The 57671-nt window shown below is 71.8% G+C and carries 45 protein-coding genes (1 of these 45 running past the window's edge); 29 read left to right on the forward strand and 16 right to left on the reverse strand.

Features of this window, described 5'->3' with window-relative positions; translation table 11 throughout:
• Positions 1 to 164: 164 nt before the first annotated feature.
• A complete protein-coding gene (locus tag ACZ7MF_RS15865) occupies positions 165 to 1565 on the reverse strand; it encodes a glycoside hydrolase family 43 protein (protein ID WP_471477389.1) in 1401 nt (466 codons plus the stop codon).
• A gap of 324 nt (positions 1566 to 1889) precedes the next feature.
• On the opposite strand from ACZ7MF_RS15865, the gene ACZ7MF_RS15870 reads away from it, so the two are divergent.
• Both ACZ7MF_RS15870 and ACZ7MF_RS15875 read left to right on the forward strand, forming a co-directional pair.
• On the forward strand, positions 1890 to 4208 hold the full coding sequence (locus ACZ7MF_RS15870; protein ID WP_471477390.1) for a beta-L-arabinofuranosidase domain-containing protein: 2319 nt from the start codon (positions 1890 to 1892) through the stop codon (positions 4206 to 4208).
• A 79-nt stretch (positions 4209 to 4287) separates the two neighbouring features.
• Positions 4288 to 7434, forward strand: coding sequence for a discoidin domain-containing protein (locus ACZ7MF_RS15875; protein WP_471477391.1), 3147 nt, complete (start codon positions 4288 to 4290; stop codon positions 7432 to 7434).
• Positions 7435 to 7487: 53 nt separating this feature from the next.
• Here the strand turns inward: ACZ7MF_RS15875 and ACZ7MF_RS15880 are convergent, their stop codons facing one another.
• Entirely contained in the window at positions 7488 to 8606 is a 1119-nt protein-coding gene (locus ACZ7MF_RS15880; protein ID WP_471477392.1) for a saccharopine dehydrogenase NADP-binding domain-containing protein, read from the reverse strand.
• Between the two features lie 119 nt (positions 8607 to 8725).
• On the opposite strand from ACZ7MF_RS15880, the gene ACZ7MF_RS15885 reads away from it, so the two are divergent.
• Positions 8726 to 9292, forward strand: coding sequence for a TetR/AcrR family transcriptional regulator (locus ACZ7MF_RS15885; RefSeq protein WP_471477393.1), 567 nt, complete (start codon positions 8726 to 8728; stop codon positions 9290 to 9292).
• A 51-nt stretch (positions 9293 to 9343) separates the two neighbouring features.
• Here ACZ7MF_RS15885 and ACZ7MF_RS15890 read toward each other — a convergent pair whose 3' ends face one another.
• Positions 9344 to 10768 (reverse strand): glucose-6-phosphate dehydrogenase, encoded by a 1425-nt coding sequence (locus ACZ7MF_RS15890; protein WP_471477394.1) that lies wholly within the window; start codon positions 10766 to 10768, stop codon positions 9344 to 9346.
• Positions 10765 to 12591: a glycoside hydrolase family 15 protein gene (locus ACZ7MF_RS15895; protein ID WP_471477395.1), complete on the reverse strand. Its 1827-nt coding sequence runs from the start codon at positions 12589 to 12591 to the stop codon at positions 10765 to 10767. Before ACZ7MF_RS15895 ends, ACZ7MF_RS15890 begins: the two co-directional genes overlap by 4 nt.
• 267 nt (positions 12592 to 12858) lie before the next feature.
• Here ACZ7MF_RS15895 and ACZ7MF_RS15900 point away from each other — a divergent pair, with 267 nt between their 5' ends.
• Genes ACZ7MF_RS15900 through ACZ7MF_RS15910 form a run of 3 tightly spaced genes read left to right on the forward strand, consistent with a single transcriptional unit; the run spans position 12859 to position 16126 of the window.
• A complete protein-coding gene (locus ACZ7MF_RS15900) occupies positions 12859 to 13317 on the forward strand; it encodes a universal stress protein (protein WP_471477396.1) in 459 nt (152 codons plus the stop codon).
• A gap of 9 nt (positions 13318 to 13326) precedes the next feature.
• A complete protein-coding gene (locus tag ACZ7MF_RS15905; protein WP_471477397.1) occupies positions 13327 to 15117 on the forward strand; it encodes an IlvD/Edd family dehydratase in 1791 nt (596 codons plus the stop codon).
• Complete coding sequence (locus ACZ7MF_RS15910) at positions 15104 to 16126, forward strand: C-terminal binding protein (protein ID WP_471477398.1); 1023 nt, start codon at positions 15104 to 15106, stop codon at positions 16124 to 16126. Before ACZ7MF_RS15905 ends, ACZ7MF_RS15910 begins: the two co-directional genes overlap by 14 nt.
• A 16-nt stretch (positions 16127 to 16142) precedes the next feature.
• On the opposite strand, the gene ACZ7MF_RS15915 is transcribed toward ACZ7MF_RS15910, so the two are convergent.
• From ACZ7MF_RS15915 to ACZ7MF_RS15925, 3 genes are all read right to left on the reverse strand, one after another.
• Positions 16143 to 16721, reverse strand: a complete 579-nt coding sequence (locus ACZ7MF_RS15915) for a hypothetical protein (protein WP_471477399.1) — start codon at positions 16719 to 16721, stop codon at positions 16143 to 16145.
• Between the two features lie 142 nt (positions 16722 to 16863).
• Positions 16864 to 18753, reverse strand: coding sequence for a right-handed parallel beta-helix repeat-containing protein (locus ACZ7MF_RS15920; protein WP_471477400.1), 1890 nt, complete (start codon positions 18751 to 18753; stop codon positions 16864 to 16866).
• A 641-nt stretch (positions 18754 to 19394) separates the two neighbouring features.
• A complete protein-coding gene (locus tag ACZ7MF_RS15925) occupies positions 19395 to 20177 on the reverse strand; it encodes an IclR family transcriptional regulator (RefSeq protein ID WP_471477401.1) in 783 nt (260 codons plus the stop codon).
• A 272-nt stretch (positions 20178 to 20449) separates the two neighbouring features.
• Between ACZ7MF_RS15925 and ACZ7MF_RS15930 the strand changes: the two genes are divergently transcribed.
• The 12 genes from ACZ7MF_RS15930 (at position 20450) to ACZ7MF_RS15985 (ending at position 34371) form a co-directional block, all read left to right on the forward strand.
• Complete coding sequence (locus ACZ7MF_RS15930) at positions 20450 to 21328, forward strand: fumarylacetoacetate hydrolase family protein (protein WP_471477402.1); 879 nt, start codon at positions 20450 to 20452, stop codon at positions 21326 to 21328.
• Positions 21329 to 21504: 176 nt separating this feature from the next.
• Positions 21505 to 22755, forward strand: coding sequence for a mandelate racemase/muconate lactonizing enzyme family protein (locus tag ACZ7MF_RS15935; protein ID WP_471477403.1), 1251 nt, complete (start codon positions 21505 to 21507; stop codon positions 22753 to 22755).
• Complete coding sequence (locus tag ACZ7MF_RS15940) at positions 22752 to 23771, forward strand: hydroxyacid dehydrogenase (protein ID WP_471477404.1); 1020 nt, start codon at positions 22752 to 22754, stop codon at positions 23769 to 23771. The genes ACZ7MF_RS15935 and ACZ7MF_RS15940 overlap by 4 nt, the downstream gene beginning before the upstream one ends.
• A gap of 5 nt (positions 23772 to 23776) precedes the next feature.
• Positions 23777 to 24781 (forward strand): aldo/keto reductase, encoded by a 1005-nt coding sequence (locus ACZ7MF_RS15945; protein ID WP_471477405.1) that lies wholly within the window; start codon positions 23777 to 23779, stop codon positions 24779 to 24781.
• Positions 24778 to 25662: an amidohydrolase family protein gene (locus tag ACZ7MF_RS15950; protein ID WP_471477406.1), complete on the forward strand. Its 885-nt coding sequence runs from the start codon at positions 24778 to 24780 to the stop codon at positions 25660 to 25662. Before ACZ7MF_RS15945 ends, ACZ7MF_RS15950 begins: the two co-directional genes overlap by 4 nt.
• Before the next feature lie 26 nt (positions 25663 to 25688).
• The gene (locus tag ACZ7MF_RS15955; RefSeq protein WP_471477407.1) at positions 25689 to 27134 is read left to right on the forward strand and encodes a hypothetical protein; all 1446 of its coding nucleotides are present in this window, start codon (positions 25689 to 25691) and stop codon (positions 27132 to 27134) included.
• 50 nt (positions 27135 to 27184) lie between these two features.
• Positions 27185 to 28453 (forward strand): ABC transporter substrate-binding protein, encoded by a 1269-nt coding sequence (locus ACZ7MF_RS15960; RefSeq protein ID WP_471477408.1) that lies wholly within the window; start codon positions 27185 to 27187, stop codon positions 28451 to 28453.
• 3 nt (positions 28454 to 28456) lie between these two features.
• Positions 28457 to 29368 carry a carbohydrate ABC transporter permease gene (locus ACZ7MF_RS15965; protein WP_471477409.1) on the forward strand — a complete coding sequence of 304 codons (912 nt, stop codon included), beginning with the start codon at positions 28457 to 28459 and terminating at the stop codon, positions 29366 to 29368.
• Entirely contained in the window at positions 29365 to 30207 is an 843-nt protein-coding gene (locus ACZ7MF_RS15970) for a carbohydrate ABC transporter permease (protein WP_189284187.1), read from the forward strand. Before ACZ7MF_RS15965 ends, ACZ7MF_RS15970 begins: the two co-directional genes overlap by 4 nt.
• A 259-nt stretch (positions 30208 to 30466) precedes the next feature.
• Entirely contained in the window at positions 30467 to 30808 is a 342-nt protein-coding gene (locus tag ACZ7MF_RS15975) for an L-rhamnose mutarotase (RefSeq protein ID WP_471477410.1), read from the forward strand.
• A gap of 28 nt (positions 30809 to 30836) precedes the next feature.
• Positions 30837 to 31628, forward strand: a complete 792-nt coding sequence (locus tag ACZ7MF_RS15980) for an SDR family NAD(P)-dependent oxidoreductase (protein WP_471477411.1) — start codon at positions 30837 to 30839, stop codon at positions 31626 to 31628.
• Positions 31629 to 31707: 79 nt separating this feature from the next.
• A complete protein-coding gene (locus tag ACZ7MF_RS15985) occupies positions 31708 to 34371 on the forward strand; it encodes a right-handed parallel beta-helix repeat-containing protein (protein ID WP_471477412.1) in 2664 nt (887 codons plus the stop codon).
• A 73-nt stretch (positions 34372 to 34444) separates the two neighbouring features.
• On the opposite strand, the gene ACZ7MF_RS15990 is transcribed toward ACZ7MF_RS15985, so the two are convergent.
• Positions 34445 to 35194, reverse strand: coding sequence for a FadR/GntR family transcriptional regulator (locus ACZ7MF_RS15990; RefSeq protein ID WP_471477413.1), 750 nt, complete (start codon positions 35192 to 35194; stop codon positions 34445 to 34447).
• A 126-nt stretch (positions 35195 to 35320) separates the two neighbouring features.
• On the opposite strand from ACZ7MF_RS15990, the gene ACZ7MF_RS15995 reads away from it, so the two are divergent.
• Together ACZ7MF_RS15995 and ACZ7MF_RS16000 are read left to right on the forward strand one after the other, a co-directional pair.
• Positions 35321 to 36463: a mandelate racemase/muconate lactonizing enzyme family protein gene (locus ACZ7MF_RS15995; protein ID WP_471477414.1), complete on the forward strand. Its 1143-nt coding sequence runs from the start codon at positions 35321 to 35323 to the stop codon at positions 36461 to 36463.
• Between the two features lie 47 nt (positions 36464 to 36510).
• Positions 36511 to 37176 carry a ThuA domain-containing protein gene (locus tag ACZ7MF_RS16000; RefSeq protein WP_471477415.1) on the forward strand — a complete coding sequence of 222 codons (666 nt, stop codon included), beginning with the start codon at positions 36511 to 36513 and terminating at the stop codon, positions 37174 to 37176.
• 62 nt (positions 37177 to 37238) lie between these two features.
• Here ACZ7MF_RS16000 and ACZ7MF_RS16005 read toward each other — a convergent pair whose 3' ends face one another.
• Positions 37239 to 38282, reverse strand: a complete 1044-nt coding sequence (locus ACZ7MF_RS16005; RefSeq protein WP_471477416.1) for a LacI family DNA-binding transcriptional regulator — start codon at positions 38280 to 38282, stop codon at positions 37239 to 37241.
• A 20-nt stretch (positions 38283 to 38302) separates the two neighbouring features.
• A complete protein-coding gene (locus ACZ7MF_RS16010) occupies positions 38303 to 39475 on the reverse strand; it encodes a fumarylacetoacetate hydrolase family protein (RefSeq protein ID WP_471477417.1) in 1173 nt (390 codons plus the stop codon).
• 140 nt (positions 39476 to 39615) lie between these two features.
• Here ACZ7MF_RS16010 and ACZ7MF_RS16015 point away from each other — a divergent pair, with 140 nt between their 5' ends.
• The 5 genes from ACZ7MF_RS16015 to ACZ7MF_RS16035 are packed head-to-tail and all read left to right on the forward strand — an operon-like array spanning position 39616 to position 44557.
• Positions 39616 to 40827 carry a CaiB/BaiF CoA transferase family protein gene (locus ACZ7MF_RS16015; protein WP_471477418.1) on the forward strand — a complete coding sequence of 404 codons (1212 nt, stop codon included), beginning with the start codon at positions 39616 to 39618 and terminating at the stop codon, positions 40825 to 40827.
• The gene (locus tag ACZ7MF_RS16020; RefSeq protein WP_471477419.1) at positions 40824 to 41933 is read left to right on the forward strand and encodes a carbohydrate ABC transporter substrate-binding protein; all 1110 of its coding nucleotides are present in this window, start codon (positions 40824 to 40826) and stop codon (positions 41931 to 41933) included. Before ACZ7MF_RS16015 ends, ACZ7MF_RS16020 begins: the two co-directional genes overlap by 4 nt.
• The gene (locus ACZ7MF_RS16025; RefSeq protein WP_471477420.1) at positions 41930 to 42736 is read left to right on the forward strand and encodes an enoyl-CoA hydratase/isomerase family protein; all 807 of its coding nucleotides are present in this window, start codon (positions 41930 to 41932) and stop codon (positions 42734 to 42736) included. The genes ACZ7MF_RS16020 and ACZ7MF_RS16025 overlap by 4 nt, the downstream gene beginning before the upstream one ends.
• A 10-nt stretch (positions 42737 to 42746) precedes the next feature.
• Positions 42747 to 43493: an SDR family NAD(P)-dependent oxidoreductase gene (locus ACZ7MF_RS16030; protein WP_471477421.1), complete on the forward strand. Its 747-nt coding sequence runs from the start codon at positions 42747 to 42749 to the stop codon at positions 43491 to 43493.
• Positions 43490 to 44557, forward strand: coding sequence for an aldose 1-epimerase family protein (locus ACZ7MF_RS16035; RefSeq protein ID WP_471477422.1), 1068 nt, complete (start codon positions 43490 to 43492; stop codon positions 44555 to 44557). Before ACZ7MF_RS16030 ends, ACZ7MF_RS16035 begins: the two co-directional genes overlap by 4 nt.
• A gap of 42 nt (positions 44558 to 44599) precedes the next feature.
• On the opposite strand, the gene ACZ7MF_RS16040 is transcribed toward ACZ7MF_RS16035, so the two are convergent.
• From ACZ7MF_RS16040 to ACZ7MF_RS16050, 3 genes are all read right to left on the reverse strand, one after another.
• Positions 44600 to 45355, reverse strand: a complete 756-nt coding sequence (locus tag ACZ7MF_RS16040) for a DUF1275 family protein (RefSeq protein WP_471477423.1) — start codon at positions 45353 to 45355, stop codon at positions 44600 to 44602.
• Positions 45356 to 45491: 136 nt separating this feature from the next.
• A complete protein-coding gene (locus ACZ7MF_RS16045; protein ID WP_471477424.1) occupies positions 45492 to 46424 on the reverse strand; it encodes a sigma-70 family RNA polymerase sigma factor in 933 nt (310 codons plus the stop codon).
• 896 nt (positions 46425 to 47320) lie between these two features.
• Positions 47321 to 47941, reverse strand: a complete 621-nt coding sequence (locus ACZ7MF_RS16050; protein ID WP_471477425.1) for a DUF5134 domain-containing protein — start codon at positions 47939 to 47941, stop codon at positions 47321 to 47323.
• A 347-nt stretch (positions 47942 to 48288) separates the two neighbouring features.
• Between ACZ7MF_RS16050 and ACZ7MF_RS16055 the strand changes: the two genes are divergently transcribed.
• Positions 48289 to 48888, forward strand: coding sequence for a YceI family protein (locus tag ACZ7MF_RS16055; protein WP_471477426.1), 600 nt, complete (start codon positions 48289 to 48291; stop codon positions 48886 to 48888).
• Positions 48889 to 49014: 126 nt separating this feature from the next.
• On the opposite strand, the gene ACZ7MF_RS16060 is transcribed toward ACZ7MF_RS16055, so the two are convergent.
• The gene (locus tag ACZ7MF_RS16060) at positions 49015 to 49284 is read right to left on the reverse strand and encodes a WhiB family transcriptional regulator (protein WP_471477427.1); all 270 of its coding nucleotides are present in this window, start codon (positions 49282 to 49284) and stop codon (positions 49015 to 49017) included.
• Positions 49285 to 50510: 1226 nt separating this feature from the next.
• Between ACZ7MF_RS16060 and ACZ7MF_RS16065 the strand changes: the two genes are divergently transcribed.
• Together ACZ7MF_RS16065 and ACZ7MF_RS16070 are read left to right on the forward strand one after the other, a co-directional pair.
• The gene (locus ACZ7MF_RS16065; RefSeq protein WP_356858300.1) at positions 50511 to 50912 is read left to right on the forward strand and encodes a cupin domain-containing protein; all 402 of its coding nucleotides are present in this window, start codon (positions 50511 to 50513) and stop codon (positions 50910 to 50912) included.
• 766 nt (positions 50913 to 51678) lie between these two features.
• Complete coding sequence (locus ACZ7MF_RS16070) at positions 51679 to 52086, forward strand: RidA family protein (protein ID WP_471477428.1); 408 nt, start codon at positions 51679 to 51681, stop codon at positions 52084 to 52086.
• A gap of 44 nt (positions 52087 to 52130) precedes the next feature.
• On the opposite strand, the gene ACZ7MF_RS16075 is transcribed toward ACZ7MF_RS16070, so the two are convergent.
• Positions 52131 to 54992, reverse strand: coding sequence for a helix-turn-helix transcriptional regulator (locus tag ACZ7MF_RS16075; RefSeq protein ID WP_471477429.1), 2862 nt, complete (start codon positions 54990 to 54992; stop codon positions 52131 to 52133).
• Positions 54993 to 55149: 157 nt separating this feature from the next.
• Here ACZ7MF_RS16075 and ACZ7MF_RS16080 point away from each other — a divergent pair, with 157 nt between their 5' ends.
• Entirely contained in the window at positions 55150 to 56667 is a 1518-nt protein-coding gene (locus ACZ7MF_RS16080) for a 4-hydroxyphenylacetate 3-hydroxylase family protein (RefSeq protein ID WP_471477430.1), read from the forward strand.
• 53 nt (positions 56668 to 56720) lie between these two features.
• On the opposite strand, the gene ACZ7MF_RS16085 is transcribed toward ACZ7MF_RS16080, so the two are convergent.
• Positions 56721 to 57671, reverse strand: partial view of a helix-turn-helix transcriptional regulator gene (locus ACZ7MF_RS16085; protein ID WP_471477431.1) — the 3' end only. It continues 1293 nt past the right edge of the window; only the last 951 of its 2244 coding nucleotides appear in the window; the start codon falls outside the window, past its right edge; it ends in the stop codon at positions 56721 to 56723.

Consider the following 57671-nt stretch of genomic DNA (forward strand, 5'->3'; position numbering starts at 1 on the left):
GCCCGTCGTGATCCCTCGTTCCCTCGTCGGTGTCCGGCCGCGCGGGCCGGATGCGTGGTGACGGGATCAACCTTCCTCCGCGGCGGCCGGCGAGGCAGGTGGCCCAGGCTCCGGATCGTGCGGGGTGCTGGCACCACCCCCTGTCCCGGGTGCCGGTCCTCGCGTCAGAAACCGACGGAGAAGGTGGCGTCGGCGCGGTCCGTCGGGGAGCTGATCGGGTCGACGCGCATCAGGTAGTCGGCGTGCCTGAGGTGGCGGGTCGGGTAGTTGTGCGAGCGGAAGGACGCCCATGTGGCGTCGGCGAGGCCGGGCACGCGGTGGAATGTGGCGTCCTCGGCGAAGGCGGTGCTGCCGTCATCGGCGTCGAGCCGGACCTGGAAGTCGTAGTGCCGCAGGTGGCGGGCGGGGTGGTTGACCGACTGGAAGGATACGCCGGAAGGGTCGGCCAGACCGGGGACCAGCTTCCACTGGGAGTCGGTGTACGGGTCGAAGGGATAGGTGTCGATCCGTGCCGTGAAATCGGCGTGGCGGAGGTAGCGGGCCGGATAGTTGAAGGACTTGAGCCGGTTCCAGGCGGGAGCTCCCCACCGGGCCAGCAGGTTGGTGTACTCGGTGGCGGTGACGGGGGCGATCGTGCAGTGCTTGGCGTTGCCGGGGTGGGTGTAGAGCCGCTGGTCGACCGGGGTCCAGGTGCCGGCGGCGAGGTCGATGGTCCGCCAGGCGTATAAGACACCGTTGGGCGTGTAGGTGTCGCCCCACAGGTACCAGTCGTCCGAGGTCGGTGACTTCACCAGGGTGGGTGCCTCGGTGCCGCCGTGGGCGACGGACGTGCTGAAGGGCACGAAGCTGCCGGGGTTGAGGGAGGTGGAGCGCGCACCGACCAGCCCGCCGGTGCGGCTGCTCTTGAAGTAGAGGTAGTTGACGCCGCTCACCCCGACGGCCATGTCGCCGTCGATGATGTCGTAGCCCGGGTCGAAGAACACCTGCGGTGCGGAGACCGTGCTGAAGTCGCTGGTGTGGTTGACCATCAGGACGCTGTGACCGCTCTCGTTCACCGAGGAGTAGATGATCGCGTACTGGCCGCGCGCGGCGTCCCAGAATGCCTCGGGGGCCCAGCTGTGGGTGACCATGTCGTGCAGGTGGGGACGGCGGTAGTGGGAGAAGGTGCGCAGGTCCGGGGAGTCCCAGACGTGGATGGTCTGGCTGTTGTAGCCCCAGTCGGTGCCCTTGAGGTCGGTGGCCAGCACGACGAAGGTGCCGTCGCGCTTGCGCATGATGAACGGGTCGCGCAGACCACCGGCGCCCGCGGTGGGGGTGACGACGGGGTTGTTCTGGTTCAGGGGCGTCCAGTTCAGCGAGTCCGTGCTGACGGCGAGGTGCAGGCCGTAGTCGGTGCCGAGGCCGCTCGGCGATTCGGTGAAGTAGCCCATGACGTAGGCGGAGTCGGCTGCCTGGGCGGGACCGGAACCCAGGGTCAGGTCGGTGGCCAGGGCCAGGGAGGTGGCCGCGGCGGCACCGAGGAAGTACCTGCGGGACGGCATGGGCGGGTGCGGAACAGGGGTCATCGGCTCTCCGGGTTCGTGCGGGGGCGGACGGGACGTGGACGAGACCGGCCCGGGGCGTGCGGCAGGCCTGCGGCTTCGCGGCGTACGAGATTTCGAACCTGGTTCGGAAGACCGGTCAGACCGTAGAGCCGTGTCGGGGACGCGTCAACACCGTCACCCTCCGCCACGGAAACGGTCGGACCCGTTGACTGCCAACCGGCCCCGGAACTAGGGTCTCGACGATTTCCCGAACGCCGTTCGATATGTCGAACAAATGTCTCGCGAACCACGCGCCACGCTCCTCCGTCCACCCTGTCCCGTCACGGCGAACGCAAAGGTGGTTCCATGCCCACGCCCCTCAGCAGAAGGCGCATGCTCCAGATCGCCGGAACGACGGCCGCGGCGGCCGCCGCCGGTCCTCTCGTCGGCGGCTCCCCCGCCCACGGAGCGGTCCTCCCGCCGGCCCGGGCCGACATCGGAGCGCTGGCGTTCCCCTTCGGCCTCGGCCGGGTCAGGCCGACCGCGAGCAGGTGGCTGGACAACCAGAACCGCACCCGGAGCTATCTGCGGTTCGTCGACGTCGACCGGCTGCTGTACAACTTCCGCGCCAACCACCGCCTGTCCACGAACGGCGCGGCCGCCACCGGCGGCTGGGAGGCGCCCGACTTCCCCTTCCGCAGCCATGTGCAGGGCCACTTCCTCACCGCGTGGGCGCAGGTGTACGCCGTGACCGGGGACGCCGTCTGCCGGGACAAGGCCCGCCACATGGTGGCCGAGCTGGCCAAGTGCCAGGCCAACAACGGCGCCGCGGGCTTCGGCGCCGGGTATCTCTCCGGCTACCCCGAGTCGGACTTCGCCGCCCTGGAGTCCGGAACGCTGACCAACGGCAATGTGCCGTACTACACGATCCACAAGACCCTCACCGGCCTGCTGGACGTGTGGCGGCATCTCGGCAGCGTCCAGGCCCGCGACGTACTGCTCGCCCTGGCCGGCTGGGTCGACCGGCGCACCGCCCGGCTGAGCAGCACGCGGATGCAGGCCGTCCTGGGCACCGAGTTCGGCGGCATGAACGCCGTCCTGACCGACCTCTGCCAGCAGACCGGCGACACCCGATGGCTCGCCGTCGCCCAGCGGTTCGATCACGCCGCGGTGTTCGACCCGCTGGCGGCGGACCAGGACCGGCTGGCCGGGCTGCACGCCAACACGCAGGTGCCGAAGTGGATCGGGGCCGTGCGCGAGTACAAGGCCACCGGCACGACGCGCTACCGGGACATCGCCACCAACGCCTGGAACATGTGCGTCACCACCCACACCTACGCCATCGGCGGCAACAGCCAGGCGGAGCACTTCCGCGCCCCGAACGCGATCGCCGCGCACCTGGCGAACGACACCTGCGAGAGCTGCAACACGGTCAACATGCTTACTCTCACCCGTGAGTTGTTCACGCTGACTCCGGACCGGGCCGAGTTGTTCGACTACTACGAGCGGGCGTGGCTCAACCACATGATCGGCCAGCAGAACCCGGCCGATCCGCACGGCCACGTCACCTACTTCACCCCGCTGCGGCCCGGCGGCCGACGCGGTGTGGGCCCGGCGTGGGGCGGCGGCACCTGGAGCACCGACTACACCACCTTCTGGTGCTGCCAGGGCACCGGCCTGGAGATGCACACACGGCTGATGGAGTCCGTCTACTTCCACGACGGCGGCACCACACTGACCGTGAACCTGTTCGTCCCCTCGGTCCTCACCTGGGCCGAGCGCGGCATCACCGTCACGCAGACCACCTCGTACCCGGCGAGCGACACCACGACGCTGCGGGTCACCGGCGACGCCGGCGGCACCTGGGCCCTGCGCGTCCGCATCCCCGGCTGGACCACCGGTGCCACCGTCCAGGTCAACGGCGTCCCGCAGGACATCACCACCGAGCCGGGCACCTACGCGACCGTGCAGCGTGCCTGGACCTCCGGGGACACCGTCACCGTCCGCCTGCCGATGCGCACCGTCGTACGGCCCGCCAACGACAACCCGGCCGTCGGTGCCGTCACCCACGGGCCGGTCACCCTCTCCGGGAACTACGGGGACACCGCCCTGTCCTCCCTCCCGTCCCTGGACGTCGCGTCGATCAGGCGGACCGGTCCCACCTCGCTCGCCTTCACCGCGACCTCGAACGGTGCCACCGTGGACCTCGGCCCGTTCCACGACGCCCACGGGCACAACTACACCGTCTACTGGAACACCAGCGGCCTCGACTCCGTCCGCATCGCCAACGCCGACGGCGCCCTGGTGCTGGGCATCCAGGACATGTCCACCGCCGACGGCGGCCGCGCCCTGCTCTGGACCGACTCCGGGACCGCGGACCACGACTGGCAGTTGGTACCCGACGCGGGCGGCACCCACCGCCTGCGCAACCTTCACAGTGGCAAGGTGCTCGGCGTGCTCGACATGTCGACGGCCGACGGGGCGACCGTGCTGCAGTGGGCCGACAACGGCACCGCGGACCACCGTTGGACGCTCCTCGACCAGAGCGACGGAACCTGCACGATCCGCAACGCCCACAGCGGGAAGCTGCTCGCCGTCCAGAACGACTCCCCCGGAGTCGGCGCCTTCGTCGTGCAGGACGCGGACGACGGTACGGCCGACAACCGCTGGCGGATCCTGCGCTGAACGGCCATTGACAGGCGCCTCGGGGTCGTTCAAGGATGACCTTCGTTGACAACGTTGTCGTCTGCCGAAGAGGACCATCATGGGCCCCGTTTCCCTCCCTGTAGGCCGCAGGCTCCTCCTGCAACTCCTCGGCGCGACCGGCGCCGCGGCCGCCCTCCAGCCGGCGCTGGGGTCCCCTTCGGCCGCCGTGGCCGCTTCCGGAGCCGCTTCCGGAGCCGCCCGGAGCGTCGACCCGCCGGACGACGTCGCTGCCACGTACCACCGCGTGCTGCTGCGGCACACCCGCTGGTCCGAGACGCAGTGGGACGAGGCCAAGGGGGCGTACAGCGACCGGAACTTCGGGTTCGCCGTCGTCCTCGGACATGCCGTGCTGCTGACGCACGGGACCTTCGACGAGGAAGCGGCCGGCATCGACCGGGAGACGCTCAGGCGCCGCACCCTGGCGACCCTGCGCCACTACGCCGCCTCCAACCGGCTGACCGGCGGCACCCAGTGGGGCCGCACCCTGTTCTTCGACACCACCTTCCAGTCGTACTTCGTCCTCGCCGCGCACCTGCTGTGGGACGAGCTCGACGCCGCCACCCGCTCCGCCGTCGACACCATCACCCGCGAACAGGCGGCGTACACGCACTCGTTGGGAACGGGCGACGACCCGTACTCCGGCTCCTGGACCCCGAACGGGCTCGCGGGCGGATACGTCGGCGACACCAAGCTGGAGGAGATGGGGCTCTACGCGCAGACCCTCGCTCCGGCGCTGGCCTGGGCGCCGGACGACCGGCGCCGCTCCGAGTGGGCGGCCGACTACGGCACCTGGTCGCGCAACGAGGGCGGCCTGCCGCCCGCCGACCTGGCCAACCCCGCACGGGTGGACGGGGTGCCGGTCTCGCACAACACCGCGCACAACACGTACGACACCTTCATCGTCGAGAACCACGGCTCCTTCGGCCCGCACTACCAGGAGGAGATGTGGCGGACCTCCGGGCGCAACGCGGCGCACTTCCTCGCCGCGGGGCAGCCGCTGCCCGAGGTGCTGACCAGACAGCCCAACGCGGAGCCGCTGTGGCGGACCCTGCTGGGCGTCATGTCGGACGCGGGCGAGCCACTGATGCCGATGGTGGACGACCGCGAGCACCTGTACGGCAGGGACGTCATACCGCTGGCCTTCCTGTCCCGGGTCGCGGGTGACCGGGCGGCGGCCCGCGCGGAGACGGAGCTGGCCGCACGCCTGGAGGCGTACCAGGCGTACCCGCCCGAGTACCGGCTGGCGAAGTTCTCGGGCGAACCGAAGTACGAGCCCGAGGCGCGCGCGGAACTGGCCATCAGCTATCTGCTGCACGTGTGGCCGCAGGCGGGGCCGCGGGTGCGTCCCCTGTCGCGCGAGGAGTTGTTCGCGTACGCGTCGGGGGTCACGGACTTCGGGAGCGGCCCCGGTCTGGTGTCCCACCAGTCTCCCGCGGCCTGGGCGGGTGCGGTGACGAAGCCCGGGTTCGTGAAGTTCGCCTGGCAGCCGGCGCACGACGACTGGCTGTTCCGGCTCGGCGGCGCCACCCCGATGTTCCTGCCCTCGACCGCCGCGGAGGTCACCGGCAGGACGGTGCGCGTGCACACGGCGCTGCGGGACGGCTTCGACGGCAGCGCCACGCTGCTGCGCCTCGGCGAGGGCTTCGCCGGGTACGCCACGCTCCCCACGGGCGCCGTGGTCTACGCCTGCGAGGGGCCGGGCGCGGCCGCTTCGCGGCTGGAGGTGCACAACCTGACCATGCCCGGGGTGGCGGGCCTCGACGGCAGCCGCACCTACCGGTTCGCGGAGGGCTCGGCCACGGTCCGCGCGCAGGACGCCACGCCCTCGGCCGCGGGGCGCGTCGACGAACTGACCTTCCTCCGCACGACGGTGCGGCACCTGCGCATGCTGGGCGTCCGGCCCGACCCGACGTACGGGTACTCGCTGTACGCGATCGAGGCGCGGGACGGGGCCGAGGGGCCCGACCTCGCCCGCGGCGGCACGGCGTCGGCCTCCTCGCAGTCGGCCGGCATGGGGCCGGAGCTGGCCGTGGACGGCAACGGCGCAAGCCGCTGGGCGGTCTCCCGCGAGGACCGCAAGCGGGCGGACAGCTGGTGGGCCGTCGATCTCGGCGCCGAGCGCACGCTGGACCGGGTCACGCTGCGCTGGGAGGCGGCCGCCGGCCGCTCCTACCGGTTGCAGGGTTCGCCGGACGGCGAGCGGTGGACCGACCTGGCGACCGGCCCGGCCCCCTCGCTGCGCAGCGGCGGCGGCTGGCTCGACGTCGACGGCCGTGCCGGGCTCGTCGTCCGCGGCGGCGGCGAGCACACGCTGGCCGTGTACGGCGACACGATCGTCCCGGCCGAAGGGGCCCGGGAGCCGCTGGTGATCGAGGGGCACTGCGGCGTGTCCGCCGGGGACCTGGGCGTGCTGGCCCGTCGTGCCGCGCCCACCGCCGGGGACGGCCGGGTCCGCGCGGCGCGGGTGGACGGGTACCTGAGCCTGTTCAACCTGTCGGCGGACGAGGTGGAGACCCGGGTCGCGGTGCCGCAGCAGGGCGGGCGCCGGCAGGTCTACGAGGGTGAGCAGACGGTGACCCGGGAGGGCATCGACTACGGTGCGCGGCTGGACGCGGCGTCGGCCTCGCTGCTCGCGCCACGCTTCACCCTCACCGCGCTGTCCGGCCGTTCCCTGCCGTCCGGGCTGCGGGTCCGGGTGGCCGACGGGGCGACCCTGATCCTGTCCGGCGCCCACTGCCGGCTGCGGATCGAGGCTCAGGGGCGGGGCACCGACGCGACCGTGCGGGGCGGACGCGAGACGCGGGTGACGCTGCGCGGGGCACAGGCCTTCCCGCACCAGGACCAGGCCCTGGGCCGGAACACCTTCCCGACCAGTCCTGTGCCGTCGGGGATGTCCAGTCCCGACGCCGCCGTGGACGGCGACCCGGACACGGCCTGGCGCCCCGGTCGCGACGGCCGCATGGTGGTCGACCTGGGGACGCGCACCGGGGTGCGGTGGGTGGAGGCGCAGTGGAGGACCGGCGCGGCACCGGCGGCCCGCGTGGAGTTCAGCACCGACGGGGTGCGCTATCAGCAGGTCGGCGCCCTGGACGGCCGTGGACGCGTACGCCGGCTCACCCGGGCGGGCTCGGTCCGGTACGTCGCGGTGACGGTGCAGGGTGCACCGCACGCACACGACGGGCTGGTCCGGCTCTCCGTGGGCTGAGGCAGTCCCTCAGGTGTCCGCCGGGCCGGCCTGCGACGGGGGCCCGGTGGGCGTCAGTCCAGTACGAAGGTGCCCCCGGCGCCGGTCGCCAGATCCGGACCCAGGGCGGCGGCCGGCGTCCAGGCCCCGGGCCGGCCGGCGCCGCGGGTCAGCAGTTCGGTGACGGTGGCGGTGACGTCGGTCGTGAAGTCCATGCCCTCGCCGGCACGGAGCCAGCCCTCGCGCCGGGTGCCGTCGGCCCACTCCACGACGGCGTGACCCCAGGAGTGCTCGCGTGGACGGGGCGTGGCCTTGACGGTGACCCGGCCGAGCCGGTCGACGGCGAGGCGCCGCAGTGCCGGGACGGACAGCAGGCGGCCCAGCGGCGGGACCACGGCACGCAGCAGCGGCGTGCTCGGTGCGAGGGAGGACGTCGCGGTGACGAACGGTGCCCCGCTGGCCTCCCGGGCCGCGACGAGCTCGCCGGAGGCGACACCCGCCGACCGGGCCGACGTCCCGTCGGGGAAAGAGAGCCGCTGCGGGTCGGCACCGAGGCGCGAGACCACCAGCCGACCGTCGGCGTAGCGGCGCCCGCCGGCTGTGAGGGCGTCCACGATGCTGGCCGCCAGGGCGGAGCCGAGGGCACCGGCCTCGACGGCCACCGAGGCCACGGAGTCGACGCGCACCCGGTGCGGCGCGGGCCGCCCCTCGCACAGCTTCCGCACGACCGCCTCCGTCGCCAGCACCCCGAATCCGGCGCCGGTGACCAGGGTGCTGCCCGCCCGCGTCGCCTCCTCGTGCAGGGCGAGGAGTCCCGCCACGGCGACCACGTCGTTGGCCTGGTCGACGTAGTGGCCGCCGCCGGACATGCAGGCACGGGCGATCACCGGCGCCGTGGTGGCGTAGGCGCCCATCGTGTTCACCACGACCCGGGGGCGCTGTCGCGACACCTCCTGCGCGATCCGCTCTGCCGAGTCGGCGACGACGACCTTCGTGCCGGCGGGGAGGCCGGCTTCGGCGCCTGCTGCGGCCATCCGCTCCCGGCTGCGCCCGACCGGCACGACCGTCAGGCCCCGCGCGGCCAGTCGCCCGGCCACGCCCCGGCCCACACGGCCGGTGGCCCCGACGATCCACACCTCGTCGTCCGTCCTGTTCTCGCTGGTCGTCCCGCTGGTCCCGCTGGTCTCGGTCATGGCCCTGTCCTGTCTGCTCCGGGCGGCACCGGGACGCACGCCCCAGTGATGACACACCGTGCCATGACTTCAGGCTAGCACTGACGACACAGCGAGACATCACCTGTTAGAGTCGGCCCATGGCAAGGTGGGACCCGGGTGCGGAGCAGCGCCTGAAGCGGGCGGCTCTGGAGCTCTACCTGGAGCGCGGCTACGACGACGTGACCGTGACCGACATCGCCGAGCGGGCCGGACTCACCCGGCGCTCGTACTTCCGCTACTTCCCGGACAAGCGGGAGGTCCTGTTCGGCGGCTCGGAGCTCCTGCCCCCGGCACTGGCGGAGGCCGTCCTGGCGGCGGACCCCGACGCGGCTCCCCTCACCGCCGCCCTTGGGGCGATGTCCCGTGTCGGCACCGAACTGGTGGCGCAGGTGCACGACTCGGCGGAGCGGCGGGCGGTCATCGACGCCAGCCCCGAGTTGCAGGAGCGCGAACGGACCAAGGCGGCCGCGATCACCCGGGCGGTCCGCGACGCCCTCGTCCAGCGGCAGGTGGAGACCGACACGGCCGAACTCGTCGCACAGCTCGCCACGGTGGCCTTCGGCAACGCCTTCCGACGCTGGATCGACGCCGGGGGACGCATCGGTTTCGACAGCTGCCTGGACACGGTGACCGACCGGCTGCGGGCCGCCCTCGCCGGAACGTGACGATCCTTCAACCGCCCGGGACGACACGCCGGCGTCGTCGTGTGCGGGCGTTCACTCGGCCCGCATGACCGACTCCTCGTGCAGCAGGTCGTCCCGCCGCTCGGGCGTGGCGTGGCGCGGCGGCGGCCCGTCCGAGCCGACCGGGTACTCCTCCAGCGGCACCAGTCCTCGCTCCCAGGCGGACAGGACCGGCTCGACGACCCGCCACGCCTCCTCGGCCTCGTCGCCCCGGATGGACAGGGCGGGGTCGCCGCGCAGGACGTCCAGCAGCAGCCGCCCGTAGGCCGGCAGGTCGGGGGTGTCCATGCGGGCGGTCAGCGAGAGCTGGGTGAGGGTTTCGGGACGGGAGCCGGTCGCGGTCAGGTCCACGCTCAGGCTCTCCGGCTCCAGTCCGAAGCGCAGCACGTTGGGACGGACGTCCTGGTCCTGCCCGAAGGGCAGGTGGGGGACGGAGCGGAAGCGCACGGCGACCTCCTTGCGGTCCGTGCCGAGGGCCTTGCCGCTGCGCAGCCGGAACCGGGTGCCCGCCCAGCGCCAGCTGTCGAGTTCCAGCACGATCTCGGCGAAGGTCTCGGTGCGGCGCCCCGCGTCGACACCCGCTTCGTCGACGTAGGCGGGCACGTCGCGGCCGGCGCCCCGGCCGCCCGAGTAGCGGGCGCGACGGGTGCGCTGTACGACGTCGTAGTCGGTCAGCGGCCGCACCGATCGCAGCACGTCGACCTTGCGGTCGCGCAGGTCCCGCTCCCCGAGGGTGAGCGGTGGCTCCATGGCCACCAGGCACAGCAGCTGCAACAGGTGGTTCTGCACCATGTCCTTCAGCGCGCCCACGTGGTCGTAGTAGCCGGCCCGTCCTTCCAGGGCGAGGGTCTCGTCCCAGACGATCTCGATCTCGGCGATGTGGGTGCTGTTCCAGATCGGTTCGAGCATCCGGTTGGCGAGCCGGCTGCCGAGCACGTTCTGGACGGTCGTCATGGCCAGGAAGTGGTCGACCCGGAACACGGCGCGCTCGGGCACGAGTTCGGACAGCAGCCGGTTGAGTTCCCGTGCGTCGGAGAGGTTCTCCCCGAACGGCTTCTCCAACACGATGCGGCTGCCCCGGGGAAGTCCCGCCCGGTGGAGCGCGGTCACCGTCGCCGGGAAGAGCGCGGGCGGCAGGGCGAGGTAGACGGCCACGGGGTCGTCCCCGGCGACGGCGGCGGCGACGTCCGCGGGGTCGGTGACGTCCGCCCTGCGGTAGTCCGCCGACGCCGTGACGGCGGACCGGGCGGTCGCGGGGAAATCGGTGCCGTGCCGGTCGAGTTGGCCGTCGGCCCACTCGCGGTACCGGGCGTCGTCCCAGTCCTCCCGGCTGGCGGCCCGCAGGCTGAACCGGTCGTCGAGGTGTCCCGCCGCGTAGAGGGCGGCCAGGGCCGGAAGGAGGTATCGGCCGGTGAGGTCGCCCGTGCCCCCGAAGACGACGAGGCGTCGGATGGTCATCGGGAAGCGCCCCTCGCCCGTTCGAGATTGACTCCGCTGGCGATCGTCCCGATGTGGCTGAAGGCCTGGGGTGCGTTGCCCATGAATGCTCCTGTGGTGGGGTCGACCTGCTCCGACAGGAGCCCCAGGGGGCTGGCCCGCGAGCACAGTGACGCGTACAGTTCCTCGGCCTCGTCGAGCCGGCCCTGACCGGTCAGGTTGTCCACCATCCAGAAGCTGCACAGGACGAAGGCGCCCTCGGAGCCGGGGAGGCCGTCGGGGTGGTCGTCGTGCAGATAGCGGTAGAGCAGCCCCTCACCGGCCGAGAGGCGCTCCGCGACGGCCCGGGTGGTCGCCACCATGCGGGGGTGGTCGACCGGTACGACCTGGCGCAGCGGCAGGTTCAGCAGGCTCGCGTCGAGGACGCCGCCGCCGTCCATGTACACGCTGAGCGTCTGCGCGTCCTCGTCCCAGGACCGCTCCAGGATGAGTTCCCGCAACCGGCCCGCCTCACGGCGCCATTGGCCGACGTTGCCGGGCAGGCCGTAGCGCTCCGCGATCTGGGCCGCCCGGTCCAGCGCCACCTGGCACAGGCCGACGGAGTAGGTGAACGGCCGCCCCTCGCCGCGGATCTCCCACAGACCCTGGTCCGGCCGGCGCCAGGTGTGGACGGCCGCGTCGGCGAGCCCGGCCAGGCTGGCCCACATGGCGGGCTGGATCTCTCCTCCCCGGCGCAGCCACTGGTCGGCGCAGTCCAGGATCTCGCCGTACACGTCGTGCTGGCGTTGGTCGGCGGCGCCGTTGCCCCAGCGGACGGGTGCGGAGCCGCGGTAGCCCTCCAGGCCGGCGTCCTCGATCTCCTCCGGCACCCGGTCGCCGTCCAGGGTGTACATGATGCGGGGCCGGCGGCTGCGCTCGAACGCGTCGAGGACCCAGCCGAGGAACGCGTCGGCCTCGCCGCCGAAGCCGATGCGGCGCAGCGCGAAGACCGCGAAGGCGGCGTCCCGGATCCAGGCGTAGCGGTAGTCCCAGTTGCGGACACCGCCGATGGGCGCGGGCAACGACGAGGTGGGTGCGGCGACGAGTGACCCGTTCGCCCAGTCGTCGCAGAGCTTCAACGTGATCGCGGCACGCCGCACGAGGGCTTCCTGCGGGCCGGCGTAGTCGCACGAGCGCATCCACCGCCGCCAGGCGTCGGCCGTCTGGTGGAGCATGGCGTCGGGGTCGAAGCGGTGGTGGCGGTGGAAACGCCCCCAGGACAGCACCAGATCGAGCCGGTCGCCCCGCTCCAGCTCCTGCACGGTCCGCAGGCCGTCCAGGGGGCGGTTGGAGCGCAGGTGGAGGCGCAGCCGCTCGTTGCGGGCGGGCCGTACCTCCAGGCCGCTGTACAGGTGGTGGGCCTGGGCCCCGCCGCGCGGCTCCACCTCCACCCTGAGGCGTACCCGTCCCTCCAGGACCAGCACCGAGCGGACGAGTTCCCGGCGGCCGGACGGCGCGTCGTCGGACAGATCGGCGCCGGAGCGCAGGACCAGCGCGTCCGTGACGCGCACCAGCCCCGTGTCGCTGCGCAACTCCGTGTGCAGTACGCCGGTGTCGGGTTCGTACCGTTGCCGGGCCTCGCGCAGGTTCTCGGGCGTCACGGTGAAGTGTCCGCCACGGGCGTGGTCCAGCAGCGCGCAGAAGACGGGATCGGAGTCGAAGCGGGGCAGGCACATCCACGGGATGGTGCCGTCCAGGCCGACCAGCGCCGCCGTGGTGCCGTCTCCGATCAGACCGAGGTCCTCGAGGGGCAGGTAGCCGTCCGGCCGGCGAATCGGCCGGAACGGCGGGTCGGGATCGTACATACCGTTCGCTCCTCAGCAGCCCACCTGCGCCTGGTGCTCATGATCCAGAGTCGGCCAAGCCGGCGCTGCCCGCAAACCAGGTCACCGGGTCGGCGGCGCATCCGGGGCGTCGGACCGGCCTGATGCCCCGTCCGGGCCCGATACGTCGTCCGAGCCCGATCGCCGAACTGCGCGTACATCGCGGTCGGGGAATACTGGGAGTGATCCTCCGGCCGGGGACCGCGGGTGCCCGCAGGCCGTCCTCCACCGTCGAGCGGAGCAGCGTTCATGGTTGACCAGCGCGAGGAAACGGGCCGCATCGTGGTCGGAGTGGACGGTTCGGACTCGTCGAAAGAGGCCGTCCGCTGGGCCGTCCGCCAGGCTGAGGCCACGGGTGGCGCGGTCGATGCGGTGACCGCGTGGGAGTTCCCGCAGTTCCACGGCGCGCTCGGCTGGCTGCCCCCGTCGAGCAGTGACGAAGCCGCCCTGGAGGCCCGGGCCCGGCAGGAACTCACCCAGACCGTCGACGAGGCGGTGGGTCCGCGGCCCCCGGTGGAGGTGCGTGCAGAGGTGCACTACGGCACCCCGGCCGGGGTGCTGCTGAAGGCGGCCCGGGGAGCGTCCCTGCTCGTGGTCGGGAGCCGGGGCCGCGGAGGCTTCGCCGGGCTGCTGCTGGGATCGGTGGCGCAGCACTGCGTCCAGCACGCACCGTGTCCGGTCCTCGTGGTGCGCGGCGAGGACGGCTGAGGAGCCCGCATGTCACAGACGGAGTCAGCACCGGCCGGGCTGCGCAGCCGGGCCTGGTGGGACAACTCGGCCAACCCGGAGATGACCGCTCTGTATCTCGAGCGGTTCCTGAACTACGGCCTCACGGCGGCGGAGCTCCAGTCGGGACGGCCGATCATCGGCATCGCCCAGACGGGCAACGACCTGGTCCCCTGCAATCGGCACCACCTCGCTCTCGCCGACCGCGTCAAGGACGGCGTCCGGGACGGTGGCGGCATCCCGTTCGAGTTTCCGGTCCATCCGTTGCAGGAGACGGGTAAGCGCCCCACCGCGGCACTGGACCGCAACCTCGCCTATCTCGGACTGGTCGAGGTCCTCCACGGATATCCGCTCGACGGCGTGGTGCTGACGACGGGCTGTGACAAGACCACCCCCGCGTGCCTGATGGCGGCGGCGACGGTGAACCTCCCGGCGATCGTCCTGTCCGGCGGTCCGATGCTCAACGGTTATCACAACGGGATGCGGACGGGCTCGGGACTGGTGATCTGGCAGTCGAAGCGCCTGCTCGCCGGCGGGGAGATCGACTACGACGAGTACATGGCGCGCGTGACCGCCTCCGCGCCCAGCATCGGGCACTGCAACACCATGGGCACCGCGCTGTCGATGAACAGCCTGGCCGAGGCCCTGGGCATGTCCCTACCCGGCTGTGCCGCGATCCCGGCTCCCCTGGCGGAGCGGGCGCAGATGGCCTACGACACGGGCCGCCGGGCGGTGGCCGTGGTGCGTGAGGACCTGACCCCGCGCAAGGTCATGACCCGGGAGGCGTTCGAGAACGCGATCGTCGTCGCCTCGGCCATCGCGGCGTCGACCAACGCCCCCATCCACGTCAACGCCATCGCGCGCCACGTGGGGGTGGACCTGTCCAACCAGGACTGGCAGCGGGTGGGACGGGACATCCCGGTGCTGGTGAACCTCGCCCCGGCCGGCGAGTACCTCGGCGAGGACTTCCACCGCGCCGGCGGCGTTCCGGCGGTCATGCGGTCGTTGCTGGCGGCGGGGCACCTGCACGGTGACACGATGACGGTCTCGGGCACCACCGTGGCCGAGAATCTGGAGGGCGTCCCGTCCGCCGACCCGGCGGTCATCCGCCCCCTCGACGACCCCGTGAGCGCGCGGGGCGGACTCCTCGTGATGAGCGGGAACCTCTTCGACTCCGCGATCATGAAGACATCGGTGATCACCGACGGCTTCCGGTCCCGTCGGCTGCCGGGCCCCGAAGGCTCGTCCGTCTTCGAGTTCCGCGCGATCGTCTTCGACGGTCCCGAGGACTACCACGCCCGCATCGAGGACCCCGCGCTGGACATCGACCAGGACTGCATCCTCGTCATCCGCTACACGGGGCCGGTCGGGTACCCGGGCTCCGCCGAGGTCGTGAACATGGAGCTTCCCGCCTCGCTGAGCCGACGGGGTCTCACCGCGCTGCCCGCACTCGGTGACGGCCGCCAGAGCGGCACGTCGGACGCTCCGTCCATCCTCAACGCCAGTCCCGAGGCGGCGGTGGGAGGCAACCTCGCCATCCTGCGCACCGGTGACCGGATCCGCGTGGACCTGGACCGGGCACGCGTCGACGTCCTCCTGCCGGACGAGGAGATCACCGAGCGGCTGGCCCGGCACGAGCCTCCGGCACTGGAGAACCAGACACCGTGGCAGGAGATCTACCGTGCCACGGTGGGCCAGTTGGACAGCGGCGGCTGCCTCGAACTCGCCGTGTCCTACCAGGATCTCGTCCACACCAAGGGGATTCCGCGTGACTCGCACTGACCCCGGCCGAACGGTTCTGATCGCCGACTCCGACTTCGGCGACGTGGACATCGAACGCTCGATCGTCGAGGGCGCCGGACTCCGGCTCGTCGCCGCGCAGTGCAAGAGCGAGGACGAGGTGATCGAGGCGGGCAGGGAGGCCGCCGGCGTCCTGACCCAGTACGCGCGCGTCGGACCCCGCGCCGTCGACGCGATGCCCCACTGCCGGGTGATCGCCCGCTACGGCACCGGCGTGGACATCGTCGACGTCGACGCCGCGACCCGGCACGGCATCCAGGTCACGAACGCACCCAACGACTGGTGCGCGGACGAGGTCGCCGATCACGCCGTCGCGCTCTGGCTCGCGGCGGCCCGCAAGATCTGCCGCTACGACGGGGCCACGCGACGGGGCGAATGGCACTGGAAGACGGGCAGGCCCGTCCACCGGCTCAGGGGGCAGGTGCTGGGGCTGCTGTCCTTCGGCGCCATCGCGCGGCTCGTCGCCGAGCGGGCCCGGGCGTTCGGCGTCGAGGTGTGGGCGCACGACCCGTTCGTCGACGAGTCCGAGATCCGTGCCGCCCGGGTCCGGCCGGTCTCCTTCGACGACCTGGTGGAGGGTGCGGACCATCTGGTGGTCCAGGCGCCGCTCACTCCGCAGACGCACCACACCTTCGACCGCGCGACGCTCCGCCGGATGAAGCCCACCGCCGTCCTCGTCAACACCGCACGCGGGCCGATCGTGGAGGACGCGGCGCTGTACGAGGCGCTGACCGGAGGGTGGATCGCCGGTGCGGCGCTGGACGACATCGAGGAGGAGCCCGCCAAGCAACGCGACTGGCGGCCGAGCAACCCCCTCTTCGATCTGCCCAACGTCGTCGTCACCCCGCACGCCGCCTACTACTCCGAGGAAGCCATCGGCACGGTACGCACCATCGCGGCGGAAGAGGCCGTACGGGTCCTGACCGGGGAACCCGCGCGGTACCCCGTCAACGAACCGGCCGCCGGCTCCCACCGCGCGGAAGGCGCGTGAGCGGGCCCGCTCCCGGTCAGGAGCGCAGGCGGGTGAGTTCGTCCGCGCGGCGGTGGTCCTTCGGCCGCCCGAGGGCACGGCGCATGCGGATCAGATCGTCGAGTGCGGCGTAGCGGACGGTGAATCCCGACGGGTCCTGTGTGGTCTCGGCCCGGGCCAGGCAGGGCGACACATCCATGTCTCCCCAGGGGAGCACGGGGGTGCACAGGTCCCCACCGGCCCCGGTGACCTCGTATGCCGCCTGTTCGCGGTCCAGGTCCGGCGGTTCGGCGCAGCCGCACGCCGCGAGGGCGGCACGCAGGGCGCGCGCCTCGGCGGGGGTGCCGTCCCACAGCAGGTCCAGGTCCCCGGTCAGTTCGGTGGAGCCGTGCATGATGCCCGCGACCTGGCCGATGACCACCGCGTGGGAGCCGGCGTCGTGGAGTGCCCGGAGGAAGGGGAAGGGGTCGAAGCCGAGCGCCCCGTCCGTGGCGAAGGTGCCCAGCACGTCGTCGGCCTCCTCCGGGCGGCGCCCCACGGGAGCCCGTTCTCGCGTCGCATGCCGGGTCCGGGCGATCGCCCGCCGCAGGCGCAGGGCAGCAGCTGTCTGGCTCATGCGCCCATCCAACACGGTCCGCCTCCGGCCACGACACCGCGGTCGGCGCGTTCCGGGGCGCGCGCCCACCGCACCCCGGGCAGCGGCTCGTGCGGCACACTGCCCGGGGGCGTTCTTCGGGGCGCGACCGGTCAGCGGCCGCTCACTGGGTGTCCCCGTCGGGCAGCGGGTAGGGGAAGCCGGCGGTGACGCCGATCTTGTCGTACTCCATCTTGGAGGCGTCGTACCCGTCCTCCCAGTTGGCGTTCTTGACGTCGTTGCACTGGTAGCTCTGGTACGACTGGTCGGTGGTCTTGCCCACCTCGATGTCCTCGAAGGTGAAGCCGCAGCCGCCGGCGTCCATGTGGATGCCCCGGGTGCCGCTGTCGGGCATCGACTCGTCCGGGATCACGTCGCCGACGACCATCTGGCGGACGTGGTTGTCCATCGGGTACGGCTCGACGTTGTTGACGCCGTAGGTGTAGAAGGCGCCCATGTCGCCGCTGTCCAGGCCGGCTTCGTCGATGCGCAGGTACTCGAAGGTGTTGCCGCGGGCGTAGTTGTCCTTGAGGGCCACTTCCGGCCGGACCTCGAGGCTGATGCCGTAGCGGGCGCTGTGCTTGACGTGGCTGTGGCTGACCGTGTTGTTCCCGGTGTTCATCAGCTCGATGCCGGAGGCGTCGCCGGGGTTCAGCTCACCGTAGTGGGTGATGTAGTTGTTGGTGAGCAGGTGGCCGTTGGAAGTGTTGCCCTCGCCCGGGTAGGGGCCCTCCACCTTGATTCCGTCGGCGCCGATGTTCTCCAGCAGGCTGTCGCGGACGGTCAGGTGGTCGTTGGCGGCGAGCGCGTAGACGGCGTGGTAGCCCGTGTCGGAGATCTTCAGCCGGGACAGGGTGATGTCCTTGCTGTTGGTGACGGAGACGGCGCCGAAGCGGTTGCGCGGCATCTCGATCTGCCGGTCGTACTCCGGGTACGTGTGCACCTCGCCGGAGTCACCGTCACTGATCCAGCCGTTGCGGTACCAGTCGACGAAGTCGGTGTACTGCAGGGCGAGTCCGTCCAGCGTGATGTCCTCGGCCCGCCGGTCCGGTGCGGTCCCGGCCAGGTCGAACAGGGTCTTGACCGTGGGGCGCAGCACGGTGACGTCGTCGATGTCGCCGCGGGGCTTGTAGTAGAGCTGGCCCTTCTTGAAGTCCAGGTAGTACTCGCCGGCCTGGTCCAGGAAGTCGAGCGAGTTCTGGAGGAAGTAGCGCGAGCCGCCGCCGGAGTTGTTGAGCGCGTACCGGGTCCAGTACTTGAGCGTCATCTGGTTCTTGGCGGGGTTCCAGTCCCGGATCGGGACCGTGTCGGTGAACCAGCTCCAGCTGCCGCCGGACCAGACCACCGCCTGGGCGTTGCTGAGGTCCCAGTCCGCTTCCCAGTCACCGGGGTTGGAGTACAGCCACTGGTGGACGGCCTCCTTCTCGGGCTCCGGCAGGGTGGACGTCAGGTACGGGGCCCACTCGTCGTCGGACTTGCGGTTGGGATAGCGGGCGGTGGTGGCGCGGGTGCCGTCCTCGAAGAGGGTGTAGAAGGGGTTGTCGGTGCCGACGTCGGCACGGTAGATGCCGTCCTTGTACTCCTCCCAGCCGGTCACCGGCTCGGCGCCCATCACCCGGGCCTTGCCGGGGCCGTCGTAGGAGCGGTAGACGACCTGGTGGCCGCCGGCGCCCGAGTCGCGGTCGTCGAGTTCGACGGTCCGGTTCACCGGGTAGTCCCCGGCGCGCAGGTTGACGTGGATGTCGCAGCGCATTTTGCCGGGCCGGTTCAGGCCCTTGTCGCGGATGTGGTCGCGGGCCTTCTCGATGGTCTTGAACGGCCTGCTCTCGGTGCCCTTGGCCTTGTCGTTCCCGTCGGGGGACACGAACAGCTCGGTGGCCCTGCAGCCTGCGGCCTGGGCGCTCGCTTCGGGTGTGTCCAGGGTGGCGCCGCCCACCAGCAGGGCGCCGGCCGCGAGCAGCAGGGGAAGTCTTCTGGTCCTTCGTCGTACGGGGCGTACCTGGGTGGTTGGCACGAGGTCTCCTTGCCGCGTGGAGGTGCGTGAGGGTGCGTGATGCCGTTGTCCGGATCGGCGTGCGCCGGACGGGGTGCGTCTTCCGTGCCGTCACGGACGACGGAGCCGACGCGGACGCCGGGGCCGTCGGCACGGAAGTCGGAGCCGCGCGGGCTCGTGGTCCGTCCGGGTGCGGGGGCCGCCCCTGAGGATGCTCGTTCCGGCGGAGCACCCGCACGGCATCGTGTGCTCGACTAGTGGGTCACTGATCGAGCAACGATAGTTAATATGTTCGTGCCGTGGTGCCGTCAATACGCTTGGCTGAACCTGAAATTGATGACCCGAGGAGCGACGGGCTCAGCGGCTCGTGAGTCATAAGTTCACGCATCCCACATCCGGGGCGGGCGGGTGGACGCCGAACACACCCGGCCGCTCACCGAGGACGTGACCCGGCTGCGCCGGGCGGCGGCCAAGGACGACATCGGCGTCTTCCGCGACGCCGACATGTGATTTCACCGCCATGTGCGAAGCGGCCCGCAACGCGGCGCTGATCCGCGCGCTCCGGCGATCCGGAGGTCGCCGGGCCGGTGTTCGCCGACCACGCCGCGGGCTAGGCCGCCCGATACCTGCCGGACCGGTCCGGGCCCGCCACCGGTCTCACCTCACACCGCTCCGCCCATCCTCCGCACGACACCCTTGATGAGCGCGGCGAGCTCCGCCACCCGCTCGGGGGTGGCCTGGGACTTGAGCAGCGAGGAACTGACGGCGAAGGGCCGGTCGCCCCCCGTCGGTCCGGGAACGGCCGCTGCGACGCACACGATGCCCTCGGCGGCCTCCTGGTCGTCGACGGCGTGACCGGCCGTGCGCACGTCGCGCACGTCCCCGAGCAGCGCGTCGAGCGTAGTGAGGGACCACGGTGTGCGCGCCTCGAACGGCTCCCGGGCCGCCAGCAGTTCACGCACCCCGGTGTCGTCCAGGCCGGCCAGCATGGCCTTGCCCAGCGCCGTGCAGGTGACCGGCAGCCTCGCCCCCGCCCGACTGGTGAGGCGCATCAGGACGGTGCCCTCGTGCACCGCCAGATAGACGACGTCCGTGCCGTCCATGGTGGCCAGTTGGAGCGTCTCCTCCCGGTCGCCCAGGCGACTCACCTGCTCCCGGAAGCTGCGCACGGGATCGAAGGCGTCGAGATACGACTGGGCGAGCCGGAGCAGGCCAGGACCGAGGGCGAAGCCGCCGTCCACGGCGTGGACCAGCTCCTGTTCGCGCAGGGCCGCGCAGATGTTGACGACGGACGCGCGCGGTATGCCGCCCGCGGCGGCGGCCAGTTGGGCGGGCGTCAGCGCACGGCCGCGGGCGTCCGCCAGCGCGTCGAGGATCGCGCCCGCCCGCAGCACCGCCGGCGCCGGTGCGGCACTGGCCCATACCGATCCGTCCCGAGTACTCATGGCGCCACACCCTAGTTGTCAGCCTGTTGACAGTAAAGCAATCCATTGACAACAAGCGGTGCCGTACACCGATACTGGGCCCGCAAGCCCCGGAGCGGCGGCGCCGGCGCGGCGCCGACCACGGCGGACGCCCGCGCGCACCGGGAATCGGCACCCCACTCGTCACGGCGACGACCGCCTTCGCCGTCTCCGCGCCCGGCCGGCCGGCACAGACGTGTCCGGCGCGAGCGGCGGCACGGCCGGACCCGGCTCCCGACCAAGGAAAGCGACCCATGAAACTCGTACGGCTCGGAGACCCCGGGCGGGAACGCCCCGCCGTCATCGACGACCGGGGCGTCACCCGGGACCTCTCCTCCCTGACCTCCGACATCGACGGCACCTTCCTCGCGGCGGACGGCATCGCCCGCACCCGTCGGGCCCTGGCCGAGGACGCCCTGCCCCCGCTGCGGACCGAGGGGCTGCGCCTCGGACCGCCCGTCGCGCGGCCCGGCGCGGTGGTCTGCGTCGGCCAGAACTACGCGGCCCACGCGGCGGAGTCCGGCAGCGTGCCGCCCACCCGCCCGGTGATTTTCTTCAAGCCCCCGAACACGGTGGTCGGCCCGAACGACGCGGTGGAGATCCCGCGCGGCTCCGCCAGGACGGACTGGGAGGTCGAACTGGCCGTCGTCATCGGCCGCACGGCGCAGTACCTGGACTCCCCCGAGCAGGCCCTGGAGCACGTGGCCGGCTACGCCGTCTCCAACGACGTCTCCGAGCGCGACTTCCAGCTGGAGCACTCCGGGGGCCAGTGGTCCAAGGGCAAGTCCTGCGCCACGTTCAACCCGCTCGGTCCCTTCCTGGTCCCGGCCGACGAGGTGCCCGACGTCCAGGCTCTGCGGCTGCGGTCGTTCGTGAACGGCGAACCGCGGCAGGACTCGCGCACCGCGGACATGATCTTCTCCGTCGCGCAGATCGTGTACGACCTGAGCCAGTACCTGGTCCTGGACCCGGGGGACGTCATCAACACCGGAACCCCGGAGGGCGTAGCCCTGTCCGGGCGCTTCCCCTACCTGCGGACCGGCGACGTGATGGAGATCGAGATCGAGGGACTGGGGCGTCAGCGCCAGGCACTTGTCGCCGCGCAGACCTCTTCTCAGTCATCACTTGTATGATACGTTACGACTGGATGAGGGCAGGGTTGCGGGACTGATTCCCGACGGCCGCACAACGCCCGTTCCCCTGGCCCGACGGCACGCTCCCCCACCTCCCGCGCCCCCTCGGTTTTCCCTGGCGCGGGGTGGGTGGGCCGGTGGGCGGGACGGCGAGGAGAGCACAAGAGGGGGAGCAGTTGAAGATCACCGGATACCGGAGCCTGACGACCGTGCACCGCTGGGGGCGTCCCGTCGGAGACGCCAACGGCTTCGTCGCACAGGGCGTCACCGAGGTCCCGGTCCTGCTGGTCGAGACCGACGGCGGCCTCACCGGAGTGGGCCTCGGCGCACACGGCGACGCCGAGCGGGTCTTCCCCGCCCTGGACGGTCAGGACCCGCGGGCCGTCTCCTCGCTCTACGACCGGATGCTGGCCCACACCTTCAAGAGCGGCCACGCCGGCACCGCCTTCGGCACCATCGGCGCCTTCGACACGGCGCTGTGGGACCTCAAGGCGAAGATGGCCGGCGAGCCGCTGTGGCGCACCCTCGGCGCGGCGGACCGCTTCGTGCCCGGCTACGCGTCCGGCCTCGACATCGCGCTGGACGAGGAGGAGTTGGTCGCGCTGTACTCCGGCTGGGCCGCACGCGGCTTCACCGGCGCCAAGCTCAAGGGCGGCCTGGACACCGAACGCGACATCGGCAGGCTGCGCGCGGTCGCCGAGGTGCTGCGCGCCAACACCCGCTCCCCCGCCCTGATGCTCGACGTCAACGAGTCCTGGGGCAGGCACCAGGCCGTGCGGCTGCTCGCCCGGATCGAGGACCGCGTCGAACTCGCCTGGATCGAGGAGCCGGTGCGCCGCTGGGACGCGAAGGGACACCGGGCCGTGGGCCGGGCCGCGCGCACCGCCGTCGCCAGCGGCGAGAACCTGACGGGCCTGGAGCAGTTCCGCCCCCTGCTGGCGGCCGACGCACTCCAGGTCGTGCAGACCGCGGGCGTCTGGGGCATCACCCACTTCCTGCGGGTGGCGACCCTCGCCCACGGCCACGACCTCCCGGTCAGCCCGGTCGGCTACCACGCCAACCCGTTGGCGCACGCGGCCGCGGCCGCCCCCAACCACCTGGTCACCGAGGTGCAGGACATCGGCACACCGGCCGGACTGACCGTGGACCAGGCGATCGAGGACGGCGGCATCGTCCTCGGCGACGCGCCGGGGCTCGGCATCACGGTCGACGAGAGCGCGCTCGCCGCCCCGCAGCGGAACGCCGGCTGGGCACGCCCCGACGGGCCGCACGTACGCCCCCGCGATGCCGGCCTGCGGCTGGTGCCCGAGCCCGGCCCCCCGGGTCCGGTCACCCGTGCCCGGGCGGGCACCGCCTCCCTGGGCGTGCCCGGCCCGGCCCACCGTCCCGCGCGCAGCGAGCACACCGAGAGGGAGAACACGCCGTGACGCGACCACGCGCCGTCCTCGCCATGAACCCCCGGCTGGTCCACGCCGTCTTCGACGAGGCCGCCCTGGCCCGGCTGCGCCGCGCCGCCGACATCGACACCGGCCTGGTCCTCGCCGAGCTGGACTCCGCCCGCTCCCGCGACGCCCTGGCCGGTGCCGAGATCCTCGTCGCGGGCTGGGACGCGCCCGTCGTACGGGCCGAGCACCTGCCCCGCACCGAGCGGCTGCGGGCGGTGGTCTACGCGGGCGGGGTCGCCGCGACCTGTCTGGAGGACCCGGCGGCCTTCGCCGCCCGCGGCGTGGTCGCGGCCAACGCCCGGGCCGCCAACTCCGGGCCCGTGGCCGAGTACACCCTCGCCATGATCCTGCTCGCCAACAAGCGCGTCCTCGCCGAGGAGCGCCGCTACCGCGCCTCGCGGACCCTGCCCGACCACTTCGGCGCGTACGCCGGGTGCGGCAACTACCGGCAGACGGTGGGCATCGTGGGCGCCTCCACCGTGGGCCGCGCGGTGCTCGGCCTGTTGCGCCCCTTCGACCTGGACGTCCTGCTGTACGACCCGACGCTCACGACGGAGCGGGCGGCCGCCCTCGGCGCACGGCTGGTGCCGCTCGACGAGCTGATGGCGCACAGCCGGGTGGTGTCCCTGCACCAGCCCCTGACTCCCACGACCCGCGGCCAGATCGACGCGGGACGGCTGGCGCTGATGCCGGACGGCGCGACGCTCGTCAACACCGCGCGCGGTGCCGTCGTCGACCGGGACGCCCTGCTGGCCGAACTGCGCACCGGCCGCATCGACGCCGTCCTCGACGTCACCGACCCCGAGCCGCCGGATCCGGGCAGCGAGCTGTGGACCCTCGACAACGTCGTGCTCACCCCGCACCTGGCGGGTTCGCTCGGCGGGGAGCTGCACCGCATCGGTGACGCCGTCGCCGACGAGGTGGAGCGGTTCGCGACGGGCCGGCCCTTCGCCCACCCGGAGGACCTCGCGGCCTCCGCCCGTACGAGGGTGTGGTGAGGGCGATGCGTTCCCGTACTCTCCTCCGCGGCCCGGAGCTGACCGAACTCGGCTTGGGCGCCGCCCAGTTGGGCAACCTGGCCCGGGAGACCAGCGACCTGGACGCCCAGGGTGCCGTCGACGCGGCCTGGGACAGTGGCGTCCGCTACTTCGACACCGCACCGCACTACGGACTCGGGCTGTCGGAACGCCGCCTCGGCGCCGCCCTCGCCCGGCGCCCGCGGGCCGGGTACACGGTGTCCACCAAAGTGGGCCGCCTGCTGGTGCCCAGCCCCGAGACCGCGCACCGGCAGGACGACGGCGGCTTCGCCGTGCCCGCCGCCTTCCGGCGCGACTGGGACTTCTCCCGGGACGGCATCCTGCGCTCCTTGGAGGGCAGCCTGACCCGGCTCGGGCTCGACCACGTCGACATCGTCTACCTGCACGACCCCGACGAGCACTGGCAGCAGGCCTCCACCACCGGCGTCGACACCCTGGTCGAACTGCGCGACCAGGGGGTGGTGAAGGCGGTGGGCGTGGGCATGAACCAGGCCGCGATGCTCACCGAGTTCGTCCGCCGCTCGGACGTCGACCTGGTCATGGTGGCCGGGCGCCACACCCTGCTCGACCAGTCCGCGCGGGACGAGCTGCTGCCGCTCGCCCTGGAGCGCGGGGTCGGCGTCGTGGCCGCCGCCGTCTACAACTCCGGCCTGCTCGCGGCCGACCGTCCGCCGGCCGACGCCACCTACGACTACCTGCCCGCGTCCCGCGAGCTGATGGCGCGGGCCGGTGCACTCGCGGACGTCTGCGAGCGGCACGGCGTCACACTGCCCGAGGCCGCGATCGCCTATCCGCTGCGGCACCCCGCGGTCGTATCGGTGGTGCTCGGCGCCCGCGACGCGGGGCAGTCCCGCACGAACGCGGCGCGGCTCGCGGCCGGCGTACCGGACGCGCTGTGGACGGAGCTGGCGGAGCTCGGTCTGGTCCCGGACGTCCCCGGCGCGCCGTCCACTCCCGGAGGGCTGTCATGACCGTCGTCGACGCCCATCTGCACGTGTGGGATCCCGAGCAGGCCGCCTACGAGTGGCTGGGGCCCGCGATGGCTCCCGTCGACCGCGCCATGCCGTTCCACGACGCCCTTCCGGCCCTGCGCACGGCCGGGGTCGGCGCGGCCGTCCTCGTCCAGGCGGCCGACAACGACGAGGACACCGACCTCATGCTGGCGACCGCCGCCAGGCACCCGGAGGTCGTCGGCGTCGTCGCCTGGGTCCCGCTGGACGACCCGGGCCGGGCCCGGGCCCGCCTCGCCGTGCTGCGCCGCGACCCGCACGTGGTGGGCGTACGCACCCTGCTCCACGAGCGGTCCGACCCGGACTGGGTCCTCGGCCCCGACGCAGACGCGGGCCTCGCGCTGCTCGCCGAGGCCGGTCTGCCCTTCGACTACTCGACCACGTCGCCCGCCGCGCTGCGCCATCTCCCCGAACTGTCGGCCCGGCACCCCGCCCTGCGCCTGGTCGTCGACCACCTCGGCAAGCCGCCCGTCGGCGGCGGCCGCGAGGACCGCGCCGAGTGGCGCCGCCTGATCGCCGCCGCCGCGAAGCACCCCGGCGTCCACGCGAAGTTCTCCGGCCTCTACTCGGCCTCGGGCGCACTCGACGCCTGGTCCACCGACGAGGTGCGGCCCTTCGTCGAGGACGCGCTGGAACTGTTCGGGCCCGAGCGGCTGATGTACGGCGGCGACTGGCCGATCTCCCTGCTGGCGGGAGGCTACGCGCGCACCTGGGAGGCCATGTGCGAACTCCTCGCCCCGCTCTCCCCCGACGACCGCGCCGCCGTCCTCGGCGGCACCGCCACCCGCTTCTACCGCCTCGACCCCGCCCTGCTGGACGCCGCGCACGACGCGGCCGTGTGATCCGCTCCGGAAGGAACGCCAACGCCATGGAACACCAGACCACGACGCCGGACACGGCCGCGCTGGCCGGCTGGCTGCACAGCTGGGTGACGGACGAAGGAGCGATCAACGGCTTCCACAACCACAGTGTGTGGGGCACCAACCCGGCCACCTTCCTGGACTTCACCAGCGGGCACACCGCGTTCGCGGGTCCGGCCGTCGGCGCCTGGGCCCAGGCCCTGGCCGCGCGGCCGGACGAGCGGGGTGTCGCCCTGCTGCGCCGGCTGCTGCGCTACCAGTCCACGGAGCTGCAGCCCGACGGACAGTACGCGCACATCGGCTTCCAGGTCGGCGAGTCGGCGACCAGCGGCCTCATCCACAACGCCGTCGGCAGCCTCGGCATGCTGCTCGCGGTGCGCCACGCCGGACACCTGCTGCCCGCCGAGGAGGTGGCCGCCGTACTGGCCGCCGTACGGCGCAACCTGGACGCCTGCGAGGTCTACGGCGGCGGGCGTCCCGGCGAGGACGGCACCTGCAACCAGGAGTACGCCCGGGTCTGGGTCAAGCAGCTCTACACGGAGCTGAGCGACGACAAGACCTACGCCGACGACCTGTCCGAGGATCTGGCGGAGTTGATCCGGCTCTTCCACCACCGGGGGGTGCCCGACCCGGAGAGCACCGGCACGTTCCGCACCGTGCGGGACCGCGCCGAGGGCGGCATCCTGGAGCCCGCCGAGTACTACGGGCTCATGATCGTGCCGCTGGTGCTGGGGTACCGGGCGCAGGGCGATCCTGAACTGCTGGCCGAGGCACGGCGGTTGTGCCGGCACGTGGCCCGCTCGGCCTGGACGGACGAGACCGGCGCCGTCCGCTACCACCGCTACTGGTACGTCCAGGGCGAGCGCGCCCTGAAGACGGACACGCCGATGCTCATCGCGGGCATGGGACTGACCCTGTACGGCATCCACGAGGTGCTGGCCGAGGGCCCGGACGCCGAACTGGAGGCGTTCACCGAGGCCTGCCTCGCCACCTACGCCCGTTACCAGACGCCGGCCGGGTACTTCGCCTCCGCGAGCGGCTGGCACAACGAGGCCGACATCGCGCCGAGCACCGCCTGGCACGCGCACGACCTGCTGTTCCTGATGGCCCGGTCCGGTCCGGACGAGGACTTCTGGGACCGGGTGACCGCTCCGCGCGAACGGCAGTCGGTGCTGGTCAGCGATCGCGCGTACTGGGCCGAGTCCGGCGTCCACTGGTCGGTGCGCAGCCCGCTCACCGCGGGCGACCTGCACCTGTACGGGCGCAAGGACCGGGCCGTCTTCGCCCGGGAGTTCTTCGCCTGGACGGACCGCGAGCCGCTTCCCGAGGAGCTGCGTCACCCGGACGTCCCCGAGTTCTTCGTCGCCGACGACGGCATCTACCGCGTCGACCACGGCGAGGCCCCCACCGACATCACCGCCGTCGGCCCCCTGCCCTACCGGGGACGGCTGTGACCACCGAACGACACCGCCGGCTTTCCCCACCGAGGAAAAGAGAGATGACAATGACGTCGACCAACAGAGGGAGCAAGGCGCGCGGTGCCGCGCTTGCCGCCGTGGTTCCACTGCTCCTCGTCGCGGCCTGCTCGTCGGGCTCCGGCTCGGCGGAGGGCGAGGACGGCGAGATCCGGATGATGGTGAACCTCACCGACAACCTCAACCAGGCCTACTGGGAGAAGCTGGTCAAGCCCTTCGAGGACAAGACCGGCCTGAAGGTGAAGATAGAGGGCCCGACCGGCAAGTCCGTCGCCGAGTCCTTCCCGCAGCAACTGGCCGCCGGCACGGCGCCCGACGTCATCCAGTCGATCTTCCCCGACGACGACACGGCGCCCGAACTGATCGACCTCGGCGGCGAGGCCTGGGCCAAGGGCACGCCGATGTTCGACGAGTACGCCATGGGCGACGCGCACTACGCGGTCGGCGTCGGCACCCAGACGCAGTCGCTGGTCTACTACAACAAGACCGCCTTCGAGAAGGCCGGGATCAGCAAGCCGCCCACCACCTGGGACGAGCTGACCAAGGACCTCGGCGACCTCAAGAAGGCCGGCTACACGCCGATGCAGACGGCCGGCGACTTCCAGACCGGCCTCCAGCTCCAGCAGATCTACCATCCCACGCTGAACCAGCTGCACCCGAAGTGGCAGACCGCCGTCTCCGACGACAAGCTCTCGGTCGGCGCCGCGTACGAGCCCGCGTTCCAGATGTACGCCGACTGGATCAAGGCCGGCTACATCGACAAGAGCGACGTCGGACTCAGCCCCTCCCAGGCGGACGGCAACTTCACCGCGGGCAAGGTGGGTCTCTACACCAACGGCAGCTGGTTCGCGGCGAGCCTGGACAAGGCCGGGGACCTGCCCTTCGAGGTGGGCGTGTTCTCCCCGCCGGCCGCGGAGGGCCAGGCGTACCCGGGCCCGCAGGGCGCCACCATGGCCAACCCGTACATGATCCGCAAGGGCATCGGGGACGAGGACGGCGCCAAGCAGCTGGTGGAGTACCTGGTCACCGACGCCAAGGCCGTCGAGGCGCAGCTCGGTTCGGACGGGGTGTTCCGCAAGGGCGCCGAGCCGAAGCAGTCGGGGGTCGACGCGCAGATCCAGGGCATCCTCGACGACGCCCCCGCGCTGGTCGCCGTGGGCGAGGGGCAGGGCAACGTCCGGCTGCCCGTCACCGGCTTCAACCCGAAGTTCACCGAGGTCGCGCAGAGCCTGTACACGGGGGCGGGCCCGGCGGACGCCGCCAAGAGCATCGACCAGTGGGTCGACGAGAACCGCTGACCCATGGAACGGACAACTGTCTCGAAGCCGCGGGCGTGGCGCGACCTGGGCGCCCGCGTCAGCATGGTCGTGCCCGCGGTGCTCGTCTACGTCGCCCTGCTGGTCGTACCGGTGATCTACGCGATCTACTACAGCTTCACCGAGTACAACGGATTCCCCCACCGGGTCCCCGAGTTCATCGGTCTGGACAACTACCGGACCATGTTCGAGTCCGACGACATCACCGGCACCATGGTGGTCACCGCCGTGGTGGCCGTGGTGGGCGCGGTCGCGGTCAATCTGGCCGCGCTGGGGCTCGCGTTGCTGCTGCAGCGCACCAACCGGTTCAATACCTTCGGCCGGGTGGTCATGTTCTACCCGCACGTGCTCAGCGCGCTGGTCGTGGGCTTCCTGTGGCAGGCCATCCTCGGCCCGCAGGGCGTGGTCAACACCATGCTGGAGAAGGTCGGCACCGACAGCCTGCCCTTCCTCAGCGATCCCGACTGGGCCCTGTGGTCGATGATCCTCGTCATCGTCTGGTCGCTCTTCGGCGTCCAGCTGATCCTCTACCTGGCGGGTCTGCAGGCGGTGCCGGCGGATCTGCTGGAGGCGGCGCGGATCGACGGCGCGAGCCGGTGGCAGACCTTCCGTGCCGTCACCTGGCCCTCGCTGGCGTCCACCGTGACGGTCGCCGTCATCACCTCGGGGATCTCCCTGCTCAAGACGTACGACGTGGTCGTGTCGCTGACCGGGGGCGGCCCGGCGGGATCCACCAAGACGCTCGCCTACTCGATCCTCGCAGTCTCCTTCCCGCAGCGGGACATCGGCGTCGCCTCGGCCCAGGCCGTGCTGCTGATCGTCGCCGCCGCGGTCCTGGCCATCACGGTCCTCGTCCTGCGCAGGCGGGCCGAGGACGACGCGGAGTCCATCGGATGAAGAAAACACTCACCTCGGCCGCCACCGTCCGGGTCGCGTTCGTCTCCCTGGTGTCCCTCGGCATGCTCGTGCCGATGTACCTCCTGGTGGTCAACGCCTTCAAGAGCCAGCAGGAGATCCTCGCCAACCCGTTCTCGCCGAGCTTCGGCACGGCGACCTTCCAGTACCTCGCCGACGCCTGGAACAACCCCGACTTCAGCATCCTCAAGGGCTACGGCGTCACCATCGCGCTGGTGCTCTGCGTGAACGCCCTCGCCATGGCGGTGTGCGCGCCCGCGGCGTACGTGCTGGCCCGCACGTCGAAGCCGATCTCGCGGCTGCTGCTGTTCTTCTTCATCGCGGGCATGTTCATCCCCACCCAGGTGATCCTGGTGCCGGTCATCTTCGTGCTGCGGGGGATCGGCCTGATGGGGACGCTGCCGGGGCTCATCCTGTTCATGACGGCGACCACCATCCCGTTCACGCTGTTCGTGTTCTTCGGCTACATCCGGGTGCTGCCCAGGTCGCTGGACGAGGCCGCGGCCATCGACGGGGCCGGCCGGTACCGCACGCTGTGGCGGATCATCCTGCCGTTGATGCGGCCGATCGTCGCCACGGTCTTCATCCTCAACTCGCTCAGCGTCTGGAACGACTTCGCCAGCCCGCAGATGATCCTCGGTCCCGGCAGCGGCGTCTACACCGTCACCACGGGGGTGTACGCGGCCGTCGGCCAGTACTCCACCGACTACACCAAGGTGTTCCCGACCCTGCTGCTCGCGGTGATCCCGATCCTGGTGATCTTCGTCGTGATGCAGCGGCACATCATGAGCGGGCTCGCGGCGGGGGCGGTCAAGGGCTAGGGGGTGTCGTTTGGATCTTGCCGCGGGGCGCGGGGCCTGGCACGCACATCTGCGGCGTTGTCGTCGGTTGCCAGGGCTCCGCCCTGTCGCCCTCCTCCGCCTTGCAGCTGCACGCACCAGACCCCGCTCGGGTCGGCCACTAGGCACCGTTGCCTGGAGCCGGCCTGATCCAAACGACACCCCCTAGGCGGCCCCTGTCTGCCCGCGCCGGGCCCGTCACACACCAGCAGCGACCCGTTTCGCGAAGGAGTGACCTGCCATGCCCGCACCCCGCACACCCCGCCGGGTGGCGTCCGTGATCCGGCTGCGCCCGGAACACGCCGAGAGGTACCGGGAGCTGCACCGTGCGGTGCCCCGGCCGGTGCTGGACGCCCTCTCCCGCGCGCACGTCACCAACTACTCCATCTTCCTGCGCGACCACATCCTGTTCGCCTACTTCGAGTACACCGGCGACGACTACGAGGCCGACATGGCCGCCGTCGCCGCCGACCCCGAGACCCAGCAGTGGTGGACGCTCACCGATCCCTGCCAGCAGCCCCTGGACTCGGCGCAGCCCGGGGAGCGGTGGGTGACCGGCGAGGAACTCTTCCACCTGGACTGACCGCCACCCCATGCGAAGGAACACCGTCATGCCGCACACCCCCACTCCCCCGGCCCCCGAACTCGACGCTCTCGCGGCCGTCGTCACGGGCGGCGCGTCGGGGATCGGGCTCGCCACGGCCAGGCTGCTGGCCCACCGCGGCGCCCGGGTCGCCGTCCTCGACCTCGCCCCGGACGCCCTGCCGGCCACCGACCGCGAGGCTCTGCTCACCGTGCGGTGCGACGTCACCGACGACGACTCCGTGCGGGCCGGCGTCGCCCGGGCGGTGGATCTGCTGGGCGGCCTGGACATCCTGGTGAACAACGCGGGCATCGGCGCCCAGGGGACGGTCGCGGACAACGACGACGCCGAGTGGCACCGCGTCCTGGACGTCAACGTCGTCGGCATCGTGCGGACCACCCGGGCCGCACTGCCCCACCTGCGCGCCTCCCGGCACGCGGCGGTGGTCAACACCTGCTCGGTCGCGGCGACCGCGGGGCTGCCCCAGCGGGCGCTGTACAGCGCGAGCAAGGGCGCCGTGCAGTCCCTGACCCTCGCCATGGCCGCCGACCACATCCGTGAGGGCATCCGGGTGAACTGCGTCAACCCCGGTACGGCGGACACCCCGTGGATAGACCGCCTGCTGTCGAGCGCCGACGACCCGGCGGCCGAGCGCACCGCGCTCAACGCCCGCCAGCCGACCGGCCGTCTGGTGAGCGCCGAGGAGGTCGCGGCGGCCATCGCCTACCTGGCGTCCCCGGCGGCGGCGTCCGTCACCGGCACGGCCCTCGCCGTGGACGGTGGCATGCAGGGTCTGCGGCTGCGGCCCGACGGCAGCTGACCGGAGCGCGGCACACCGGACCACCCCCCGCATCGCACCCCCCACGTCAGTGACATGAGAACCGACGAAAGGGCACCCCATGCTGAGAACTCGGCGACGACCGGCCCGGACCCTGTTGGCCGCGGTCGCCCTGGCCCTGACGGCGGGCGCCGTCGGACCGGGAGCCGGGGCCGCCGCGGCCGCGGCCGGTTCCGCTCCCGGGAAGCTGACGGTCTACGTCTCCGCCACCGACGGGGACGACGCCAACAGCGGCAGCCGGAAGGACCCGCTGCGGACCATCGCCGCCGCCCGGGACGCCCTGGCCGGCCACACGTCGGCCAAGGCCCGCGGCACGGTGCTGATCCGGGGCGGCACCTACGTCCTCGACGACACCGTCGCGCTGAAGGGCACCGCGAACTCCTGGGTCACCTACGCCCCGTACCGCGACGAGAAGGTGACGATCACCGGGTCGCACGAACTGCCCGCCGAGGGATGGAAGAAGCTCACCGACCTCTCCGCGGAGACCCTCGCCCAGCCGCAGTACTCCTCCAACACGCGCCTGGACACACCCGAGTTGCGCGAGGGCGTGTGGGTCTACGACCTCGGCGCCCAGGGCATCGATCCGGGCACCCTGTACAAGAACGGCTTCAACTGGGTGCAGGACCCCTTCGCTCCCGAACTCGTCGTCGGCGGCGCCACCCAGGTCCTGGCCGAGTACCCGAACGGGAACTCCTGCGCCACGAAGGAGACCGGCTGCCACCTGTGGGGCACCGGCGACAAGTGGGACGCCGAGGCCCCCCGGGACCTCATGAACGTGGACCTCGACGCCCGTTTCGGCCTCCAGGACGACTGGAACTCCTCCGGCACCACCCCGCGGGCCCAGTTCGAGGACAAGAAGCAGCAGCTCGACGACGCGGACGGGCGCGACACCTGGTCGCCCGAGGAGATGCGGCGCATGACCCCGCAGATCTTCACGGTGGGCGGCCGTGCGGCGGCCGGGGACCGCTACAAGGGCTGGGCGCCCGAGGCGGTGCCGACGGTGGACGACCTCGGCACCCGTGGCTTCGGCGACTACGCCGACGTCCCGGTGCAGCTCGACCCGCGGTGGATCGAGGACATCGACAACACGAAGGCCGAGACGGAGGGCTGGCTGTCGGGGTACTTCGGCAACAACTACGCCAACGACATGGTGCGGATCCTGTCCTGGAGCGAGGACCGGCTCTACACCAAGTACCCGTCGATGTACATTCCGCAGGACGCGTGGACGAAGGTCAAGGTCCTCAACGTCCTGTCGGAGATGGACGCGGCCGGTGAGTACTACATCGACCGCTACGACGACAACGACGTCCTCTACTACCGGCCGGAGGGCGGGACGATCGAGGGCAGGGACGCCACGCTCCAGACCTTCGACAAGAACTTCTTCCTGCTCGACGGCACACAGGGTGTGACCCTGCGCGGTCTGACCATGACCGGGTCGCTCGTCAGCGGCGTACAGCTCCTGGACGCCGTCGGCACGCTCATCGACGCGGTCGACATCTCCAACGTGAGCATGGACGCCGTCCGCATCGGCCGGACGACCGACACCATCACGGCCATGCCGGACTACCAGAGCCTGCGCGGCGGCCACGACAACGTCGTGCAGAACTCCTACCTCCACGACCTGGGCGGCGGCGGGGTCCTGCTCGGCGGCGGCGACCGGGCCACGCTGGAACGGGGCGACAACGTCGCGCGGCACAACGAGATCGCGCGCTTCTCGAAGCTGGCGACCTACACGCCGGCGGGCTACCTGTACGGAGTCGGCAACTCCTTCGAGTACAACTACGTCCACGACGCACCGCACATGGCCGTACAGATCATGGGCAACGACATGCGCGTCAACCACAACCACTTCCACGACGTGGTGAAGAACGCCGGGGACATGGGCGCGGTCTACGCGGGCCGGGACTTCACGTATCTGGGCAACGAGATCGCGTACAACCACTTCGAGAAGATCGGCGGCTCCAACGACGCGATGTACATGGACGACGGCGCGTCCGGTGTGCGCTTCCACCACAACGTGGTGAACGGCTCGAACTCCGGGGTCAACCTCAACTCCGGGCACAGCAACACCGCGAACGACAACGTGTTCATCGGCGTGAAGCACGTGGGCCACGGCGGCATCTACCACAAGAAGGGCGAGACACGGCTGCCGCTGGACAACAGCTGGGTGCTGCAGAGCAGGTTCAACGCGTTCCTCGACGTCCGTGAGGGCGAGAAGTACAGCGCGACGCCCGAGACCGTGGCGGCCTGGCACGAGCACTACACGAGCGGCAAGGCGACGTACTCCGACGGGAAGCCGATCGCGTACCCGCAGGTCGAGCGGTGGTACGTGCCGAGGGTGACCGCGACGGGCAAGGACTGCACGGCGGCCGACTACGCGACGGCGGGCACCAACGGATGCAGCCGGGCGACGGTGTGGGACGACGCCGACTCGCTCTACGCGCCGTCCGGTGTGGAGATCGACCACGCGGTGGTCGTCGGCGGCGGCTCCGGGTTCGTGGAGACGACCGCGACGTTCACGGAGCCCGCGGCGGAGTACAACCTGTCGCGCTGGAGCGACAAGGTCAACACCCGTTCGGTGGCGGCCGCTTCGGTGACGGAGACGGGTCTGGACCTCGACACGCTGAAGTTCTCCGGCTCCGGCGCGGTGGCCGAGGCGTACGGGGCCGCGTGGGTCGCGGAGTGGAACCGGCACGTGACCGCGGCGGGGATCGGCCGGCCGTGACCGGCTGAACAGGGCGAGGCGGCCGAGGGACCGGTCCGGCGACGGGTCCCTCGGCCGCCTCGTTGTGGCCGTCCTACGCGTCCGGCGCGTCGGCCGGACGTCGGCGGGCCCACGACGACGTGATGTGCTCGCGCATCGCCTCGGCGGCCGCGTCGCCGTCCCCGGCGAGCACCGCGGCGGCGACCCGGGCGTGCGCCTCGTGCGTCAGCTCGATGTCCTCGCGCGTCGGGTCCCCGCTGTACTGCGGGGAGCGCACGGCCTTGCCCTGGATGCTGGAGACGATGGCCCGTCCGAACGCGTCCCGGGAGGCGTGGTGGATGATCTCGTGGAACTCGATGTCCGCGCGCGAGTAGGCCTCGGGATCGTCGATCAGGCCCGCGAGTTCGTCGAGCTTGGCCGAGAGCGCCGCCGACTGTTCCTCGTCGATGCGCCCGGCGGCACGGGTGGCCATCGCGCACTCCAGGGTGGTCCTGATCTCGATCAGGTTGTCCAGATAGACCAGGCGGTCCTTGCGCTGGAACAGCGCGTCGAGGACCAGCGGGTCGAGCAGGCTCCACTGGTCCTGGCCCAGGACGACGGTCCCCCAGCCCTGACGGGTCGCCACCAGCCCCTTCTCGGCGAGCGTCGTCGTCGCCTCCCGGATCACGGTCCGGCTCACCTCGTACTCCTCGCAGAGCTCGCCCGCCGACGGCAGCGCGGTGCCCGGCGGGTACTCCCCGAGCACGATGGCCGTCGCGAGGCTCTGGACGACGGCCGCAGCGAGCGGCGGCCGGCGTCGTTGAGGGCGGGACACAGCGGTGGTGTCCGCGGATGGCTTGATCATCTGGTCAGAGACTCCCCAAGTTCGTGCAGGTTCACCCGGCCCCCGCTGTCCAATGACCCCAGGTTAGCCGAACATGCTAAGGTCATCACTCGTATCACAAGTTACGACTCAGCCGTGGGAGACGCGATGCGCATCACCGGATACCGGTCCCTTGCCACGGTCCACGAGTGGGGACGACCGGTGGGCGACGTGAACGGCGTCGTCACCGCCGGCGTCACCGAGGTGCCGGTCCTGCTGCTGGAGACGGACGAGGGCCTGACCGGCGTGGGCCTCGGCGGCCACGCCGATGTGGAGCGGGTCTTCCCCGCGCTGGAGGGCCAGGACCCCCGGGCGGTCACCTCGCTCTACGACAGGATGCTCGCCCATGTCTTCAAGTCCGGGCACGGCGGGCACGTGTTCGGCACGATCGGCGCCCTCGACATGGCGCTGTGGGACCTCAAGGCGAAGATCGCCCAGGAGCCGCTGTGGCGGACGCTGGGCGCCGCCGACCGGTTCGTGCCGGGCTACGCCTCCGGCCTGGACTACGCGCTGACCGACGACGAACTCGTCGCGTTCCACGAGCGGTGGGCGCGGCGCGGCTTCACGGGCGCCAAGGTCAAGGGCGGTCTCGACGTGGACCGGGACGTGCGGCGCCTGGCGGCGGTCCGCGACGTGTTCCGGGTCAACAGCGACCGTCCCGCGCTCATGTACGACGTCAACGAGTCCTGGGGACGGCACCAGGCGGTGCGTCTGGCCCGGCAGGTCGAGGAGCGGGTCGAACTCACCTGGATCGAGGAACCGGTCCGGCGCTGGGACGTGGCGGGACACCGTGCGGTCGCCACGGGCATCCGCGCCGCCGTCGCGACCGGGGAGAACCTGACGGGCCTCGAGCACTTCCGGCCGCTGCTGGCCGCGGACGCGGTGGGGGTCGTGCAGACCGGCGCCGTGTGGGGCATCACCCACTTCCTGCGGGTCTCGACGCTCGCCTTCGGGCACGGCCTGCCGGTGAGTCCCGTCGGGTACAACGCCAACCCGGTCGCGCACGCGGCGGCAGCCGTGCCCAACCATCTGGTGACCGAGGTGCAGGACCTGGCCTTCCCGGTCGGACTGCGGGTGGACCAGGAGATCGCCGACGGCGGGATCGTGCTCGGCGACGCCCCGGGACTGGGCATCGAGGTCGACGAGGAGCGGATCGTCGCGCGGGCCGCGGCGGGCGGGTGGTCGCTCCCGTCAGGACCGCACGTCCGCCCCGCCGACGCCGGCCTCAGACTCGCACCGCAGGCGCGATGAGGACGTGACGAGGACGTGACGAGGACGCGCTGAGGAGGGAGCAGGACATGAGGACGCGAAAGGCTCTGGTGGTCCGCGGCGGGTGGGAGGGCCACGACCCGGTCGGCTGCACCGAGTCGGTCATGCCCGCACTGGAGCGCGCGGGGTTCGAGGTCGAGGTCGCCGAGGACCTGGCGGTGTACGAGGACCCGGGGCTGCTCGCCGCCACCGACCTCGTCGTGCACTCCTGGTCGGCGGGCGGGCTGACGGCGGCCCAGGAGGCGCACCTGGTCGACGCGGTGGAGGCGGGCACCGGCTTCGCCGGCTGGCACGGGGGCGTGGTCGCCACGAACGTCGCCAACCCCCGCTACCTGCGGATGGTCGGGGGCCGCTTCCTGTGGCACCCGGACGGCTTCCAGGAGTTCACCGTGCGGATCTCCGCCACCCCCGACCGGGACGGCGGGATCACCGAGGGGGTCACGGACTACGACGTGGAGACCGAGCACTACTGGGTGCTCACGGACTCCCTCAACACCGTCCTGGCCACGTCCGTGCTCGCCCCGGGCCCGGCCGATCCGTGGGACGAACCCGTCGAGTTCCCCGTGGTGTGGACGCGCCGTTGGGGAGCGGGGCGGGTCTTCGTCTGCACCCTCGGGCACCGCGTCGCGGACCTCAGGGTGCCGCAGACGGCGGCGATCGTCGGCCGCGGTCTCGTGTGGGCGGCGCGCGCGTGATGCCGGGGGGCGTCCGGGCCGCCCGGCGCTCCCGCCCGCGACGGCCCGGCACCCCGCGCGTGTCAGGTGCTCTCGCGCGCGACGACCCGGTGTCCCACGTCCCGGTGCGGGACGTCGACCGTGGCACCGCGCATCCGCGCCAGCAGCAGCTCGGCGCCCAACTCCCCGATCCGCGCGCTGGGTACGGCCACCGTGGTCAGCGCCGGAACCAGGTGCCGGGCCAGTTCGAAGTCGCCGAAGCCGGCCAGGGCGAGCGTGCCCGGCACGTCGATGCCGCGCCGTACGCAGGCCTGGAGGGCACCGGCGGCGAAGACGTCGCTGGAGAACATCACCGCGTCGGAGTCCGGGTACCTCTCCAGCGCCAGGTCCAGCAGGACGACACCGGTGTCCATGGTGACCGGCTCGGGACCGGCGTCCACGGTGCGCGCCTCGCCGCCCAGCAGGTCCCGGACGGCGCCGGTGTAGCCGTCGAGGCGCTCCGCGGCCCGGGGGTCGCCGGAGGTGTGCCGCCCGGCGAAGGTGATCCGCCGCCGGCCGCGCTCCACGAGGTGGCCCACCATCGCCCCTGCCGCCGCCGCGTTGGAGAAGCCGACCAGCAGGTCCACCGGGTCCTCGGACCAGCCCCAGGTCTCCACGACCGGCACCCCGGCCGCCCCGAGCAGCGTCAGCGTGCCCGGGGTGTGACGGGTCCCCACCATGAGCAGTCCGTCCGGCCGCCGGCCCAGGAAGCTGCGCAGCACCTCCTCCTCGTGCTCGGGCCGGTAGTCGGTGGTCCCGACGAAGATCTGGTAGCCGTGGGCCGCCAGCGCCGTGGAGAAGGCGTGCACCGTGTCGGCGAAGACCGACGCGTTGATCTGCGGCACCAGGGCGGCGACCGTACGGCTGCGGTTCGAGGCCAGGTTGCTGGCGGCCAGGTTGGGCACGTAGCCGGTGGCCGTGAGGGCCGCCTGGACCTTCGCGCGCGTCTCGTCGGACACCGACAGGGGGTCGCGGACGACCCGGGAGACCGTCTGCGCCGACACCCCGGCGGCCGCCGCGACGTCCGACAGGGTCACCGAACGGGTCGCGGAGCGTTTACGGGGACGGCGGGGCGGCGGCTGGGTCACGCCGGAAACGATATCGGGCGTCACAGTGCTCCCCGCGCCACCAGCGCCCGCATCAGATCCGCGATGCCGAACGTCCACGGCACACACGCTTCGCTCGGCCGGATCCGGTTGGCGAGCGTGCCGAGCTTCGGCGTGGCGACGGCGACGAGGTCGCCGTCGTGATGCGTGAACCCCTGGCCGGGCGCGTCGCGGTCCTCCACGGGCGCGAACATGGTGCCGAGGTAGAGCACCGCGCCGTCGGGGTACTGGTGGTGCGGGCCCAGCAGCTGCGCCACGAGGTCCAGCGGGTCACGGCTGATGGCGGCCATCGAGGACTCGGCGTCCAGCCGGTAGCCGTCGGCGCCCTCGACGGTCAGGGTCACCGTGGCCCGGCGTACGTCGTCCATGCGGAAGCCCGACTCGAACAGGCGCAGGAACGGGCCGAGGGCGGCCGAGGCGTTGTTGTCCTTGGCCTGGGGCAGCAGCAGCGCGGAACGGCCTTCGACGTCGCGGAGGTTGACGTCGTTGCCGAGTGTCGCGCCGACCACGGCCCCGGTGGAGGAGACGGCCAGCACCACTTCGGGCTCCGGGTTGTTCCAGCGCGAGGCGGTGTGCACGCCGGCGTCGGCGCCGCTGCCCACGGCGGCCAGCACGGGCGCCTTGGTGAAGATCTCGGCGTCGGGGCCGATGCCGACCTCCAGGTACTGGCTCCACGCCCCCTGCGCGACCAACAGCTCCTTGAGCGCGGCGGCCTCGTCCGAGCCCGGCCGCAGGGCGGCGATGTCGTCGCCGACGAGCCGGCGGATCTGCTCCCGGGCCTCGGCGGCACCCGCGGCGTCCCCGCGGACGCGTTCCTCGATCACCCGCTCCAGCATCGAGACGACGAAGGTGACCCCGGCGGCCTTGACGGCCTGCAGGTCGACCGGCGCGAGCAGCCACGGCCGTCGCGGGTCCCGGGTGTCGACGGGCGTGTTGGCCAGCACCTCGTCGAGCCCGGCGATCCGCTCGCCCCGGGCGGCCCGCAGCCGGGCGGCGGGGTCCGGCGTCTCGCACAGGTCGCGCACGGTCGGGAAGGCCGCGGTGATGTCGTGCAGGCCGTCCTCGCGGACGGCCACCACGGACGGCCCGAGGCCGGGACGCCAGACCCGGCCGACGAGCGCGCCCCCGGTTCCGTCGGCGGGCAGGGTGGTCGCGGCGTCGGGCCACTGGTTCATCGGATTCCTTTCGTGGTTGCCCCGGTCCCGTCCCGGCAGGTGCGAGGTGGTCGGGGCAGGGACGTTGACACTGCGAGCGGCGCCCGCCTAGCGTGCATGTTAGCGCTATCGGTAGCGCTAACAACAGGGTAAGGAGTCCCATGGCCTCGCGCGACAAACCCGGCGTTCTCAGCGGGTACCGGGTCCTCGACTGTTCCATCGCCATGGCCGGCCCGTTCGCCGCCCAGCGCCTGGGCGACCTCGGCGCCGACGTCGTCAAGGTCGAACCGGTCACCGGGGAGTGGCAGCGCCACGCCGCGGCCGGCGGGGCGGAAGGCAACCGGATCAACGTCTCCTTCCTCTCCCTGAACCGCAACAAGCGATCCCTCGCCGTCGACCTCAAGGACCCTGCGGGCAAGGAGGTCCTGCGCCGCCTCGTCGCGGGCGCCGACGTCTTCCTCCAGAACTACCGCCCCGGCGTCGCCGACCGCCTGGGCGTCGACTACGCCTCCCTGGCCGCGATCAATCCCTCCCTCGTCTACGTCTCCATCTCCGGGTACGGCGAGGACGGCCCCTACGCCCAGCGCCCGGGCCAGGACCTGCTGTTGCAGGCGATGTCGGGGGCCATGCTGTCCAGCGGCCGCTCGGGCGAGGCGCCGCGGGCCGCGGGGCAGTACCTCGTGGACGCCGTCACGGCCTCCACCGCCTTCGAGGGCGTACTCGCCGCACTGCTGCACCGCGAACGCACCGGCGAGGGCCAGCTGGTGACGGTGAACATGCTCGACGCCGTCACCACCCTCCAGATGCAGGAACTGTCGGTCCACACCGTCGGCGGGCTGCCCCAGACCCGCTCCGCCGAACCGCACGCCCACGTCTACATCCGCTCGCCCTACGGCGCCTTCCAGACCTCCGACGGCTATCTGGTCCTGGCCTTCCCGCCGTTGAAGAAGCTCGGCGAGATCCTCGGCGAGGACACCTTCCTGTCCATGGAGGACGAGGAGCACGGCTGGACCCACCGGGACGAGATCTTCGCCCGCACGGCCGCCCGGCTGCTGACCCGGCCCTCGCGGCACTGGCTCGACGCCTTCGCCGCCGCCAGCATCTGGGCGGGCCCCGTCTACGGCTACGCCGACCTGGTGCAGGACCCCCAGATCCGCCACAACGGCACCTTCGTCACCTACGACCATCCCACCGAGGGCCGTGTGACCGTGCCCGGCTTCCCCTACAAGTTCTCCGCCACCCCGCCCCGCATCGACCGCGGCGCCCCGCTCGTCGGGGAGCACTCCCGCGAGGTGCTGAGCGAAGCGGGCCTCGCGGAAGGGGAGATCGAGGAACTCCTCGCCTCCGGCGCCGTGACGGAGACGGCCTCATGACGCACGCCGGCCCGCCCTACCGCGGTCTGACCTGGGACCACCCCCGCGGGTACGACGCCCTGGCCGCGTCCGCGGGCGGCCTCGTCCACTGGGACGTGCAGCCGCTGGAGGGCTTCGAGTCCCACCCGATCGACGAGCTGTGCGCCCGCTACGACCTGGTCGTCCTGGACCACCCGCACCTCGGCGAGGCGCTGGACACCGGGTGCCTGCGGCCGCTCGACGACCTGTTCACCCCGGCGGAACTGGCCCGCTGGGGCGCCGACTCCATCGGCCCCACCATGCGGTCGTACGCCATGGACGGGCGCCAGTGGGCGCTGCCGCTGGACGCCGCCACCCAGGTCGCGGCCACCCGGTCCGACCTCGTCGGGGAGCCGCCCCGCAGCTGGGACGAGGTACGCCGCCTGGCCCGCCGGGCCCCCGTGGCCCTGTCCCTCGCCGGACCGCACGCCTTCCTCACCTTCGCCTCCGTCGCGGTCGCCGTGGGCGAGGAACCGGCCGCCGACCCGGACCAGCTGATCGGCGACGACACGGGACTCGCGGTGCTGGACCTGATGGCCGACCTCGACGCCCTCGCCCCGCCCGAGACCCGCGCACTCAACCCGATCGGGCTGCTGGAACTGATGGCCGCCACGGACCGACTGGCACACTGCCCGCTGGTGTACGGCTACGTCACCTACGCCGACCGCCTGACCTTCACCGACGCTCCCGCCGTGACCGCGGGCGGGCGACCGGGTTCCACGCTCGGCGGCACGGGCATCGCGCTCAGCGCCCGCTGCGTGCCGTCCCCGGAACTCCTCGCCCACGTGCGCTGGCTGATGTCCCCCGAGGCGCAGGGCGACTTCCTGCCCCGGCACGGCGGACAGCCCAGCGCCCGCACCGCCTGGACCTCCCCCGGGACCGTCGCCGCCGACTTCTACCGACGCACCGCCGCCACCTGCGAGCAGGCCTGGGTGCGGCCCCGGCACGCCGGCTGCATCGGCTTCCAGACTTCCGCGTCGGCCGCCGTACGCGCCGCGCTCGCGGGCGAGACCGACCACCGTGCAGCACTCGACCGGATGCGCGCCCTGTACCGGGCGAGCCGGACACCGAAGGAACGCCAGCCATGAGCGACACCGGCACCCTCCCGCCGCCCGACCTCGGCACCGACCACGTCCTGCTGGACGTCGCGGACCGGGTCGCCACCCTCACCCTGAACCGGCCCGCCAAGCTCAACGCCGTCACCCCCGACATGTCCCGGGCCCTGGTGCGGGCGATCGAGTGGTGCGACACGACCGACGAGGTCCGGGCGCTCGTCGTCACCGGGGCGGGCGAGCGCTCCTTCAGCGTCGGCTCGGACATCGGCGCACTCGACCAGTACGCCACCCCGTGGGACTTCCGCAACCGCGTCGACTACTGCGACGCCATCCGCGCCGCCCGCACCCCGACCGTCGCCGCGGTGGGCGGATACGCCCTGGGCGGAGGGCTGGAGACCGCCCTGTCCTGCGACATCCGGCTCGCCGCGGACGCCGCGTCCTTCGGCGCACCGGAGATCACGCTCGGCTGGATCGGGGGCGGCGGCATGGCCGCCTTCCTCAGCCGCGCGGCCGGGCCGAGCAATGCGGCACTGATGCTGCTCACCGGCGAACGCATCGACGCCGACCGGGCGTTGGCCTGGCATCTGGTGAGCGAGGTCGTGCCCCGCGCCGGACTGCTCGACCGTGCCCGCGCCCTCGCCGCCGTGATCGCCTCCCGCGCCCCGGTGGCGGCCGAGACGGCGAAGATCAACCTGCGGGCCGCCGGGAACCTGCCGGAGGACCAGGCCCTCGCCTACGAGCGCGACCTGCAGACCGTCTGCTTCGCCACCGAGGACGCGGCGGAGGGCCGGCGCGCGTTCGCCGAGAAGCGCACCCCCGTCTTCCACAAGCGCTGAGAGGAACGTCATGAAGCAACCCCGAGCCGCACTGGTGACCGGTGCCGGCGGCGCCCTCGGCCGGGCCACCGCGGTCCGGCTGGCCGCCGACGGACACGAGGTCGCCGTACTCGACCGCGACGCCGAGTCCCTGGAGAACACCGCCGCGCTGGTCGAGAAGGCCGGCGCCCGCGTGCTCGCCCTCACCACCGACCTGCGCGACGCCCCGGCCGTGGCGGCGGCCGTCGAGCGGACCGTCACCGAACTGGGCCCGCTGCGGGTACTGGTCAACAACGCCGCCGTGTACCCGAGCCGGGCCTTCCTGGACGTGCCGCTCGCCGAGTACGAGGAGGTGGTGGCGGTCAACCAGCGTGCCTACTGGGTCGCCGCCCAGGCTGCCGCGCGGCACATGACGGGCACGGGCGGCGGGGCGATCGTCAACGTCGCCTCGATCACGATGCACGGCGGCTGGGACTCCCTGGCCGCCTACGTCTCCACCAAGGGCGCCGCCGTCGCCCTGACCCGCGCCCTCGCCCGGGAGCTGGGTCCCGCCGACATCCGCGTCAACTGCGTCTCCCCCGGGGCTTTTCCGACCGCGGCCGAGGAGATCCACGAGGACCCCGGCGCCTATCGGCGGCACGTGCTCGACCACCAGGCCCTGAAGCGGCGCGGACGGCCCGAGGAGCTGGCCTCGGTGGTGTCCTTCCTCACCGGCCCGGACGCCTCGTTCGTCACCGGTCAGTGCGTGGAGGTCAACGGAGGGTGGGTGATGGCGTGAAGCTGTACGGACGTGCCCACGACCGGCAGTCCCTCGCCCGGCACGCGGGCGACCTGAGCGCGGCGGGCGGGGTGCGCTCCGTCGTCCTGGACGACGGCTCCGAACGCGGCATCCGCACGCTGGAGTTCCGGACCGGCGCCGGGCTGTCGTTCGACGTGCTGGTGGACCGGGCGATGGACCTCGGCGGGGCCGAGTTCGAGGGCCGGGGCTTCGGCTGGCGCTCGGCGACGGGCTTCAGGCACCCGGGACTGCACGAGTACCGCGACGACGACGGCCTGTCCATGATGCGCAGCTTCTCGGGGCTGCTGCTCACCGCGGGCCTGGACCACACGCTCTTCGGCGCCGAGGTGGACGCCTCGCAGTACCGCTATCCGCCGCGGCGCACGGCCGTGCACGCTCTCCACGGGCGGGTCGCCAACCTGCCGGCCCGGCTGACCGGGTACGGCGAGCGGTGGCAGGACGACGGCCGCTGCGTGCTCTGGGCGCAGGGCGAGGTGCGCCAGGCCGCGATCTTCGGGGAGCACCTGCGGCTCACCCGCCGCATCGAGGCCGATCTGGGCGGCAGCGAGATCCGCCTGATCGACCGGGTGCGCAACGCCGGCTTCGACCCGACGCCGCACATGTACCTGTACCACGTCAACGTCGGCTGGCCCTTCCTGGACGAGGGCGCCCGCTACGAGCTGCCGCCGCACCGCACCCTGTGGCGCAGCGACAGCGTCGCCGAGCAGGGCGTGTCCCACACCGAGATGCCCGCCCCGCTGCCGGGCTTCGTGGAGCAGGTCTACGAACACGAACTGGAACCGGACGCGGCGGGCCTGGTCCGGCCCCGACTGGTCAACGAACGCCTGGGCGTCTACTTCGAGTTGGAGTTCGACACGGCCCAGTTCCCGTCCTTCTTCCAGTGGCTGCACCTGCGCGAGGGCGCCTACGCGGTCGGATTCGAACCGTCCACGCACCATGTGCAGGGCGAGGCCGCGGCCCGGGAGGACGGGTCGATGACGTTCCTGGCCCCCGGTGAGGAGCGGGAGTACACCACCGCGTTCCGGGTGGGCCACCTGGACTGACCACCGGGACCGCGGTGCGGGGCGACGCGGGGGCGCGACGCGTCAGGAGGCGCGCCGGGCTCCCGTACGCGCGCGCCCCGTCAGCCACGCCGCCGTCACCAGCAGCGCGGGGAGCAGCGGTGCGGCGCCGGGCAGCAGACGCTCCAGCAGCGTGGCGGCGGCCGCGCCCAGGATCAGCAGTGCCATCGTCACCAGGGCACGCCACTGGACGCGCCGGGCCGTCACCGCGTCGGTGACGGCCCCCGTCAGCAGTCCCGTCAGGTACGCGGTCGGCACCTGCGCGCCCATCGCGACACGGACACCGGCGTTCTGGCAGCCCATCGCGGCCGCCAGGGTTCCCAGCATCGCCGCGCGCTCCCCGCCGGACGGGTCCCCGCCCACGGCGAGCCACCACGCCACGACGGCCCACAGCAGGACGAGCTCGAGCAGCAGGAAGTCGGCGGGGCGCAGGCGTCCGCCCCGCTGGGCACGGCCGGCCGCCCAGCCGGCTCCCGCCGCACCGAGCACGTAGCAGAGCACCGCGACGGCGGCCAGGGCGCCGAGCGTCGGGTCCCCGCCGCCCAGACCGACCCCGAGCAACGCCGAGTTGGCGGTGACCACGCTGGTGAAGACGCCGCCGAGGGAGAGGAAACCCCAGGCGTTGACGGCGCCCGCGGAGAAGGTCAGCAGCCGCCCGGCCCAGGTGTCCGCGCCCTGCCACGACCCCGGTGGGAGATCCCGATGCCGATTGCCCTCCGTGGTCCTCTCCTCGCCTCGTCCGGGCCCCGGACGGAATCCTCGCCGACCGACGTGGGGCACGGGCCGCGACATGCCGGGCGCGGCGACCGCTGCGTACGGTCGGCCGCACGGCGTGCCGGGCCTCGGCGTGCGCAAGGTGGCGGGAGTCGGTGCCGGTCTCAGTGAGCAGACGGACATGGGCAGTCGCCCGCGACAGTCACGCGCCCTTCGCCGCCGGCACGGGGGCGACCGCGAGACGGGAGCGCGAACCGAGGAACGCGGAGATCTTGCCCGGGCTGAACAGCCACATCACCTGGTGGATGCCCTGCTTCGACGCGGCCACCGTCATGAAGGTGACGGGCCGGTCCTCCCGGCGGACCAGGACGCCCGTAAAGCCGTTGGCGTCGACCAACTCCGCCTCCGCCTCCCCCCAGAGGCGCCGGTAGGTCGACAGCATGGCCACCCGAGCACGCCCCAGCACGGGCACACGGGCGCACCCCCGCATTCCGTTGCCGTCGGACAGGCTGACGGCATCGGGGGTGAGCAGGGCCTCCAGTGCCGCCACATCTCCCGTTTGTGCCGCTGAGACGAATACGTCGAGCAGGCGCCGGTGCTCGGCTGCGTCCACACTCTCCCGCTGCTCGTCCGACAGGTGCCGACGAGCGCGGCTGACGATCTTCCGCACATTGACGATGCTGAGGTCAAGGATGTCGGCGATCTCGGCGTACGGGTAGTCGAACGCCTCGCGCAGTACGTATGCGGCGCGCTCGGCGGGGGTCAGTCTCTCCAGCACCAGCAGCAGCGCCAGCTCAAGGGCCTCCGCGCGCTGCGCGCCCACCTCCGGGTCGGAGCTCGTGTCGACGGGCTCGGGCAGCCACGGGCCAACGTAGGTTTCCCGACGCACGCGCGCGGACTGGGAGACATTGATGGCCAGGCGGGTCGTGGTGCGCGACAGAAAGGCCACCGGGTTGACCACGACCGAGCGATCGGTCCGCTGCCAGCGCAGCCACACCTCCTGGACGACGTCTTCGGCCTCGACCGCGCTGCCGAGCATGCGGTAGGCGATTCCGAAAAGGCGCCGGCGGTGCTGTACGAAGACAGAGACAGCTTGGTCGAGATCGTTTGCCGCGGGGTCCAGTTCGATATGCATGAGCCATCGGCCTCCGTTGCTCCGGTCCGTGTCTCTCATAGACCGAGGCAGTTCCGTAAGTGTGACAGATTCGTGTCGAGTGAGACGGCCGAGGCCCGTCCCACGTCAGGCTTCCTGAGGTGACACACGGTGTTCATCGCGACGCTCCGAGGGACACCGCTACGTGGCAGTCACGGCGATTCTCCTTCTGCGGCAGGTCCGTCTCCTCCAGGCGGCGTTCCTCGGCCCCAGCGGGCACGGGCCCAGTGCGACGCACACCTTGCCCTCCGGTAGCCACGTGGCGTTCCGCTCTGCGAGTCAGGGACGACACCGATCCTGGCCGCGTGTGGAAGCGTCGTCATCAGTCGAATGACCAGAAGCCCGTCCGCCCGGCCGCCCTGCCGTCCCCCGTCGCAACGCCGAGCAGTTCGTCGGCGTCCACCGGCCGAATGACCGAGGCGAGGCCGGTCGAGCCACTGGACGTCGTCCAGGATCACCCAAAGACCGTACGGAACAGGACCATGCAGTCACCTGACTGATGCCGGCGCTCGCTCCGCCAGGCACAGTGTGACCAGATCCCCATCGCTCGATGCAGCTCGCACCACACGGTTCTCCGCGGTGCACCGGGGTTCGGCAGTGATCCTGTGCCCGACGGACTCCTCGCCTCCCATCCGGTGCGCTCCCTGTTGCGCCGGACGGCCACCCCAGTACGAGGTACCCGCGCTGGACCACAGCGCGGCGGCGGCATTGATCGGCGCCCGCTTCCCGGGTCTCACCGCACGCGCACGGCGACACCCTCATCCGCATCGGGCCCGGCCGCCATCGACCTCCAGGCGCACCGGGTCGTGCACATCGGGTGGGTTCGTCGGTGTGACGCCGGTCGAGGCGCCGGCGCTCTGCGGCCCGGGGGTGGGCGGTCAGTGGTGCATCAGCAGCATGACGACCGTGCCCAGGCTCATCGATCCGTCCCAGAAGTGGCGGTACGGCCTTCCGGTGCTGGAGCCGTCCTCCGAGCGCGGGACCCTGCCGAGTGCGGGCATGTCGCGGGTCAGCGACCGCAGAGCGCACCCGAGGAGACAGAGCGCCAGTACTCCGGTGACTGCGGCACCGGTCTGCGCGTGCTCGCCGACGTGGCCCGCATGCCCGGCCTGCTGCATCGCCGGGAGGCCCTCGGTCGGGGATGCGTGCGAGGCGTCCGCAGCGGAGTAGGTCATCCAGGCCATCGCGGCCATGCCTGCCGCGTACGGCAGGCTCCGTCCGATCGCGGTCGGCCACGGCTCGCGGCGGCGGCCGACCGCAGTCAGAGGAAACCAGAGTGCGGCGGCCGCGAAGAGCGCTGTCATCGGAGCCTGTGGCAACAGGCGTCCCCAGCTCCACGGCATCACCGCCATGGCCAGGGCCATGGCGAGGTGCAGGAGTTGGTCGACGCCGTCGCGCCATCCGGAGCCACCTGACAGGACGCCGTGCCGCAGTGTCCGGACGGCAACGGCCGTGAACAGCACGGTCAGCATGCAGTTCACGACGTCAGCAGCCGGCATGCCGTCTCACGCCCTTCTTCGATTCCGAGCATTCACCGCCGTCGTGGACGGTCACATCGTTTGACGAACGCCACGCCCCTGTGCCGAGGCTCCATGGCCGTCTCCCAGAGGTGACCGCGCGGCCTGTGAATTCGTGACGCCCTCGAACGGTGTCACAACAATGGCCCGCGTCCTGTCCTACGTGCAGACTCCGCAGTGAGGCCTCGCCGAGGCCCACGGCCGCCTGTCACAAACGCAGTCACCACTTTGTCTTCCTACTGGGTGCCGAACTGGCGGAGAACACCCTGCCGGTCGGTGCCGACGCTCCCCACCCATCCGATTTCCCGAGTACGAAGAGGTGACTCACCATGCTCAAAAGCAGCAATGAGAAGGCCGCTGCCGGCCCCGGTCGATACGAAGCACTGACCGGCATCTACACCATTGACCCGGTGCACAGCGTGCTCGGCTTCTCCGTCCGGCACGCCATGATCTCCCAAGTGCGCGGGAAGTTCAGCGCCTTCGAAGGACTCCTCAAGCTCGACGGGTTCAAGCCGTCCAGGTCCGAGGCGCATCTGAGCGTCCAGACCGGGAGCCTGGACACCGGCATTCGGGAGCGGGACGAGCACCTCACGGGCCCCGACTTCTTCGACTCCGCGACGTTCCCCCTGATGACGTTCCGCTCCACGGGGGTCGTCGACACGGGCGGCGACACATTCCGTCTGGCCGGAGCCTTGAAGATCAAGGACGTCGAACTGCCCCTCGCCATCGATCTGGAGTTCGGTGGAGCCGGTCGGGACGCCGACGGGCGGGACCGGGTCGGCTTCTCGGGTACAGCCACCCTGCGGCGCTCCGACTGGGGCCTCACCTGGAACGCGGCGCTGGAGACCGGGGGCGTCCTCGTCAGCGACAAGGTGACGCTGGTCCTCGACATCTCGGCCCTGCGCGCCGACCCCGCGGCCGCTGCCTGACACCAACCCGGAGTCTCCCGAAACTCGACGAGCACACTGCGGGCCCGGCCCGGTGGGGCCGGGCCGACCCGTCGCATGTGGTGACCGGCCGCGAAGCGGACAGGCCCTGAGGCCCTGAGCCGGCGGTCAGGCCACCGCCGCCGGCGCGTTCCGGGACCGGCGTACCAGACGTCGCCTCGAGGCGCGGCGTTCCTGCTCCGTGGTGCCGCCCCATATGCCCTCGACGGCATCGGTCTCCAGGGCCCAGTCCAGGCACTGCTGCCGCACGGGGCAACGACGGCACACAGCCTTCGCCTCATGTATCTGCATCAGTGTCGGACCGCTGGTGCTGTCCCCGATGGGGAAGAAGAGGTCAGGGTCCGTGCCGAGGCAGACGGCCCTTTCACGCCAGTCCACAGAAGACCTCCTTGTCGAAGTCTGGGCCGGTTCCCGAAGGCTCCGGCCGGTCTGTCACAGGTGAGACCGAAGGGTCGACGTTTGTGTGACACACGGCAGCGGTCGCAGTCACAAGACGCACCGTTGCCCGGTCTCCGTGCTGAGCGGACGAGCAGGCGTCCTGCCGAGGACGCAGCCGTCCCGTTCGAGCCTTTGTGCGTGGTGTGAGGGAGGTTGCTGCAATGGATGTCGGCGACGACGCGGTGCCGATCGCTGAGCTGCTCGACGAGCGGCGGCAGCTGCTGGAGCTCGCCTCTTGGATGCTGGGCAGCAGCCGTGCTGCCGAGGGTGTCGTCGATGAGACGTACCGGCGGTGGTACGAGCAGTCGGATCCCGCGCGTGCTCGGATCACTGCCCCGCGTGCCTGGCTGGCGCAGGTCGCCGGGAGGATCTGCCTGGCTCGCCTGGCCCTGCCGGAGCGAGGCGAACCCGGCACGGACGACGGGCGGTCCGGCGAAGTGGCACCCGCCGGTGTGGCGGCGGAGCGGCAGCGGATGCTGGAGGAGGAGATCAGCGAGGTGCTGCTGAATGCGCTCGACGCGCTCTCCCCGGCCGAGCGGGCGGCGTTCGTGCTCAACGATGTCTTCGGGATGGTGCCGGAAGCGGTCGCCGGAACAGTAGGTCGCTCCGAGCCGGAGTGCGAGGAACTGGCGGACCGTGCACGGCGTAGTCTGCGGGCCGGGCGGACACGTCCTACGCCGCCGCGGCAACACGACGCGGTGGCCCGAGCGGTGGGGCACGCCTGCGCGGCGGAGGATGCGGAACGCCTGGCGTCCTTGCTCGCCCCGGACGCGACAGCGTTCTTCGACGGCGGCGGCAAGGTCAGGGCACTGGTCAAACCGGTGCACAGCAACACCCAGGTCGCCCACGCCTTGTTGACCCTGCTGGCGCGGCACCCGCGTACCGCGTTGCACACCCGCTCCGTCAACGGACGCAGCGGTCTGGTCGTCCGCTACGACGACCGGGTCGTGGCGGTCATCAGCCTCGATATCGCCGGCCCTCAGGTGGTCCAGGTCTGGGTCACCCTCAACCCCGACAAACTCCGCACCTGGAACCGCCCCGGGCCCAGGCCGTCACAGATTCCGGCGATGCCCGGTCTTCAGTGTGAAGCAAGTTGTGAGAGCCCGGACCGCCGACGTGAAGTCGACCGTGCCGGGAAGCTACGGAGGTGTGTCACAGTGCATGAGATGGACTCGATGGACGGGCTCGGACCCAAGATGCTGGCGGATGTCAAGCCGCCCTTCATCCCCGAGGGAGCCTCGGGAATGACCGTTGCCGTCGAGTGGCCTCCCGGCCACCCGGGAACCCCTCCGCACCGCCACTCAGGGCCGTGCTTCGGCTACGTCACCGAAGGCGAGGTCCAGTGGGAGCTCGAGGGAGAGCCCGAGCGTGTGCTCAAGGCCGGTGACACGTTCTGGGAACCGGGTGGTGACACGATCCACTACAAGAACGGCAACGCCCGGTCGGACGCGTCGGCCAAGTACATCGTGTTCATGCTCTGCGCGCCGGGCAAGCCGATGCTCACGCTGGTCGACGACGAGGAGCTGAAGCAGCGGGCCCACCTGCGCGCACCGCGACCCACGGACTGACCGCCGCGGCCCACCGAACCGCGCCGGAGCGCCGGGGCGGTCGCGGCCAGGGCGGGAGTGCTGCTGTTGCACCATCAGATCGAGCGTGACCTGTGCGAGGTGTCGACGTCCGCCGGTCCGAGCGGCGTCACGACTCCTTCCCTGCGGGGCGACGACCTGTGACTACCATCGCGTTCCGCCACATCGGCATGCACGGACACGTCAATCCCATGCCCGCGGTGCGGCCCCTGACAGTCCCGTCTGTTACGCCGTGGCGGATGCAACCGCGCCCGCCGCGCCGGGAAGGTCACCGTGCATCGGCTCGATCGGCGTCGACTCCGGCGACCAGACCGCGCAGGACGGGCCCGTACTCCGGGTGGGCCGGGGCGGACGCCATCTGGGCGACCAGGCAGTCCGCCGGGTTGCCGGTGTCGTACCAGCGGCCGACGGAGCGGCGGAGGGCTCGGGCCGCTCGACCAGACCGGTGATGCGCTCCCGTCGGTGCACAGTTGTTCGATCAGGGCGGGGTTGGGACGGAAGTGGCCCTGGATGAGGCTCTTGCCGCCCGAGACGACGATGGTGATGTCGGTGATGCCGGAGTCCACCAGCTCGCGTACGGTGTGCTCGATGACCGGTCGAGTGGGCGCACCGAACCGGCCGGCAAGGCAGACCCCACGCTACCAAAAGGTGGGACTGGTAAACGGTGTCACAGCATCGGCACCTTGCCGGTCTTCATTGTCGTCCCCGCCCGAGCGGGGACGATTCGGTCGACCATGAGGAGAGAGCCATGACTGTCCAGTCCAAGGAATTCAACTTCGGTATGCCCTGGGAATCTCTCTACGGGTACAGCCAGGCCGTGCAGGCCGGCGACACGCTGTACATCTCCGGGCAGGTGTCGCACGACAGCAACGGGGCCTTCGTCGGGGCGGGCGACTTCGAGCTCCAGGTGAGGACGACGCTCGACAACCTCGACCGGGTGCTGGAGCACTTCGGCGCCGTCCGCAGCCAGATCGTCGAGACCACCGTCCTCGTCAAGGGCCTGCGGGAACACTTCGACTCGGTCGCCCGCCTGCACGCCGCGTACTGCGGTGACCACCGGCCCACCAGCACCGTCATGGGGGTAGCCGACCTTGCGCTGCCCGACCAGCTCGTCGAGATCGGCGCGGTCGTCCGCCTCGACGTGACGCACCAGTAGCCCGCAGGGCCGCACCAACCGCAAGGTGGCCGAGATCAAGGCGCTCAAGCAGGGCCCTGAACCGCTCCGTCGGCCCCGTCGTCGGCACCACCCTGGGCGATCGCCAGCCGAGTCAGTTCGACACGCGTGTTGATGCCGAGCTTGGTGAAGATGTGCTTCATGTGCGTGTTCACGGTGTGCACCGACACGTAGAGGCGATCGGCAATCACCCGGTTGGTGAGGCCCTCGACGACGAGCGGGATCAGCTTCCGCTCGGATTCGGTCAGGCTCCCCCACTCCGGGAAGCCGGTCCTGCGTTGTGGGACGGCGCCGGTCCGCACGCCGAGCTGCCGCAGGCGCCGCCTGATCCGTGCGTGATCGCCCAGGGCTCCCGAGGCCCAAGTCAGCCGACCCGCCTCTTCGAGGCACCGGATCGCCGGCGCCGTATCGGCCGATGCGGCCAGGAGCTCCCCGAGGTCCTCGCAGGCCGCGGCCAGGGCCAGCGGTCTGCCGGCGCTCCGGTATCCGGTGACGGCGGACGCCAGAGCACGGGGGTCGCCGCGGAGCAGACCGTCCACGTGGGCGCGGACGATCACGATGATCTGCTGGCTGTCGTCCTGTGCAGTCAGGTGGTGCAGTGCATCGGACACGGCCCGGGCGACCGACAGATCCTCGCCGCGGAGAGCGATGCGCACGATCTCGGGCCACAGGGAGGGAGGTACGGCGAGCAGCCGTCCCGGTTCGTGGTCCCCGAGGCCGCGCGTGAGTGCCGCTGCCGCCGCGGTACCCCGGTCCTCCGCGGCCTCCAGGCAGGCGCGGGCGAGGGCCACCCACAGCCCGTACCGGTGGGTGGGGGTGCCGGACCGGGCTTCGGCGGCGCTGAGATGCTTCCCGGCCTTGGCTAGGTCACCGCGTCTGATCTCCACCCACGCCAGCAGGGCGCGGGCCTGCGGGTGCAGTTGAGCGATCTCGCGTTCGTCCGCCACCGCCAGACAGGCCTCGGCCTCCACCGCCGCGTCGTCCAGCGCACCTTGTTCGAGAAGTGCGCAGGCACGGGCGGCGTGCCAGTGGGGAAGTGACCAGCCGAGGGCCGGCTCCTCCGCTGCGCGCCGTCCCTCCCGCAGAATCAGGCCGGTTTCCGCGAGTCGGTCGGTGAAGGTCAGAACCGTGGCCAGCCAGAGCGCCGGAATCCGCGGGGGCCGCAGACAGAGCACGGCGGGCTCCTGGCCGGCCCCTTCGACGGCCTCCTCGGCAAGCCCGATGGCGCGGGCCAGGTGCCCGCGGTAGAAGGACGTCTGTGACCGGAACACCTTGGCGCTGACGGCCAAGGCCGGATCGTGACTGCGGTAGGCGGCCTCGACCAGCCCGGTGTCGGTCTGTTCGGCAGCGGTGATGTTCCCGAGGTACACATGGCCCGTCGCTCTGGTCTTCAGCAGCCGGGTGCGCACCCCGGGCGGCAGAGCGGGCAGGTCCAAGGCATGTCGGAGGTGTGTCATCGCGGCGCTGTCGTCGCCCGCCGTCTGGTGGATCTCGGCGGCCACCAGGCGCAGCCATGCCTCCTGCAACGGCTCAGGACCGTCGGACAGGGTGGCGTCGACGAGGTCGAGCGCCTCCTGAACGCGGCGGGTCCGGCCGAGGTACTCGGCGGCGTCGGTCAGCAGGGTGACGCGACGCCGGTCGTGCGGGGGCAGCAGACCGGCGATCCGCTGGGCGAAGTCCGCGGCCGCGTCGGGGGCCGTCGACGACACTTCCCGTACGGCGGTGTGCAGCGTGGTCAGCGCGTCGTCGCCGAGCGGACCGCCCGACACGACCATGTGCCAGGCCACCGTCGCCGATCGTGCCCCGGTGTCGCGCAGGCAGTCGGCCGCCTCCCGATGCAGAGCGGTCCGTACGGCCAGGGGCAGGTTCTCGTGGACGGCCTGCCGTACGAGGTCGTGGCGGAAGGCGAGTCGCGGGCCGTCAGCGATGAGCAGGCCGACGTTCAGCGCGGCCTCGACTCCCGACAGCAGGCTTCCGACCTGCCTGCCGAGCATGCGTGCAGCCGTGCCGAGGTCGAATTCGCGGCCCAGGACGGACCCCACCTGGAGCAGACGCACGGCGTCCTCCGGGAGCCGGTCCAGACGCGCCGCGAGACTCAGCCGGAAGCCGGCGGGGACGGCCCGGTGCGGGACGCCGCAGTCCTCCTCGGCGACATCCGTGTCGGCACAGGCCCGCACCAGTTCCACCGCCAGGAACGGATTGCCCGCGACTCCTCGCAGCAGCCCGGCCAAGCCGGGTGACGGGCCCGCACCGAGCACGTCGGCCGCGAGGTGCCTCAGCTCCTGCTGCGACAGGGGGCCGAGGGTCAGCCATCGGGCTCCGAGGCGTTCGAGGTCCTCCCGCAGCCGGGCGACGGTCGGCCGCTCGGTCTCCGACCGGACCGCCAGCACCCACAGGATCCGCGAGGCGGCCAGTCGCGCGGGCAAGGTACGGAGCGCGTGGAGCGTGGCCGGATCCGTCCACTGCGCGTCGTCCACGAGCACGGCCACGGGGGCCCGCTGGGCCTGTTCCTCCAGGGCGTCCGCGGTGTCGTCCAGCGGCCGCAGCCGCTGGTCGTCCGTGGCCCCGGTGGCTCGGCGAGAACCGAGGGACCGCACGGCGGACCGCAGGGCGGCTCCTGCCGCGAACCGGTCGAGTGCGTCGGCCCGTACGGACACCACATCGAAGCCGGTCCGCCGCGCCAGCGCGTCCAGCTCCGCGAGCAGCCGGCTCTTGCCGACACCGGGCGTGCCTTCGACGACGACGCAGGCGCCCCGTCCCCCACGCACCACTTCCAGGGCCTCACGGGCAGCCGTCATCTCGCGGGCCCGCCCTCTGAGGTGCAGCCCGTTCACCGCCTGCGTCCCGCGCCCACGGGTCTGCTCGTCGGCGGGATCTGCGCTGCGCATGAGGCAAGCATGCCGGAGGGCCGCGATCGCCCTCAAGGTCGGAACCCCGGTGACCGACGCTTTCACCCGGGTGATTGTGGGTTCGGCGCCGACCTTTCACCCCGCCGCCGCGCATGCTCCGGTCGTCCAGATCTCTTGCCCCGGAGAGGAGCATCACGTGCGTACAGGCAAGGAATACCTCGCGGCGCTGAACGACGGCCGCACGGTGTGGGTGGGCGACGAGCTCGTCGACAACGTGGCGACGCACCCGGCGACCCGGGCCTATGCCCGCAGGCTCGCGGACTTCTACGACCTGCACCACCGCCCTGACCTCCAGGACGTCATGACGTTCGTGGACGAAGAGGGCGTCAGGCGGTCCATGACGTGGTTCCAGCACCGCACCAAGGAGGACCTGCGGCGCAAGCGGCGCTATATGGAGACCGTGCTGCGGGAACTGGGGGGCGGCGCGACCCCGCGCACCCCGGATGTCAACAACTACGTGCTGCTCACCTACGTCGACGACCCCGAGCCCTGGAGCAGCCAGTCCGTCGGCACCGGCGGGAGGGACCTCACCGAGGGGATCACCGACTTCTGGAACGTGGTGCGGGAGGGCGATCTCAACACGACACCGGCGTTCGTCGACCCGCAGACCGACCGCTCGCGCGAGTCCGCACAGGGAGAGTCCCCCGCCCTGCGGGTGGTCGGCACCTCGGACGAGGGCATCACCGTGCGGGGTGTGAAGGCCATCGGCACCGGCGCGGCTTTCGGGGACTTGATCCACATCGGTGTCTTCTACCGCCCTGGCATTCTCCCGGAGCAGGTCATCTTCGCCGCCGTAGCGCCCAGCACGCCCGGTGTCACCATCATCTGCCGGGAGAGCAACGTCCGCGACGGCGAGGACGTGGAGCACCCGCTCGCCTCCCAGGGTGACGAGCTGGACAGCGTCATCGTCTTCGAGGACGTGTTCATCCCTTGGAACCGGGTGTTCCACATCGGTAACCCCCAGCATGCGTCGCTGTACCCGCAACGCGTCTTCGACTGGCTGCACTACCAGGCCCTGGTCCGGCAGATGGTCCGCGCGGAGCTGATGCTCGGTCTGGCCCTGCTGATCACCGAGCACATCGGTACCTACCCACTGCCGCCGGTCCAGACCCGGATTGCCCGGTTCGCGGGCTTCCACCAGACACTCAAGGCGCATGTGATCGCCTCGGAGGACGAGGGGTTCACCACGCCCGGCGGCCTCTACAAGCCGAACGTCCTGATGTTCGACTTCGGGCGGGCCTACTACCTGGAGAACGTCGCCGGCATGGTCAACGAGGTCATCGACCTGGCGGGCCGCGCCTCGCTCATCTTCCCGACCGAGGGACAGTGGCAGCGGCCCGAACTGCGGCCCTGGCTGGAGGCGCTGCAGACCGGGCCGGTCGGCAGGCCGCACGACCGGCTGAAGATCAGCCGCGTCATCCGCGACCTGTTCCTGTCCGACTGGGGCGACCGCATCAGCACTTTCGAGAACTTCAACGGCACGCCCCTGCTGGCCATCCGCACCCTCACCATGAAACGTGCGGAACTCTCCCCGAGCGGCCCCGTCGCAGACCTCGCGCGCAAGGTCTGCGGCATCGAGAGCACGGGCGACGAGCAGAAGGACACCGCATACACGGCTCAGGCCGGGTACGCCCGACGCCAGGACGCCTCGTAACGGGGTGGAAGAGCCTCCTGTGGCTGAACACCGGCCGGGTGCCCGGCCGGTGTTCAGCCACGCGGGTGCCGGGGCTCAGGTCGGAGGACCCCACACTCCCGGGCTCTTGCGACCGCGCCGGCCCTGTCGTGCGCGTCGAGTTTGCGGAAGATCGCCCGTACCTGTGTCTTGACGGTGTTGTGGGACACGTAGAGCTCGGCGGCGATCTCACGCAGCGTCAGCGGTCCGCACAGCGCGCGAAGCACTCGGCGCTCCCCCAGTGACAGGTTCTGCGGGCCATGGACAACAGGGGTCACGGCCGTGTCCTCGCCGAGGCGCCCGAGCAGATCCGACAGCACCCCTGGTGACTCGCACCGGCTCGCCGCCCGCTCGGCCGCCTCGCGGGCCTCGCGCGCCGCCCGGGGGTTGTGCCGCGCGCTTTCGAGTCGTGCCCGCGTGAGGTGCCACAGGGCGTGCACGTGGGGTTCGGTTCCGGTCCGGAGCGAGCCCGCCCATACTGCTTCGGCGCCGGCCAGGGCCCGTTCGGCCTCCTCGACCTGTCCCTCCTCCAGGAGCGGGGCGGCTCGGCCGATGTAAGCGGACACGGCGACGAAGTGCCCGCCGAGGTCGGCCGCCGCCGCCGTATCGAGGGCCTCGTCGCTGAGAATGCGCGCCTGTTCGTGCCGCCCTGCCAGCAGCGCGCACACCGCCCGCAGGCCCAGCGCGCGGACGAGCGCCAGACTGTGTCCGGCGGCATGTGCGTCACGGGTCGCCTCGCCGAGCAGTGTTTCCGCCTCCTCGTATCGGCCGGTCCACAGCAGAGCGGCACCGCGGGCCGTACAGGCCAGAGCATGCCAGGGGGTCAGCGGCATGGTGTCGGCGACGGCGGTTTCGCCGAGGCGGTCGGCGGTGAGTACCTCCCCCTTCAGACAGCAGGCCACGGCCTTGGCGACGACCGACGCGTCGGACACCGTGCCGCCTTCGCCGACCGTCTCCGATCCCGTCTTCCTGAGCCGGGCCACGTC

It is taken from the genome of Streptomyces sp. NPDC111628 (assembly GCF_055635195.1).

Coding starts and splice junctions, on each gene's coding strand:
- ACZ7MF_RS15875 (WP_471477391.1), top strand. CDS start 4,288: ATGGGCCCCGTTTCCCTCCCTGTAGGCCGCAGGCTCCTCCTGCAACTC.
- ACZ7MF_RS15925 (WP_471477401.1), bottom strand. CDS start 20,177: ATGAGTACTCGGGACGGATCGGTATGGGCCAGTGCCGCACCGGCGCCG.
- ACZ7MF_RS15930 (WP_471477402.1), top strand. CDS start 20,450: ATGAAACTCGTACGGCTCGGAGACCCCGGGCGGGAACGCCCCGCCGTC.
- ACZ7MF_RS16055 (WP_471477426.1), top strand. CDS start 48,289: ATGCTCAAAAGCAGCAATGAGAAGGCCGCTGCCGGCCCCGGTCGATAC.
- ACZ7MF_RS15960 (WP_471477408.1), top strand. CDS start 27,185: ATGACGTCGACCAACAGAGGGAGCAAGGCGCGCGGTGCCGCGCTTGCC.
- ACZ7MF_RS16025 (WP_471477420.1), top strand. CDS start 41,930: ATGAGCGACACCGGCACCCTCCCGCCGCCCGACCTCGGCACCGACCAC.
- ACZ7MF_RS15890 (WP_471477394.1), bottom strand. CDS start 10,768: ATGACCATCCGACGCCTCGTCGTCTTCGGGGGCACGGGCGACCTCACC.
- ACZ7MF_RS16010 (WP_471477417.1), bottom strand. CDS start 39,475: ATGAACCAGTGGCCCGACGCCGCGACCACCCTGCCCGCCGACGGAACC.
- ACZ7MF_RS16020 (WP_471477419.1), top strand. CDS start 40,824: ATGACGCACGCCGGCCCGCCCTACCGCGGTCTGACCTGGGACCACCCC.
- ACZ7MF_RS15870 (WP_471477390.1), top strand. CDS start 1,890: ATGCCCACGCCCCTCAGCAGAAGGCGCATGCTCCAGATCGCCGGAACG.
- ACZ7MF_RS15950 (WP_471477406.1), top strand. CDS start 24,778: ATGACCGTCGTCGACGCCCATCTGCACGTGTGGGATCCCGAGCAGGCC.
- ACZ7MF_RS16000 (WP_471477415.1), top strand. CDS start 36,511: ATGAGGACGCGAAAGGCTCTGGTGGTCCGCGGCGGGTGGGAGGGCCAC.
- ACZ7MF_RS15970 (WP_189284187.1), top strand. CDS start 29,365: ATGAAGAAAACACTCACCTCGGCCGCCACCGTCCGGGTCGCGTTCGTC.
- ACZ7MF_RS16050 (WP_471477425.1), bottom strand. CDS start 47,941: ATGCCGGCTGCTGACGTCGTGAACTGCATGCTGACCGTGCTGTTCACG.
- ACZ7MF_RS15985 (WP_471477412.1), top strand. CDS start 31,708: ATGCTGAGAACTCGGCGACGACCGGCCCGGACCCTGTTGGCCGCGGTC.
- ACZ7MF_RS15895 (WP_471477395.1), bottom strand. CDS start 12,591: ATGTACGATCCCGACCCGCCGTTCCGGCCGATTCGCCGGCCGGACGGC.
- ACZ7MF_RS15880 (WP_471477392.1), bottom strand. CDS start 8,606: ATGACCGAGACCAGCGGGACCAGCGGGACGACCAGCGAGAACAGGACG.
- ACZ7MF_RS16015 (WP_471477418.1), top strand. CDS start 39,616: ATGGCCTCGCGCGACAAACCCGGCGTTCTCAGCGGGTACCGGGTCCTC.
- ACZ7MF_RS16065 (WP_356858300.1), top strand. CDS start 50,511: ATGGACTCGATGGACGGGCTCGGACCCAAGATGCTGGCGGATGTCAAG.
- ACZ7MF_RS15865 (WP_471477389.1), bottom strand. CDS start 1,565: ATGACCCCTGTTCCGCACCCGCCCATGCCGTCCCGCAGGTACTTCCTC.
- ACZ7MF_RS15905 (WP_471477397.1), top strand. CDS start 13,327: ATGTCACAGACGGAGTCAGCACCGGCCGGGCTGCGCAGCCGGGCCTGG.
- ACZ7MF_RS15955 (WP_471477407.1), top strand. CDS start 25,689: ATGGAACACCAGACCACGACGCCGGACACGGCCGCGCTGGCCGGCTGG.
- ACZ7MF_RS15900 (WP_471477396.1), top strand. CDS start 12,859: ATGGTTGACCAGCGCGAGGAAACGGGCCGCATCGTGGTCGGAGTGGAC.
- ACZ7MF_RS15995 (WP_471477414.1), top strand. CDS start 35,321: ATGCGCATCACCGGATACCGGTCCCTTGCCACGGTCCACGAGTGGGGA.
- ACZ7MF_RS15990 (WP_471477413.1), bottom strand. CDS start 35,194: ATGATCAAGCCATCCGCGGACACCACCGCTGTGTCCCGCCCTCAACGA.
- ACZ7MF_RS15975 (WP_471477410.1), top strand. CDS start 30,467: ATGCCCGCACCCCGCACACCCCGCCGGGTGGCGTCCGTGATCCGGCTG.
- ACZ7MF_RS16070 (WP_471477428.1), top strand. CDS start 51,679: ATGACTGTCCAGTCCAAGGAATTCAACTTCGGTATGCCCTGGGAATCT.
- ACZ7MF_RS16030 (WP_471477421.1), top strand. CDS start 42,747: ATGAAGCAACCCCGAGCCGCACTGGTGACCGGTGCCGGCGGCGCCCTC.
- ACZ7MF_RS16075 (WP_471477429.1), bottom strand. CDS start 54,992: ATGCGCAGCGCAGATCCCGCCGACGAGCAGACCCGTGGGCGCGGGACG.
- ACZ7MF_RS15980 (WP_471477411.1), top strand. CDS start 30,837: ATGCCGCACACCCCCACTCCCCCGGCCCCCGAACTCGACGCTCTCGCG.
- ACZ7MF_RS15945 (WP_471477405.1), top strand. CDS start 23,777: ATGCGTTCCCGTACTCTCCTCCGCGGCCCGGAGCTGACCGAACTCGGC.
- ACZ7MF_RS16045 (WP_471477424.1), bottom strand. CDS start 46,424: ATGCATATCGAACTGGACCCCGCGGCAAACGATCTCGACCAAGCTGTC.
- ACZ7MF_RS15915 (WP_471477399.1), bottom strand. CDS start 16,721: ATGAGCCAGACAGCTGCTGCCCTGCGCCTGCGGCGGGCGATCGCCCGG.
- ACZ7MF_RS15885 (WP_471477393.1), top strand. CDS start 8,726: ATGGCAAGGTGGGACCCGGGTGCGGAGCAGCGCCTGAAGCGGGCGGCT.
- ACZ7MF_RS15965 (WP_471477409.1), top strand. CDS start 28,457: ATGGAACGGACAACTGTCTCGAAGCCGCGGGCGTGGCGCGACCTGGGC.